The sequence below is a fragment of the Alteromonas sp. W12 genome, assembly GCF_001924945.1.
Lineage (GTDB): Bacteria > Pseudomonadota > Gammaproteobacteria > Enterobacterales > Alteromonadaceae > Alteromonas > Alteromonas macleodii.
Genome location: NZ_LQXH01000009.1, coordinates 346,029 through 403,699, shown reverse-complemented (window position 1 = coordinate 403,699; position 57,671 = coordinate 346,029). Strand labels below are relative to the sequence as shown.

At 44.4% G+C, this 57,671-nt stretch carries 55 protein-coding genes and 1 other annotated feature (2 of these 56 cut by a window edge); of the genes, 34 read left to right on the top strand and 21 right to left on the bottom strand.

Annotated features, from left to right (window positions below):
• Nucleotides 1-618, bottom strand: partial view of an ATP phosphoribosyltransferase gene (gene hisG, locus AWH61_RS15355; RefSeq protein ID WP_014950027.1) — the 5' portion only. The gene continues 285 nt to the left of window position 1, outside the view; only the first 618 of its 903 coding nucleotides appear in the window; the start codon lies at nucleotides 616-618; its stop codon lies beyond the left edge, outside the window.
• Nucleotides 619-668: 50 nt separating this feature from the next.
• Nucleotides 669-787, bottom strand: a sequence feature (His leader region).
• 230 nt (nucleotides 788-1,017) lie between these two features.
• Between hisG and AWH61_RS15350 the strand changes: the two genes are divergently transcribed.
• Nucleotides 1,018-1,257 (top strand): hypothetical protein, encoded by a 240-nt coding sequence (locus tag AWH61_RS15350; RefSeq protein ID WP_014950026.1) that lies wholly within the window; start codon nucleotides 1,018-1,020, stop codon nucleotides 1,255-1,257.
• 15 nt (nucleotides 1,258-1,272) lie between these two features.
• On the opposite strand, the gene AWH61_RS15345 is transcribed toward AWH61_RS15350, so the two are convergent.
• On the bottom strand, nucleotides 1,273-2,046 hold the full coding sequence (locus AWH61_RS15345) for a ParA family protein (protein WP_075177533.1): 774 nt from the start codon (nucleotides 2,044-2,046) through the stop codon (nucleotides 1,273-1,275).
• Between the two features lie 162 nt (nucleotides 2,047-2,208).
• Between AWH61_RS15345 and AWH61_RS15340 the strand changes: the two genes are divergently transcribed.
• Complete coding sequence (locus tag AWH61_RS15340; protein ID WP_075177532.1) at nucleotides 2,209-3,249, top strand: MBL fold metallo-hydrolase; 1,041 nt, start codon at nucleotides 2,209-2,211, stop codon at nucleotides 3,247-3,249.
• Nucleotides 3,250-3,327: 78 nt separating this feature from the next.
• Here the strand turns inward: AWH61_RS15340 and AWH61_RS15335 are convergent, their stop codons facing one another.
• From AWH61_RS15335 to AWH61_RS15320, 4 genes are all read right to left on the bottom strand, one after another.
• Nucleotides 3,328-4,317, bottom strand: a complete 990-nt coding sequence (locus AWH61_RS15335) for a hypothetical protein (RefSeq protein ID WP_249922661.1) — start codon at nucleotides 4,315-4,317, stop codon at nucleotides 3,328-3,330.
• 304 nt (nucleotides 4,318-4,621) lie between these two features.
• Nucleotides 4,622-5,194 (bottom strand): lipid-binding SYLF domain-containing protein, encoded by a 573-nt coding sequence (locus AWH61_RS15330; RefSeq protein WP_014950022.1) that lies wholly within the window; start codon nucleotides 5,192-5,194, stop codon nucleotides 4,622-4,624.
• Between the two features lie 179 nt (nucleotides 5,195-5,373).
• A complete protein-coding gene (locus AWH61_RS15325) occupies nucleotides 5,374-5,643 on the bottom strand; it encodes a DUF6482 family protein (protein ID WP_257721543.1) in 270 nt (89 codons plus the stop codon).
• Nucleotides 5,644-5,759: 116 nt separating this feature from the next.
• A complete protein-coding gene (locus AWH61_RS15320; protein WP_039225212.1) occupies nucleotides 5,760-6,242 on the bottom strand; it encodes a DUF2244 domain-containing protein in 483 nt (160 codons plus the stop codon).
• A gap of 153 nt (nucleotides 6,243-6,395) precedes the next feature.
• On the opposite strand from AWH61_RS15320, the gene AWH61_RS15315 reads away from it, so the two are divergent.
• The 3 genes from AWH61_RS15315 (at nucleotide 6,396) to AWH61_RS15305 (ending at nucleotide 9,044) form a co-directional block, all read left to right on the top strand.
• Nucleotides 6,396-7,304 (top strand): sulfite exporter TauE/SafE family protein, encoded by a 909-nt coding sequence (locus tag AWH61_RS15315; protein ID WP_075177531.1) that lies wholly within the window; start codon nucleotides 6,396-6,398, stop codon nucleotides 7,302-7,304.
• A 113-nt stretch (nucleotides 7,305-7,417) separates the two neighbouring features.
• Nucleotides 7,418-8,740 (top strand): alpha-amylase family glycosyl hydrolase, encoded by a 1,323-nt coding sequence (locus AWH61_RS15310; RefSeq protein ID WP_075177530.1) that lies wholly within the window; start codon nucleotides 7,418-7,420, stop codon nucleotides 8,738-8,740.
• An 85-nt stretch (nucleotides 8,741-8,825) separates the two neighbouring features.
• On the top strand, nucleotides 8,826-9,044 hold the full coding sequence (locus tag AWH61_RS15305; RefSeq protein ID WP_075177529.1) for a hypothetical protein: 219 nt from the start codon (nucleotides 8,826-8,828) through the stop codon (nucleotides 9,042-9,044).
• Nucleotides 9,045-9,094: 50 nt separating this feature from the next.
• Here the strand turns inward: AWH61_RS15305 and AWH61_RS15300 are convergent, their stop codons facing one another.
• From AWH61_RS15300 to AWH61_RS15290, 3 genes are all read right to left on the bottom strand, one after another.
• Nucleotides 9,095-9,790, bottom strand: coding sequence for an EF-hand domain-containing protein (locus AWH61_RS15300; protein ID WP_075177528.1), 696 nt, complete (start codon nucleotides 9,788-9,790; stop codon nucleotides 9,095-9,097).
• A 320-nt stretch (nucleotides 9,791-10,110) separates the two neighbouring features.
• Nucleotides 10,111-10,509 (bottom strand): GFA family protein, encoded by a 399-nt coding sequence (locus AWH61_RS15295; protein WP_014950015.1) that lies wholly within the window; start codon nucleotides 10,507-10,509, stop codon nucleotides 10,111-10,113.
• Nucleotides 10,510-10,556: 47 nt separating this feature from the next.
• Entirely contained in the window at nucleotides 10,557-11,612 is a 1,056-nt protein-coding gene (locus tag AWH61_RS15290; protein WP_075177527.1) for an aromatic ring-hydroxylating oxygenase subunit alpha, read from the bottom strand.
• Nucleotides 11,613-11,773: 161 nt separating this feature from the next.
• Between AWH61_RS15290 and AWH61_RS15285 the strand changes: the two genes are divergently transcribed.
• Nucleotides 11,774-12,694 carry a cation diffusion facilitator family transporter gene (locus AWH61_RS15285; RefSeq protein WP_075177526.1) on the top strand — a complete coding sequence of 307 codons (921 nt, stop codon included), beginning with the start codon at nucleotides 11,774-11,776 and terminating at the stop codon, nucleotides 12,692-12,694.
• A gap of 102 nt (nucleotides 12,695-12,796) precedes the next feature.
• The gene (locus tag AWH61_RS15280; protein ID WP_075177525.1) at nucleotides 12,797-13,129 is read left to right on the top strand and encodes a hypothetical protein; all 333 of its coding nucleotides are present in this window, start codon (nucleotides 12,797-12,799) and stop codon (nucleotides 13,127-13,129) included.
• A 157-nt stretch (nucleotides 13,130-13,286) separates the two neighbouring features.
• On the opposite strand, the gene AWH61_RS15275 is transcribed toward AWH61_RS15280, so the two are convergent.
• Nucleotides 13,287-13,526, bottom strand: coding sequence for a hypothetical protein (locus AWH61_RS15275; protein ID WP_014976932.1), 240 nt, complete (start codon nucleotides 13,524-13,526; stop codon nucleotides 13,287-13,289).
• Nucleotides 13,527-13,778: 252 nt separating this feature from the next.
• Between AWH61_RS15275 and yoaA the strand changes: the two genes are divergently transcribed.
• The 11 genes from yoaA to AWH61_RS15220 all read left to right on the top strand — a co-directional run bounded on the left by yoaA (nucleotide 13,779) and on the right by AWH61_RS15220 (nucleotide 24,506).
• Entirely contained in the window at nucleotides 13,779-15,698 is a 1,920-nt protein-coding gene (yoaA, locus tag AWH61_RS15270; RefSeq protein ID WP_075177524.1) for a DNA repair helicase YoaA, read from the top strand.
• A 78-nt stretch (nucleotides 15,699-15,776) separates the two neighbouring features.
• Nucleotides 15,777-16,493: a tRNA (adenosine(37)-N6)-threonylcarbamoyltransferase complex dimerization subunit type 1 TsaB gene (gene tsaB, locus AWH61_RS15265; RefSeq protein ID WP_075177523.1), complete on the top strand. Its 717-nt coding sequence runs from the start codon at nucleotides 15,777-15,779 to the stop codon at nucleotides 16,491-16,493.
• Nucleotides 16,494-16,621: 128 nt separating this feature from the next.
• Complete coding sequence (locus AWH61_RS15260; RefSeq protein WP_014950008.1) at nucleotides 16,622-16,915, top strand: hypothetical protein; 294 nt, start codon at nucleotides 16,622-16,624, stop codon at nucleotides 16,913-16,915.
• A gap of 340 nt (nucleotides 16,916-17,255) precedes the next feature.
• Nucleotides 17,256-17,909: a Slp family lipoprotein gene (locus tag AWH61_RS15255; protein ID WP_014979719.1), complete on the top strand. Its 654-nt coding sequence runs from the start codon at nucleotides 17,256-17,258 to the stop codon at nucleotides 17,907-17,909.
• Between the two features lie 98 nt (nucleotides 17,910-18,007).
• A complete protein-coding gene (locus AWH61_RS15250; RefSeq protein ID WP_075177522.1) occupies nucleotides 18,008-18,847 on the top strand; it encodes an alpha/beta fold hydrolase in 840 nt (279 codons plus the stop codon).
• Between the two features lie 121 nt (nucleotides 18,848-18,968).
• Complete coding sequence (gene fadD, locus AWH61_RS15245) at nucleotides 18,969-20,621, top strand: long-chain-fatty-acid--CoA ligase FadD (RefSeq protein WP_014950005.1); 1,653 nt, start codon at nucleotides 18,969-18,971, stop codon at nucleotides 20,619-20,621.
• A 62-nt stretch (nucleotides 20,622-20,683) separates the two neighbouring features.
• Nucleotides 20,684-21,841 (top strand): ribonuclease D, encoded by a 1,158-nt coding sequence (gene rnd, locus AWH61_RS15240; protein WP_014950004.1) that lies wholly within the window; start codon nucleotides 20,684-20,686, stop codon nucleotides 21,839-21,841.
• Between the two features lie 120 nt (nucleotides 21,842-21,961).
• Nucleotides 21,962-22,258: a YcgL domain-containing protein gene (locus AWH61_RS15235; RefSeq protein ID WP_014950003.1), complete on the top strand. Its 297-nt coding sequence runs from the start codon at nucleotides 21,962-21,964 to the stop codon at nucleotides 22,256-22,258.
• 6 nt (nucleotides 22,259-22,264) lie between these two features.
• Nucleotides 22,265-23,347 (top strand): lytic murein transglycosylase, encoded by a 1,083-nt coding sequence (locus AWH61_RS15230; RefSeq protein WP_075177521.1) that lies wholly within the window; start codon nucleotides 22,265-22,267, stop codon nucleotides 23,345-23,347.
• Nucleotides 23,347-24,015: a fumarylacetoacetate hydrolase family protein gene (locus tag AWH61_RS15225; RefSeq protein WP_075177520.1), complete on the top strand. Its 669-nt coding sequence runs from the start codon at nucleotides 23,347-23,349 to the stop codon at nucleotides 24,013-24,015. The genes AWH61_RS15230 and AWH61_RS15225 overlap by 1 nt, the downstream gene beginning before the upstream one ends.
• Entirely contained in the window at nucleotides 24,012-24,506 is a 495-nt protein-coding gene (locus AWH61_RS15220; RefSeq protein ID WP_014950000.1) for a YcgN family cysteine cluster protein, read from the top strand. The genes AWH61_RS15225 and AWH61_RS15220 overlap by 4 nt, the downstream gene beginning before the upstream one ends.
• A gap of 15 nt (nucleotides 24,507-24,521) precedes the next feature.
• On the opposite strand, the gene AWH61_RS15215 is transcribed toward AWH61_RS15220, so the two are convergent.
• The 3 genes from AWH61_RS15215 to nhaB are packed head-to-tail and all read right to left on the bottom strand — an operon-like array spanning nucleotide 24,522 to nucleotide 27,178.
• Complete coding sequence (locus AWH61_RS15215) at nucleotides 24,522-25,076, bottom strand: GNAT family N-acetyltransferase (RefSeq protein WP_075177519.1); 555 nt, start codon at nucleotides 25,074-25,076, stop codon at nucleotides 24,522-24,524.
• A complete protein-coding gene (dsbB, locus tag AWH61_RS15210) occupies nucleotides 25,073-25,600 on the bottom strand; it encodes a disulfide bond formation protein DsbB (protein ID WP_014976923.1) in 528 nt (175 codons plus the stop codon). Before dsbB ends, AWH61_RS15215 begins: the two co-directional genes overlap by 4 nt.
• Nucleotides 25,601-25,603: 3 nt before the next feature.
• Nucleotides 25,604-27,178: a sodium/proton antiporter NhaB gene (gene nhaB / locus AWH61_RS15205; RefSeq protein ID WP_014949997.1), complete on the bottom strand. Its 1,575-nt coding sequence runs from the start codon at nucleotides 27,176-27,178 to the stop codon at nucleotides 25,604-25,606.
• A 430-nt stretch (nucleotides 27,179-27,608) separates the two neighbouring features.
• On the opposite strand from nhaB, the gene fadR reads away from it, so the two are divergent.
• From fadR to AWH61_RS15185, 4 genes are all read left to right on the top strand, one after another.
• The gene (gene fadR, locus AWH61_RS15200) at nucleotides 27,609-28,319 is read left to right on the top strand and encodes a fatty acid metabolism transcriptional regulator FadR (RefSeq protein WP_014949996.1); all 711 of its coding nucleotides are present in this window, start codon (nucleotides 27,609-27,611) and stop codon (nucleotides 28,317-28,319) included.
• Nucleotides 28,320-28,673: 354 nt separating this feature from the next.
• Nucleotides 28,674-30,851 carry a S9 family peptidase gene (locus AWH61_RS15195; RefSeq protein ID WP_075177518.1) on the top strand — a complete coding sequence of 726 codons (2,178 nt, stop codon included), beginning with the start codon at nucleotides 28,674-28,676 and terminating at the stop codon, nucleotides 30,849-30,851.
• A gap of 174 nt (nucleotides 30,852-31,025) precedes the next feature.
• Complete coding sequence (locus AWH61_RS15190; protein ID WP_014949994.1) at nucleotides 31,026-31,385, top strand: phasin-related domain-containing protein; 360 nt, start codon at nucleotides 31,026-31,028, stop codon at nucleotides 31,383-31,385.
• 183 nt (nucleotides 31,386-31,568) lie between these two features.
• The gene (locus tag AWH61_RS15185; RefSeq protein WP_039225232.1) at nucleotides 31,569-32,318 is read left to right on the top strand and encodes a hypothetical protein; all 750 of its coding nucleotides are present in this window, start codon (nucleotides 31,569-31,571) and stop codon (nucleotides 32,316-32,318) included.
• A 228-nt stretch (nucleotides 32,319-32,546) separates the two neighbouring features.
• Here AWH61_RS15185 and AWH61_RS15180 read toward each other — a convergent pair whose 3' ends face one another.
• Both AWH61_RS15180 and AWH61_RS15175 read right to left on the bottom strand, forming a co-directional pair.
• Nucleotides 32,547-33,980: a hypothetical protein gene (locus tag AWH61_RS15180; RefSeq protein ID WP_049587740.1), complete on the bottom strand. Its 1,434-nt coding sequence runs from the start codon at nucleotides 33,978-33,980 to the stop codon at nucleotides 32,547-32,549.
• A gap of 78 nt (nucleotides 33,981-34,058) precedes the next feature.
• Entirely contained in the window at nucleotides 34,059-35,519 is a 1,461-nt protein-coding gene (locus AWH61_RS15175; protein WP_075177517.1) for a DUF3336 domain-containing protein, read from the bottom strand.
• 414 nt (nucleotides 35,520-35,933) lie between these two features.
• Here AWH61_RS15175 and AWH61_RS15170 point away from each other — a divergent pair, with 414 nt between their 5' ends.
• The 3 genes from AWH61_RS15170 to AWH61_RS15160 are packed head-to-tail and all read left to right on the top strand — an operon-like array spanning nucleotide 35,934 to nucleotide 39,314.
• Nucleotides 35,934-37,142, top strand: a complete 1,209-nt coding sequence (locus AWH61_RS15170) for a DUF445 domain-containing protein (protein WP_075177516.1) — start codon at nucleotides 35,934-35,936, stop codon at nucleotides 37,140-37,142.
• A gap of 56 nt (nucleotides 37,143-37,198) precedes the next feature.
• Nucleotides 37,199-37,864 (top strand): TetR/AcrR family transcriptional regulator, encoded by a 666-nt coding sequence (locus AWH61_RS15165; RefSeq protein WP_075177515.1) that lies wholly within the window; start codon nucleotides 37,199-37,201, stop codon nucleotides 37,862-37,864.
• 10 nt (nucleotides 37,865-37,874) lie between these two features.
• Complete coding sequence (locus tag AWH61_RS15160) at nucleotides 37,875-39,314, top strand: wax ester/triacylglycerol synthase domain-containing protein (RefSeq protein WP_014949988.1); 1,440 nt, start codon at nucleotides 37,875-37,877, stop codon at nucleotides 39,312-39,314.
• 28 nt (nucleotides 39,315-39,342) lie between these two features.
• On the opposite strand, the gene AWH61_RS15155 is transcribed toward AWH61_RS15160, so the two are convergent.
• Nucleotides 39,343-40,068: a DUF1439 domain-containing protein gene (locus AWH61_RS15155; protein WP_075177514.1), complete on the bottom strand. Its 726-nt coding sequence runs from the start codon at nucleotides 40,066-40,068 to the stop codon at nucleotides 39,343-39,345.
• Between the two features lie 213 nt (nucleotides 40,069-40,281).
• Here AWH61_RS15155 and AWH61_RS15150 point away from each other — a divergent pair, with 213 nt between their 5' ends.
• Nucleotides 40,282-41,934, top strand: a complete 1,653-nt coding sequence (locus tag AWH61_RS15150) for a GMC family oxidoreductase (protein WP_075177513.1) — start codon at nucleotides 40,282-40,284, stop codon at nucleotides 41,932-41,934.
• A gap of 52 nt (nucleotides 41,935-41,986) precedes the next feature.
• On the opposite strand, the gene AWH61_RS15145 is transcribed toward AWH61_RS15150, so the two are convergent.
• Nucleotides 41,987-42,598 carry a TetR/AcrR family transcriptional regulator gene (locus AWH61_RS15145; RefSeq protein ID WP_039225239.1) on the bottom strand — a complete coding sequence of 204 codons (612 nt, stop codon included), beginning with the start codon at nucleotides 42,596-42,598 and terminating at the stop codon, nucleotides 41,987-41,989.
• A 137-nt stretch (nucleotides 42,599-42,735) separates the two neighbouring features.
• Between AWH61_RS15145 and AWH61_RS15140 the strand changes: the two genes are divergently transcribed.
• The 3 genes from AWH61_RS15140 (at nucleotide 42,736) to AWH61_RS15130 (ending at nucleotide 46,241) form a co-directional block, all read left to right on the top strand.
• Nucleotides 42,736-43,575, top strand: a complete 840-nt coding sequence (locus tag AWH61_RS15140) for a crotonase/enoyl-CoA hydratase family protein (RefSeq protein WP_075177512.1) — start codon at nucleotides 42,736-42,738, stop codon at nucleotides 43,573-43,575.
• 118 nt (nucleotides 43,576-43,693) lie between these two features.
• Nucleotides 43,694-45,736, top strand: coding sequence for an NADPH-dependent 2,4-dienoyl-CoA reductase (locus tag AWH61_RS15135; protein WP_014976910.1), 2,043 nt, complete (start codon nucleotides 43,694-43,696; stop codon nucleotides 45,734-45,736).
• A 142-nt stretch (nucleotides 45,737-45,878) separates the two neighbouring features.
• Complete coding sequence (locus AWH61_RS15130; protein ID WP_075177565.1) at nucleotides 45,879-46,241, top strand: HopJ type III effector protein; 363 nt, start codon at nucleotides 45,879-45,881, stop codon at nucleotides 46,239-46,241.
• Nucleotides 46,242-46,301: 60 nt separating this feature from the next.
• On the opposite strand, the gene AWH61_RS15125 is transcribed toward AWH61_RS15130, so the two are convergent.
• The 4 genes from AWH61_RS15125 to AWH61_RS15110 form a co-directional block, all read right to left on the bottom strand.
• Nucleotides 46,302-48,575 (bottom strand): multiheme c-type cytochrome, encoded by a 2,274-nt coding sequence (locus tag AWH61_RS15125; RefSeq protein WP_075177511.1) that lies wholly within the window; start codon nucleotides 48,573-48,575, stop codon nucleotides 46,302-46,304.
• 71 nt (nucleotides 48,576-48,646) lie between these two features.
• On the bottom strand, nucleotides 48,647-49,885 hold the full coding sequence (locus tag AWH61_RS15120; protein WP_075177510.1) for a retropepsin-like aspartic protease family protein: 1,239 nt from the start codon (nucleotides 49,883-49,885) through the stop codon (nucleotides 48,647-48,649).
• Nucleotides 49,882-50,331 (bottom strand): acyl-CoA thioesterase, encoded by a 450-nt coding sequence (locus AWH61_RS15115; protein ID WP_083605970.1) that lies wholly within the window; start codon nucleotides 50,329-50,331, stop codon nucleotides 49,882-49,884. Before AWH61_RS15115 ends, AWH61_RS15120 begins: the two co-directional genes overlap by 4 nt.
• 64 nt (nucleotides 50,332-50,395) lie before the next feature.
• On the bottom strand, nucleotides 50,396-51,106 hold the full coding sequence (locus tag AWH61_RS15110) for an FFLEELY motif protein (RefSeq protein ID WP_075177508.1): 711 nt from the start codon (nucleotides 51,104-51,106) through the stop codon (nucleotides 50,396-50,398).
• A gap of 154 nt (nucleotides 51,107-51,260) precedes the next feature.
• Between AWH61_RS15110 and AWH61_RS15105 the strand changes: the two genes are divergently transcribed.
• From AWH61_RS15105 to AWH61_RS15085, 5 genes are all read left to right on the top strand, one after another.
• Nucleotides 51,261-51,971 (top strand): elongation factor P hydroxylase, encoded by a 711-nt coding sequence (locus AWH61_RS15105; RefSeq protein ID WP_075177507.1) that lies wholly within the window; start codon nucleotides 51,261-51,263, stop codon nucleotides 51,969-51,971.
• 25 nt (nucleotides 51,972-51,996) lie between these two features.
• Nucleotides 51,997-53,160 (top strand): ATP-NAD kinase family protein, encoded by a 1,164-nt coding sequence (locus AWH61_RS15100; RefSeq protein ID WP_075177506.1) that lies wholly within the window; start codon nucleotides 51,997-51,999, stop codon nucleotides 53,158-53,160.
• Nucleotides 53,161-53,255: 95 nt separating this feature from the next.
• A complete protein-coding gene (locus AWH61_RS15095) occupies nucleotides 53,256-53,549 on the top strand; it encodes a YfcL family protein (protein WP_014949976.1) in 294 nt (97 codons plus the stop codon).
• Nucleotides 53,550-53,753: 204 nt separating this feature from the next.
• Nucleotides 53,754-56,507, top strand: a complete 2,754-nt coding sequence (locus AWH61_RS15090) for a M16 family metallopeptidase (protein WP_075177564.1) — start codon at nucleotides 53,754-53,756, stop codon at nucleotides 56,505-56,507.
• A gap of 266 nt (nucleotides 56,508-56,773) precedes the next feature.
• On the top strand, nucleotides 56,774-57,671 hold the start of the coding sequence (locus AWH61_RS15085) for a hybrid sensor histidine kinase/response regulator (protein WP_075177505.1). Its footprint extends 3,224 nt past the window's final position; 898 of the gene's 4,122 nt are visible here — the first part of the coding sequence; it begins with the start codon at nucleotides 56,774-56,776; its stop codon lies beyond the right edge, outside the window.

Genomic DNA, 57,671 nt, shown 5'->3' with positions numbered 1-57,671 from the left:
CTCGTCGCTAAGCTCGCCATCAGCGCGCTTAATAAGTACCGCTTTACTGCGGAAAATAACGTCTTTTTCAACAAGACCGTTAGCTTCAAGGGTTGCACCGGTAGATACAAGGTCACAGATAGCGTCAGCTACACCTGCTCGTGGGGCCACTTCCACAGAACCTTGTAGCATTACAGCCTTTGCATTTATGCCCTGTTCTTTGAAGTAGCGCTCAAGTAGGTAGGGGTAAGTTGTTGCTACTTTTTTACCTTCTAGCGACTGGATTCCTTGATAATCCATCTCATTAGGTACCGCAATAGACAGGCGGCAGCCGCCGTAGTCTAGACGACGCAGTACTTCATATTCGAATGGCTTGCCCGCAGCTTTACGCTCTAGCATTTTCTCTTCTAGCTCATTTTCGCCAATAAAGCCTAGGTCTACTACACCATCCATAACAAGACCTGGAATATCGTCGTCACGCACGCGAAGCAAATCAATAGGCTGGTTCGTAGAATGCGCAATCAGCAGGCGATCACGAATATTGAGTTTAATGCCTATAGCTTTCAGTAGGGCAATGCTGTCATCGCTCAATCGACCTGATTTCTGTACGGCAATTCGAAGTCTTTTGCTGTTACTCATTGAAACGTTCCTTACACGTTGTGTTTTAACTTTTGATTGCGCCTAAAACGAAAAACCCCCGGAAGTTTCCTTCCGAGGGTCGAGAATTTGTTTTATCTGCGCCACTGGAAGGATACATAGACCTTCCAGCACGAACCTGAAAGGTTATGCTTTGTGGTGATGGTGATGTTTCGTCGCGCAGTTAATCATTTTGAAAATTTTAATTCCTAATTTCGAACGGCTGAAACATTAGCGTTTTGAATTAGGATTTGCAAGGTTAAAGTGAACTCTTTTGGCACATTAACTCTAATTTAATGTGTATATAATAAAACAATTCGTTATGAATTAGTTTTGAACCGTAATTTTAGGCAACTCGTTGCCGATAAGTTATAGAGACAAATGCAAACTTCTGGAGGGCGTATGAGCAACGATCTACTGTTTCCCATTTTGCCTCGCAACACAAAAGTGCCGATTGAGACGGACGACCGCGTGAAGAAAGTGCAAAAGACCAAAAAGTCCGAGCATTTCAGTGAAGAAGAGCGCGATCAGTTTCAAGACGTGAAGCGAACTGAGATTATCGAAAAATCAGCTGAAAACTCGAAAGATAAAGAGCGAGGTAACAGCGAGGGTGGGCTTAAGCATATTGATATTGATGTTTAGCGAAACTTGTTAGCGTTAGGTTTTGCTCGCATTGAGTTCTTCAAATAAAGCCGCAATTTGATTCGTCACTTTGTGCTTAGGTAAGTAGAAAGGCAGCGGCATTCGCTTAGAGTGAGACTCTTTCACTTTTACCGTGGCACTTATATAACTTTCTAACACTGGCAAATCTTGCTGCTTAAGTGTCTCAATTAACTCTCTTGGAAGCTTTGCTTGGCTATTGAATTGATTAACAACAATACCCAACAAACGCAGTTCAGGGTTGTGGTCTTCTTTTAGTTCCATCGCATTTTCAAGTAAACGCTCAATCGCCTGTGCCGAGAAGTCGTCGCAATCAAAGGGGACGCAAAAGCCATCAGCAGCAATAAGTGCCGCTTTAGAATAAAAATTAAAATTAGGAGGCGTGTCGATAAAAATGTTGTCGAATTCGTCTTTTAACTCCTTTAACGCGTCTTTAAGTTTAAAAATTTTGTATCGTGATTCGAGCTCTCGCTCGACTTCTGCCAACGCAGGAGAAGAAGGCATAACGAAGAGGTTTTCATAAGGCGTTGCATGCACGAACGCGTTAGGCTTCTTGGCTGTTCTGAAAATGCCAACTACTTGTTTGAACATATCGGCTACGGTAAGGCTTTGTTCACTGGCGTTAAATCCCACGTAGTGAGTACTATTTCCCTGAGCGTCTAAGTCTACCAATAAGGTCTTATGACCCAGCTTAGCGCTTTGAGCAGCTAAATTGGTGCTAATGGTCGATTTGCCTACGCCGCCTTTTTGATTAAACACCACGATTATCATAAGAAATCCCTTTGTCAGTTGTGTTTAAAATATGCCCAATTAAAAGTCCTTATGCAAAATATTGTTTGTGGTTTAATGCAAACTGAATATAGTTGTCCCAAACAGTGAAAAAATCAACACCGCAAAACAACGTGGTTTTATACACCTAGAATGGAAAGCGTTATGGTTAATATAAAAAAGTCTGTATGGCGGCTTGCAATAATGCTTCTGGCGGTTTGGATGTCCAATAATACTTACTCAGCCGATGTATACACTGCGCAATATTACGCGAATAAAGGACTGAAAAGTGCTAAGCATTTTCCTGGATTGGCGAGTCTTTGCGATATTAGTCAGGAGCCGCGGGATATGTTCATTATTAACGATAACCAGCGTGAGAGATCCAAGAGCAATAAGGGTGATAGCGAAGTAAAAGGAAATGCTAAAGTCCGTCGTCAAATTCCACCTCAACAAGTCTTCGATAACCTTTATTATGTCGGCGCTGGCAACGTAGCAAGTTGGGCAATTGATACGGGCGAAAGTATAGTTTTAGTAGACGCACTAAATAATAACCAACAAGCTCAACATTATATCCTTAACGGACTTTCGGCACTCGGGTTGGGAGATAAGCCGATTTCCCATCTTATCATATCTCATGGACACGGCGATCATTACGGTGGTTTTGGGCTGATTAAATCAGTTTATAGTCCACGTATTGTGATGAGTGAAATTGAGTGGCACGTGTTAGAAAACGACGCGTTTGCAAGCTATCGCTGGGGAGCAAAACCTGAAAAAGATTTACTGATTGAAAATGGGGATGTACTCAACGTAAATGGCACTGAGTTAGCGTTTTATGTAACGCCTGGACATACACCGGGTACGCTTACTATCGTTCTCCCTGTGATCGATGGAGATGAACGGCATCGCGCTGTATTATGGGGCGGCACAGGGCTCAATTATGGTCCGGATGTCGCAAGAATAAAGTCTTATACAAACTCTGCCAATGCAATGAAAGCGTTGGTGAAAGTACAAAATATTGATGTATTTTTGTCAAATCACCCTGGAAGAGACGGAACAAGAGATAAGCTTAAGGCATTAACGGATAGGAAAAATAATCAGGCACATCCATTTATACAAGGAGAAGATGTGGTTGTTGAAGCATTTGAGCTTCTCGAGAATTGTACAAGAGCACAGTGGATGCAGATTGAGGAAAACCGTGCTCAGTAAAATGTGAGCGATAAGAATCTCAAGGCAAGAAAGAGAGAAACCGTAGACTTGCTCCTTTTACCTTGAGATTTTCAAACGTTATTTCTGTAGCATTTTGTGTTTATTAAATCTTCTTGCACTCAATAAACCTACTGCGAAAATAAAGATTGCAAACGTAGAGGGTGCACTTACCTCAGTTGAAGAAGAGGTTGTAGCAAACGAGCTAGCTAAAATGATCTCGCCGTTGACAATCGGGTTGTTAGTCAAGTTAAAGACAGGCCCGGTTAACGGCCCGCCAGCAGGGAATAGTGCATCGTAAAATGCATTTAGTGAGAAATCATCGAAAGATACTCTAACCGCGTTGCGTGATTCTGTGCAAGAGGTGTTGGAACACGACTTTTCGACTTCATTAACAAATATTCCCAAGCCAAAGTCAGCGATATTCAAACCCGCAAAGAGAGACTGATTTTCAAGTGCAGTAGCCGTTACGGTATTTCCCCAAAGATTCACTTCCACATCCACGATGTCTGATGAACCTGCTGTAGATAGATTCACGTTTGAGCCGGTCGTGGCGTTTCCGTCAATTTGCGAGACTGTGGAAAGTACATCAGCACTTAGCGTTAAAAAGCCACTTATTCCAAGTAAGTCTGAAAATAAGTCAAGATTAAGGTCGTTTATGGTTCCGCGGCCTGACGTAAAAAAGCTTGCGGGAACAACACTCGTTAAAGACGATTGAGATTCGCCTTCAATAATGGCGGTGGATAGCGCGCCATCAAACTCTGTAACGTCGATGGGGCTGCCCAACGTACCCGAAGCATCTGCGCTTGCGCCAATGATAGTGTCAATCTGAGAATAATTTTCAGGAGCACTACCGCTGGTATGAGCTAAGTTGATAGTTGAGTTAGCGATTGCAGAGACCATACCTCCTACATTACTTGTAATGGAAAGATCGACATGGACTGCATTCCCATAACTGCTGCCTATTATTGCCGCGTTAGTTGAAAAGCCTACCGTCGCCGAAGCGAACAATGCGCTTGTTAATAGTGTTCTTACTACTGCTCTTATCACTTTGTTGTTTTGTGGTTGCATGATGAAACCCTCGTTTATGGCTTAGCGTGCTGCTAAGCGAGCCTTTTACAAGTAAAGCGTAGTCACGAGTGTTCAATTCAGTTATGAGGGGTTCCCCCTAAATTTAGACTTTCGTATACACGGCGGTGGTAAGAGAAGCTATGGGGAACACGACACTGCTTATTACTGTGATTCAGACAGCCTAAAGATTTAGAGCGGTAGCTGGCAGTTGTGCAGAAAAAATAAAAAGGCCTCTTGCATTCAAGAGGCCTTCGGTGTGTTGGAGCGCTAATCGCTAATATGGTTAGGAATAGTTAGGGCAGAATTAGTTTAGTTCTTTATCTACCCAAAATTTCGTGCCTTTAACAGTGGCCTGTAATGTAAGGCCGCTTTCAGTCATAGTATACACTGTGACGTTACCCAAGTAGCCTTCGCCTTCTGCAGATGCACCTTTGTTACCGGCTTTCGCTGCTACATCCGCGTTACCACCTACGGTCCATCCATTTTCAATAAAGTGATTCATCGCTTTTTGTGTGTGGAAAACCATAACAATTCGGTAATCTTTTGCGCCTAAGCCAAGGCCTACACCACCTTCGGCCATATTCATATATGTTTTTGCGCCGGTTACATTATTGTTTACAACACCGTAGCCTGTGCCCGCCGCCACAAAGAATACGTTAATGTTAGCATTGGTAAATACGGCGTAGCCGGCAGCGTCTTTTACCTGAGAGCGCGTATCGGGCTTTTCAGAATAAAGACGGGCAAGCGCGTTATCTTGCATATCTAAAATAGCTTGTCGCTTTTCAGCAACAGTTCCGTCGCCCATCGAAGCGCACGCCGTCAAGGCTAACACGGCAGCCACAAACACAGATTTTATAGCTAACTTACTTATTTTCATGCAATTCTCCTTAGCATGTAGGTATTTTATTAACTACAGAAGAAGACCATTCTTACTGTTTCTAATTCAATAAAATACCGTTTAATTTACGTCACATTAGTTGTACGCAAAAAACGTGCTAAGTGGTGCATTGAACATTGAAAACTATTGGTCTTACTTGCTAGTACACCTGCAAGTCGCTACCACTCAATTTCAAGCTCTAATGCACCGGGATGATCGGTTTGACCAACCATTTCTTCATACGGTGTGCTTTGACGGAGCCAAACTTTCTCAAAGGCTTGAGAGTCAAAATGCTCCCTAATCTCGTTCAAACAGTGAAACGTTTTAGGTTGTGACTTGTTGTCGCGAACCAAGGTGCGTGAGGCGCCCATACCGGTTGATGCGAGGTAATTGCCGCCTTCTAGTGACTCGATGTATAAGTTCATAGTGTAACCCTCATTAGGTCGCAACTCGTTATCGCTGCGTCTTATATCTAATTAGTCGAAAATAGCCACAATGATCATTAATTTTGTGTCATGCACGATAAAGAGCCTTACGCATTGGTTGCATTTCAAAGCAACACGAATTACCACCACTTATTCGAACATACTGCGATCCCCGCCTTTTGCATACATTCATGAACACGCTCTTTGTCTTCTAAATTTAAAAATGATCCCACTTCAAATTGCTGCAGAGGGGCTTGTAGCACAAGCTGTGGCGCACATTTTAAGCTCAAGTCTTTTTTATAGTACAAGGACGTATCAGGGCGGAAGAATTCTATGCTGATACCGTTTGAGCTAGTGACTTGAATGCTGTTTGATGAAATTAAGAGCGTCTCCCAGCGGTATGTTGCTTTAGAAACTAAATACATAATCAGCGTTAGTAACCCGACCTCCAATCCTGCAAAAGGTAATATGACCCACGCACCGGCCAGTGACCAAGCAATAGCTATCGAGCTGATAAAAAGGGCAAAAGCTGCAATAAGGTGCTTTGTCTGTTGCCATGTTGCTGAGCGGTTTGGCGAAAGATGCAGTTGCACCTGGTGCTCAAATGTAGATACTTCAACCATGTTTTTTAAAATGCTGTATATGATATCTGTGTAAGTAAAACCTTATACGTAGTGGGATAACAATAGTTTGAAAATTGTACAGGTGCTAGTTGGCTGCGTACTTAGAAAAGTCATGCCGTGTAACTTGCCGTATTTTCTGCCTTAAGGACGTATGTGATTTCTCTCATCAAGCAAAACGCTGGTAAAACAGCGTTGATAGTACTTTTATTTTTATGGATCGGCAGTTTGCTAGCGCAACCAGCCCCTATTGAGCTTGTTAAAGAGTTCGGGCTTTTCAGCGTTCTTGGCGTTATTGGTGCTATATTTGCGAATGCCACTGGAGCTGGCGGTGGCGTGGTTTTCGTTCCGTTTTTTAACTACCTGTCATTTTCTGTGCAAAGCGTTGTGGCAACGAGTTTCGCCATCCAATGCTGTGGTATGACCGCGGGGGCACTAACTTGGGCCGCGTATTATAAACACCAACACAAGTACGATCAGTATTGGAAAGCATTACCCAGTGTACTGATGTTAACGGTTCCCTCGTCAATATGCGGCATAGGATTCGCTCAGTATTCATCTCAAAGTACAAGGCTTCTAGAGCATTTGTGGGGTGGGGCCAATAACCTTCACATCGCTTTTGGTAGTTTTTCTATTCTATTAGCAATCGCAATATTTGCTTCTATTCCGCTAATGAAGCGTACCCATTTCAAAAAAGACTTACATACGAAAGATCTTTTGCTTTTACCTTTCATTGGTTTTTTAGGAGGCATTATCACCGCGTGGCTTTCGGTAGGAGTAGGAGAGTTAGTCGCTGTTTACCTCATAATTCGAGGGTTTAATGTAACTTTGTCTATTGCCAGCGCGGTTATCTTGTCGGCTTTTACTGTGTGGTCTGCATTGCCGTATCACGCTTTTATAAGCGAGTCTGTGGTATGGCAGGTTGTTTTGTTTGCTGGGGCAGGTGCAATAGTCGGTGGAACGATTGCAAAGTTTGTTGTTTTAGCATTTTCGGTTCAGCGTCTAAAACTTTTTTTCGGTATTTGGGTACTAATTTTAGGTGTTACAAGTTTACCTATTCTTTAAGCCACGAGCTTGCGGCAGTTAAAAGCCCAGCTCGCTGCAATTTGAAGCCTAAAGTAACGCGACGCAGAACTAGATTCTTCTTCTAAACGCTAATCTCGATAAGGAAAGATAATATGGATATCAATCCTGTTCCTAAGAAACGATATAACGTGCTTCAGCCAGAATGGTCATCTCACGCTGTTATTTATCAGGTCAACACACGACAGTTTTCAGAGCAAGGTAATTTTGAAGGAGTGAGAAAGGGGTTATCCCACATTAAATCACTTGGCGCTGATATTGTTTGGCTTATGCCTGTACACCCTATTGGTAAAAAGAATAAAAAGGGAGAGCTTGGAAGTCCCTATGCAGTAAAAGACTATCTGGCCATTAACCCTGAATTTGGTAGCGAAGAGGATTTCAAAGCGCTGGTGGATGAAGCGCACAAGCTTTCGCTAAAAGTCATCATAGACTGGGTGCCAAATCACAGTGCGTGGGATAATCCTTTGGTTGAACAGCACCCCGAGTGGTACGCCAAAGACTACAAAGGAGATTTTCGTCCATCTCCGTGGTGGGATTGGAGCGATATCATAGAGTTTGATTATGAACACGTTGGCCTTCGCAAATACATGATTAACGCGTTGTGTTATTGGGTTGAAAAGTTCGACATTGATGGGTTTCGCTGTGATGTAGCGGGGTATGTCCCCAACGATTTTTGGCAGCAAGCAGTGCAAACGCTAAGCGCAATCAGACCAGTTTTCATGTTGGCTGAATGGGAGAATCGCGACCTTCACGAAAATGCGTTCAATATGACTTACGCGTGGAGCTGGAATGAAACATTGCATGAACTCGCTCATGGAAAGTGTTCACTGGATAGGTTGCGCAAGTATTATTCGTGGAACGAACGCAGCTGGCCTCACTCGGCTTACAGAATGACCTTCGTGAGTAATCATGACAAAAATGCCTGGGATGGCACCCAGCGCGAACAATTTGGTTATGCGCTTGAAGCCTGTATTGCTTTATCGGTAATAGGTGAAGGCATGCCGCTCATTCACAACGGGCAAGAAGCTGGGGAAACCAAGCGTTTAGCGTTCTTTGAGCACGATCCTATACACTGGCAAGAACATGAGATAGGCAACTTGTACCGCAAGCTAATTGCTCTTAAAAAGTCCAAAGCCGTGCTAGGGAACGGAGAGTACGGGGCAAGAATGATACAGGTGCCAAACTCTAAGATGGATAAGGTTTTTAGTTTTGTACGTTGTAATGAAAATGAAAATGAAAATGAAAATGAAAAAGTGTTCGTTGTGATTAATTTTTCAAATGAGCAGCTAGAAGTAACCTTTGAAGAACCATTGTTTGAAGGTGAGTATGCGCACTGGGAGCGCGACGAAAAGAAAACCTTCGGAGCTGATTCAGTGTGTAAACTCACGCCTTGGCAGTTCGAGATATGGGTGGCATAACGGTGTGATCGTTTAGTGTCATCTTTAACTACAAAAGGTAAAAAGCACTAATGTTTTTTTACTAAGTGAAAATTAAGGATGAACGATGACTGTGAATGATTCAGCTGAAAAAACAGAAGACCGCTCGTTAAATAATCATGCAGCGCTTAAAACTTCTATTGCCAATGGTGATGTTGAAGAGGTAAAAGCGCGACTTGAAGGAAACACTTTGGATAAGCTAGAAAAAGGTTATCTTATCGATCTCGCACGCTTGAGTGGTAACAGTGAAATCGAGGAAGTGATTAAGTCAACACCCGAAAGTTAGATGCTAAAGAATCTAGCTCAGATCTAATCTGAGCTAGTACAACTTAGTCATTACTCTTCAGAACTATCACTTGAGTTACTTTCAGACTTACTCTGATAACGCTTAAATTCCGTACGCGTAATTAATTCATCGTCATTTGCGTCAATATTATCAAAATCACGTGTTACACCACTTCTCGAGGCTTCAGCTTTAGTAAGCTTACCGTCGTTGTTAGCGTCCATCATCTCAAATTTACTGCGCGCAATGACCGCTTCATCTGCGATAACCGTATTATCGTGAACAACAGTATCTTCAGCCACTTTGTCAACGTTTGTCTTTTCTAAGTTTCCGTTAGCCTTCAACTCAGTCTTAGCTCGTAGTTCGTGAGTCAGCCTTTTGTCTTTCGTCGCGGCAACCACTTCATCGACATCAGTATCAACTTTAACTTCCGTTTCCATTGTACCTTCTGTACCCATACTCTCTTTCATCGATTTTACCGTTGCAAGCACGTCGTCATCGAAATGTTGAGGGTGCTTCGTTACATGTGCATTGAACTCTTTAATTGAAAGCTGCATGTCTGAATTGGTATCAATTTTGGAAAAGTGCGCATAAATCTCATCGTCGTCAGCTTCTTCTCGTGAAATATAGCCGTTGTCATCGTTATCCAAATCGGCAAATGTGGTGTCTATTTTTTCGATACCATTGCCGGCAAACGCGGCAGTCGAAAGTGCGGCGCTGATTAGTGTAGCAATTGTTAATTTTTTCATATCTAACTCCTTGGTTTTTCGGCCTCCATACTGCTTAAAAACGGAGGAGAGTATTCACATGGAGTTATTCATAGCATATGCCATTTCAATAAAATGTTTTTAGATCATTGGTTTATGTTTTTTGAAAGGTTGGGGGACGACAGGCGGAATTGTGAGATCTATAGAATTTTCTGAAAAAGTTACTCGCTATTTTTGACAAAAACGGAACACGTTAAGCGGAGAATGTTGTGAATGCGAGCAACAATCGACCTGCCGTTATTCAAGCAGCGAATTTTGTTTAGTATAAAGCCATTAGGTTTCGAATGAGTATTCAATGTTTGTTACGGTAAACGTTCAAATTTTGTGATGGTTTCTAAGTTTTCTTCCCACGCAGCTTTGCTTACGCCGAAGATATGTGCAGTAGGTTTAATCAGTAGTTTTGTATCCAGACACCCAGCGGGTACGGCTAGAATGTCACCGAGTTGAGTACAAGGAAGGGCTGAACCGCAAATTTTACAGAAACTTTTGCTATGACGCGTGTTCTCGAGCGTGAAGTTGACTACAGCGTCAACACCCGATGCCCAAGTTAACATAGCCGAACTTGAAAACAGGTTGGCTGCGAAGGCCGAACCTGTATCCTTTTGACAGTGTTTGCAGTGGCACAGATAAAAACTGTCAAAATCACCCTCAATTTTAAAAGTTACCGACCCGCACAAACAAGACCCTTTGTAATTGTTCATCAAAACTCCTTTTTTGTGAAATACCACTATTTAGAGCACTAAGACTGCTACTGTTTAGCAAGCCAATCGTAAAAGTGCGCCACGCCCGCTTCTAAAAACGGTTCTATGAACCCGTGTTCTTCTTCGCCTGATAAATAAAGTGCCCGTCGACCTTTTTCTAGCAATAGGCAGGCTTCTTCATCTTCTACCGCTGTTTCCATATAGGCCGCTTTTTCCGCTGCAAAGTAGTCTGGCATATCTTTATAAAGTGCTTCGGGATAATAAAATTCAACGTGGTTTACACATGCGCCGGCACCCTTGGGGTAAATCGTGCTGACGACAATAATATCTGGGTACCACTCAATCATAATATTAGGGTACAAAAAGCACCAAATTGCGCCAAAGCGAGGAAGTGTTTGCCCAAACCGTGCCAATAATGCGTCTTGGAACTCTCTGTAACGCGGTGTTGTGCGCTTGGTAAGCTGGTCGCCTAGCCCAACTTTTTGAACTGAAAAATCATCGCCAAACGACCATTCTAAATCATCGGGTTTAACAAACTGGCGAAGCCCAGGGTGCATGGAGTATACGTGATAGTTCTCTAGATAGATTTCGATGAATGTCTTCCAGTTAAATTGATATTCCGTGGTTTCAGAACCGGCGTAAAAGTAATCGGTAAAGTCGAGATAGTCCTCAAGCCCAAGGGGAGATAAGTCCATATTAGGAGATCGCCCTCGAAATAGAAGACCGTTCCACACTGACAGTGATTCCTTTTTCAACTGACCGCTAGGGGCATCCTTAAAGTGGGGCGCACCTTTAAGCTGGCCTGTATTGTCATAGCCCCAGCAGTGGAGTTTACAAACTATGCTGCGTGCCCGGCCTTGCCCTTCAAGAAGTTGAGCTTGTCGATGTAAGCAAACATTGGATATAAGTTCATAATTCTCTCCTTGATTAAACAACGCATAACGGTCGTTAAAGTGAGGCAGTACTTGATAGCTAAACTTCTCTGGCGCCATTAGGGAATGGCCTGCATAAGCAAGCCCTCGAGAGAATGCCTGCTCGACTTCCTGCCGGCTTTCATCAGCATCAAAGTAACTTTTTATAGAAGGATGGGTAACGATTTTCATAGTTTAAAACGGGTGCTAAAAACGCAGTGCGTTGAGTCGAAATAATATAGGCGCTATGTATCACTGAATTGCTTAAAAAAATAGCAATATTTTATTTAAAGCACTATTTTTTTTAAAATATCGGAGTAGAATCCGCGCACCTTAATTTCGAAGTGATTTTCATGGACATTGGCTTCCATCACCTTGAAGAAAAGCGTCTATTAACGCTTTCTTTTTATATTGCCGGCGCATTTGTCATTATTGCGCTTGGTTTTGCCATTTTAACGAGCTCAGGCGCTATTTTATTTGATGCCGCGTACTCGTTAATCGCTTTTGTTATGTCAATGCTAACGCTTAAAGTGGCCAATTTGGTTCAACGCCCTGACGATGACCGGTTTCACTTTGGTTACACGGCAATTGAACCTACGCTAAACATGTTTAAGTCGCTTATTATCATTGCCACGTGTGTGTATGCCGTCGCGAGCTCTGTTCAGAGTTTATTAGCAGGTGGGCACGCAGCTGAGTATGGTATTGGTATGGTCTACGGTGTTGTGGCAACGGTTGGCTGTTTTAGTATCTCTCTGTACATGCGAGTAAAAGGTAAGCATTTACTGTCCGATTTAGTAAAAGTGGATTCTCACACTTGGATGATAGACGGCGTGCTAAGTGCATCCATCTTGTTCGCTTTTATTTTGGCCTACGCGTTAGAGTTGACGGAATATAGAATGCTGTCGCCGTACGTTGATCCTGTTTTATTGATTATTCTTGGCTCGGCAATGTTGCCGGTGCCTTTTAAGATTTTGCGTGAAAGCCTTAATGAAGTAATTAACAAAGCGCCGCCTGAAGCTATCTCGGCGGTAATCGAGAAAAAATTCAAAAAAACGTTGGCTGACGTCCCATACGAACATGTGGAAGTGAGAATTAGTAAGCGGGGTAGGGATGTCTATCTGTTAGTCCACATTATCGTGGATGACGCATTCTCGATTGCAACGATCAGTGAGTTAGACGAAATTCGACTGAAATGCGAAGCAGAAATGCGCGAGTGGGATCCTGCAATCATCATGGACATCTTGTTCATAAAAGATCCTGAACTTGCAGAGTAATGATACGGGGGAGTGTGAAATTTCTCGCATTCTCCCCTTACTTGGCTGGCAAAATCCTCCAAACTTTCCGATAATCAACTCTTTAAGCTAATTGAAGATGTGATGGAAACGCGACTTCCGCTATATAAAAAGCTGTTGGTAATGTACCGCATAGAACCGGGGTGTCTTGGGCCGCAAGGTGCTGACTACGTCGAGGAGTTTTGTGTATTTGCCAAAAAAAAGCTAAAAGACAACCATGGTCATTGTTTGCGATGGACCATTAAGCCCCGCTACGACAAGACACTGCCTGAGCTTGAGTTCCTGATAAAAAATGCCGTACTTTCCCGTGACAATGCGGCTAAATATATGGATAGCTTTGGTATTGATATCGATGCTTTCGAAGAAGAGCTAGAGGAGTCGCTCGCCGATTTGGTTGATGCATTTTTTGAACGCTGATGCGTTTAACTAAAGCCACCTTCGCATGCATTGCTATATACAATGCTAGAGAACTCGAAAAGGCACTTCAAATGCAGAGCACAAAAAAGCCCCGCCATTTCTGGCGAGGCTTTATCATTCATTCAGTTAAAGTGAATCAGTAACTCACCTTAATAGATCAGTTTAAAGATTTCAGTTTCTGGTAACCTTCAGCTTCTAGCTCATCATTTACGCACTCTAATACAAATACGTCTTCCGACTTGCCTTTTGTGCCTTCTTCTTCAGCGATTTCTTTGCAGAACTGAGTTAATTCCGCTACCAGCTCTGCAGGTGCTTCGTCTGATGCAGCTGCAATTACAGAGAACGCCATTGCGCTTAAACCTACTAAGCCTAAACCTATAAAGCGTAAACCTTTCATAATTACCTCGTTGAATAGTTGAGTATAAACATTTACGAGCTGGATATTGCGCCTAAGTGTTAAGATTAAAAAGCTAATTTTTTTGTTCTAGAAGACAAATTCTTTTCATCAAAAATTTAACAATTGCTTTGACTCTAAAAGGCGTCAGGTAGCAAATGCTGACGCTAAAATGCAAACCTTTAATGGGCATTCCATAGGCTTTTTGGCATAATGCGCGGCCTAAAGTAGAAAAGTAATGACAGCGCTTAAACCATGCCCACAATAAATAACGTATTCTCTTCAGATGGCCTCCTTGCAGGTGCTATCAAGGGGTTTGTACCTCGCGAAGCTCAAACTGAAATGGCAAAGGCGGTTAAGCGCGCTATTGATACCACAGGTAGTTTAATAGTAGAGGCCGGTACAGGAACGGGAAAGACTTTCGCTTATCTCGCTCCGGCATTGTTGAGCGACGGAAAAGCCATTGTTTCTACAGGGACTAAAAACTTACAAGAGCAGCTATTTCACCGCGACTTACCGCTGGTAAAAAAGGCCTTAGGCAGCAAGCGAAAAACTGCACTGTTAAAAGGCCGTTCAAACTATCTTTGTCTACACCGTGTAGCGCAGCACAGCGGCAATTCTACGCTGGTTGAAAAAGAGGTATTGGGTCAGCTTTCAGAAGTGAAACGTTGGTCTAGTACTACGAAAACAGGTGATATGGGGGAGCTAAAGACCCTTCCCGAAGATGCCCGTGTTTTACCGTTAGTTACCTCTACTGTGGATAATTGCTTGGGCCGCGATTGCCCAGATTATGAAGATTGCTACTTGGTAAAAGCGCGCAGAAAGGCGCTGGATGCTGATATTATTGTGGTAAACCACCACCTTTTCTTTGCTGATATGGCACTGAAAGACACAGGGTTTGGCGAACTTATTCCAGAAGCTGATGCGATTATTTTTGATGAGGCTCATCAAATTCCCGATATTGCGAGTGATTACTTTGGCGAGTCACTTTCGACAAGACAAATTCACGATATTGCGAAAGATATCACGCTGTTGTTCAGAACAGTGCTAAAAGATGCTGGGCAGCTAGATAAAGCGGCTGACAAATGCAGGATGATTGCCTCTGATTTACGGTTATTGTTCCCGGATACGGCTGAACGCGGCAACTGGGCTGAGGCGTTAGACCGTGACGACGTGCGCATGCAGGTGGGCAAGCTGGCCGAAGCGCTAGGTGTACTGCATGAAGTGTGTAAACTCCATGTTGGCCGCGATAAAGATTTAGACAACATGTACGAACGTGTTGTGGCTGCAAGAGAGCAGTTAGATGCGTTAAGCGACAATAAGCAAGAAAATGTAAGTTTGTGGTATGAAACTACTCAGCGCCACCTCATTATGCATTTAACGCCCTTATCAATTGCCGCTAAATTCAGACGATTCGTATCATCGCCGCCGCGCGGGTGGATTTTTACCTCGGCAACCTTAATGGTAAACGGCGGTTTTGATCACTTTCAGCGCCGCATGGGCTTAGAAGACGCAGAAACGTTAGGATTAGATAGCCCGTTTAATTACCCCGAACAGGCCATGCTGTGCGTGCCCCGCTATTTACCAGAACCAAACAGCTACGCTATGCGCGAAACTTTGCTAGAAACAGCCAAACGGCTAATCAAAGCAAGTCGCGGGAGATGTTTCTTGTTGTTTACTAGTCACGCTATGCTTCGAGAAATTGCGCAGAAGCTAGAAGATGAGATAGATAATCCGCTACTGGTGCAAGGGACTACCACCAAGCAAGCATTGCTGGATGCGTACCTTGCAGATGAAAAAGCGGTATTAATGGGCACAGGCGCGTTTTGGGAAGGAGTAGACGTGCGCGGCAACGACTTGGTTTGCGTGATGATTGATAAGCTGCCCTTTGCGTCACCTGATGACCCGCTGCTTCAAGCCCGTATGGAAGATGTAAAAAAACGTGGAGCAAACCCGTTTGGTGTTATTCAAATTCCCCAAGCTGTTATTACGTTAAAGCAGGGCGCGGGAAGACTCATCCGAGATCCTTCTGATAAAGGCGTGCTGGTTATATGTGACAATCGATTAGTGACGAAGCCTTACGCCAAAACCTTCGTCGGAAGCTTGCCAGATATGAAAAGAACAAGAAGCTTGGACGAAGTGGAAAAATTTTTAGCCGGCATTGATGAAGCCTAAGTTAAAGCACTGAAAAAGCGGTAAGCGTGTATTACGCCATTAGCCCCGTTTTCAGCTTATATGAAATAAGAGATAAACATGAACATTTTAGCTATAGATACCGCAACCGAAGCTTGTTCGGTTGCGCTTCAATTCAAAGACACCGTCATAACGCGTTTCGAGATATGCCCTCAGCAGCATAGTCAGCGACTTCTTCCCATGGTCGATGAGGTGTTAAAAGAAGCAAAGGTTTCGCTGGGCGACCTAGATTTACTGGCTTTTGGTCGAGGCCCAGGCAGCTTTACCGGTGTTCGCATAGCGACGGGAATGATTCAAGGTTTAGCGTTAGGGACAGGCTTAAAAGTAGCGGGCGTGAGTACGCTTGAAGCTATGGCGTTTGAAGTAGCGTCTAAAACTCAGCATAAAGATGCATTGATTGCCGTCGCGTCTGATGCGCGTATGGGTGAAGTGTACTTCGCGGTTTACTCTCAGTCGCAAAATGGGCTTGTACTTTGCACTGAAGAGCAAGTTTGTCCGCCCGAATTGGCTATTGAACAGCTAAATGTACTTAGAGAAGAAAACGGCGCGACTGTAATTGCAGCTGGCACCGGCTGGTCTGCCTACGAGGAGCTTGATAACTGGAAGTCTGAAGTATGTGGTGAGGTAGCGTCTGACATCACACTTCCAAACGCGCAATACATGCTTAAACTTGCAATAGATGCACATAGTAAAGGCGAAGTATCTGACGCTGTGAATGTAGAACCTGTATATCTGCGCGATAAAGTTACGTGGAAAAAATTACCTGGCAGAGAGTAACGACACGCCGCCAAATATTGGGCGCCCATTACTAACAATAAATAAATCGAGCAACGGGAAAAGAGGAGCGAGTCTTAAGGTTAAAGCTCGCTTCCCAATGGTACGATTCTTGCCTCAGTTAACTTTGTATGATTATCAATAATAATTTCGCTGTACCGTCTTCCGAACCTTCGCAAGGCCGTGTCGCTAAAATTAACAAAGACCCTGAACAGCAAAGTAAAGGGCAAAGCGAATCGTCTGCTAGGGCGATTGTTGTTGCGCCCGACGAACAGGGAACAGATAACGCCAAAGCGTACCAACAATTTATTCGTGAAGATGGCAACACGTATTCTCAAAATGCCATAGCGTCATACACAAGCTTTGAAAAGCAGCAGCAACGCGAGTCTATTCAATCTATGTTCGGCGTGGACATCTACGCGTAGTTCAGTCTCATTCACAATCATTTACATTTTCTAACAAATTGTTAAAACTCGTGGTGTATATAGAACAAAAGCCTACCCTAGACACTCTAAAGAGTGTTGCTTGGGACGATCTATCTCATTTAAGCGACATAGCGATTGAACGGCAGTGGTTGTCCATACGTATTAGTGCTACTGTTTAATTGCTGACGTGCGGTTTTTCTTTTTAGCATAAAGAGATACATGAAGATAAAAACGGATTTGTAATCGTGATTCCGCAGTTCTTGTTTTGAACAAATCAACGCTTGCAGGTTAAATTGCGATCAGGCGTAGCATATTTTCTAGGATATAAAGGAGCAGTTTAATGTATCGGTATTTGGTTTTACTCTCAGTCTTTTTATTTGCGGGCTGTACATTAGTTCCAGACAGTATAGATGTGCCTGAGGGTACGCAGCTAGTTAGCTATTCTAAGGCGGTTACGTCTGGTGCAAACGCGCAAGGTCAAAGAGCCCGTTGGGGAGGCATGATTGTTGGTGTTGAAAACAAGCCTAACAAAACTCTGATCGAGCTCGCTCATTTTCCGCTGAATCACTACGGCAAGCCTACAACAAATGGAGAGACGTCGGGTCGATTCAAGGTACAAATTGATGGCTTCGTCGACCCAATAGTTTTTGAAGAAGGTCGCGCGGCAACGTTTCTAGGCACTATTACTGCGCCAACCGCAGGCATGGTGGGTGAGCAACCCTATATTTACCCAACAATCACTGTTGATGACTATCATATGTGGAGAAAACAAGAAGTTTATGATGTAAATACTTACTTCTTTAATTATCACACTGGTTGGTATTCACCTTTTTATCGCTTCAATGGCCCTTGGATGTATCCCCAATTTAATCACTCGCGCGTAATTCGCTATAAAAACGCACCAAGCAAGGCTACGCTTCCCTCTAAGTCGAGTCGGACAAAAAGCAACATGAAACCCACTATACAGCCAGCAAAGTTAAATAAAGAGAAATAAACAATTAATGAGAAGGGCGGCATGTTATTGCCGCCTTTTTTTGTTTGTAAGACAAACACGGAGCGCGAGCGGCAATATTTTGCCATGAGGGATGAAAGATGATTGAAACAGAATTTAACATTGGGGCATTACATTTAGCTGCGTTAGATAATCAAGGTGTCGGCAAAGTCGTACTTGGTTTACACGGCTACTTGGATAACGCAGAGAGCTTACGGCTGTTAGCACCCTACCTACAAACTCACCGCTTTATTGCGCTAGACCTAGCTGGTCATGGTCGTTCTGGTCACCGTGCACTAGGCGCTCATTACAATCAAGCTGATTACCTGCAAGACCTTTATGCGCTAATAGAATCTCAAGAGTGGGAAGAAGTCATTTTATTAGGACATTCTCTCGGCGGAATACTAGCGAGCCTTTTCGCTGCACTTTTTCCGGAAAAAGTCACTGCTGTAATAAGTATTGATGCTTGTGGGCCGCTTACCGAAACTGAAGAAACAACCGCAGCACAAATGCGTGACGCAATAATGAGTCGTCACGCGAAGTCGCGAAATAAACTGCGAATCGTTGATTTAGACGACGCAGTTAAAGCCAGGTGCAAGGTATCCGATATTCCTGCCGAACACGCGCGTTCTATTTTATCGAGAAATTTGACCCAAGATGCAGGGGGACATTGCTTCTGGTCGAGCGACCCGAAGCTTCGTACAAAATCTACACTAAGACTTACAGAAAAGCAGGCAGAATCGCTAATGCGTGCTATTGTATGCCCAATTCTTTTTATTGGTGCATCTAACAGTTTTAAAAACCTTGAGACTGTTTTCCCCAATCGCAAGGGGTGGTTTTTAAATGCGCAATACGAACAATTAGTAGGCGGTCACCATATTCACATGGAAAATACTGACGATGTAGGGGTATTAATTCGTCATTTTGTTGAGCAATTGTAAATTGTGCCGTTTATTTTTTTTTACACATCCTATACTATTCGCAAGTTATCAGACCAGTTATATAAGTGCAGCTCCCCATGCGCTTATAAAATAGTATAAGAATAAAGTAGAGGAGGTTTTGGTGGAAAAAACCTGGCTTAAGCATTACGACCCTCGCGTTTCCGCAGAAATTGATGCCGATCGTTACGCATCTGTAGTAGACATTTTCGAGCAGTCGGTAAAGAAGTTCAAAAATAAAGAAGCCTTCATAAATATGGGGCATTCAATCACGTTTGAAGAGTTAGATACCTTATCAGCTCAATTTGCTGCTTATTTGCAGGCAAGCGGACTAAAACGCGGTGATGCTGTGGCAATTATGATGCCCAACCTTCTTCAATATCCTGTTGCCATGTTTGGTATTTTGCGCGCAGGGATGGTTGTGGTTAACGTAAATCCTCTCTATACCGCTCGTGAGTTAAAGCACCAACTAAATGATGCTAATGCGAAAGCCATCGTTATTGTTGAAAACTTCGCGTGTACTCTAGAAGAAGTCATCGCAGATACAAATCTACAAGAAGTCTTTCTGACCGCTTTAGGCGATATGCTTCCGGCACCTAAGCGCTGGATCGTGAACGCAGTAGTGAAGTACGTTAAAAAGATGGTGCCTTCGTTTAATCTTCCTGAAACGACATCGTTTATGTCGGCGGTTAAAAAAGGGCAATCTCTTGAATATAAACGCCCAGATATCGATAGCGGCGATTTAGCGTTTCTTCAATACACAGGTGGCACGACTGGAGTTTCTAAAGGTGCCATGCTTACTCATCGCAATATGGTGGCTAATCTTGAGCAGGTCTCGGGAATTTTAGAAACAGTGATTGAAGAAGGCGAAGACTTTGTTGTTACCGCGCTTCCGCTCTACCATATCTTTGCGCTACTGGCGAACTGCTTGATGTTCGTTAAATACGGGTGCCGTAACTTGCTTATCACCAACCCGCGTGACATGCCGGCTTTTGTAAACGAACTTAGCAAATATCCGTTCACCATTTTACCTGGTGTAAATACCTTGTTTAATGGCCTGTTAAATACGCCTGGATTCAGCGAACTTGATTTCAGCAAGTTTAAGTTTGGTTTAGGCGGCGGTATGGCTGTTCAACGTCCCGTAGCAGAAAAGTGGGAAAAGGTCACCGGTACAGTGCTTCTTGAAGGATACGGGCTAACAGAGTGTTCGCCTGTGGTAGCGGTTAACCCACCACAGATTGAAGCTTATAAAGGCGCAATCGGTATGCCGGTCCCTTCTACAGACATCAAGCTCCTTGACGACGACGGTAACCCTGTCGAAAAGGGCGAGCCTGGTGAAATGTGGGTGAAAGGCCCTCAGGTAATGAAAGGATATTTGAACCGACCAGAAGCAACAGAAGAAATTCTAAAAGACGGTTGGTTAGCCACAGGTGACATCGCAACGGTAGATGATGAAGGTTACTTCTATATTGTTGACCGTAAAAAGGATATGATCCTAGTTTCAGGCTTTAACGTGTTTCCTAACGAGATTGAAGAAGTGGCTGCAATGCATGAGAACATTGTTGAAGCAGCTGCGGTTGGGGTTCCTCATGAAGTCAGTGGTGAAGTTGTGAAATTATTCGTAGTTCGAAACAGCGACTCACTTACTGAAAAAGACGTTATCGCGCATTGCCGTAATCACTTAACGGGTTACAAAGTGCCTAAGCAAGTTGTTTTCAAAGACGACTTACCAAAAACCAATGTAGGTAAAATACTGCGTCGGGAGCTTCGAGACTAATTTCGTTGAAATAGTTTTGTGAAAGCCGGCGTAAGCCGGCTTTTTTATTACTGTGCAAAAATATGCAATATCAATTAATTACAACATCTGAACAACTCGAAAAAGTGTGCACTGCCGCACAGCGTCAAGAGGCGGTAGCCTTAGACACCGAATTCGTAAGAACGAAAACCCTCACTCCTCATTTAGGCCTTATCCAGCTCTATGATGGCCATCAGCTGGTACTCATTGATCCGCTCGCCATAGACAATATGCAGCCATTTATCGATCTCATGGAGAATACCGAAGTCGTAAAAGTACTGCACTCGTGTTCTGAAGACATTGAGGCGTTCCTTACCGCTTTTGATACCGTGCCAACGCCTGTGTTCGACACGCAGCTTGCGGGAAGTATTTTGGACATGGGACCGTCACTTGGCTATGCAAAGCTTGTAGAGTTGCTGTGTGATATCAGTTTGGACAAAGGGGAGTCGCGAACCGATTGGTTAGCCAGACCTCTACGTGAAGCGCAGCTTAGCTACGCAGCGAATGATGTGCTGTATTTACTGCCTTGCTACCAACAGTTAGCCAGTAAAGTACAAGAGGCGGGGAAAGTGCACTGGATTTACCAAGAGATCGCTTTGCTAGTTGATAAGAAGCGCGCTCAAATGCCTGAAGATTTTGCGTACTTAAGCATTAAGAATAACTGGCGATTGAACAGCGAACAGCTCACCGTATTACAGGCACTAGCGGCATGGCGCTTGAATACCGCACGAAAAAAAGATCTGGCCTTAAACTTCGTGTTCAAAGAAGGGCATTTGTTTGAAGCGGCGCAGCGTCTTATCGATAGTAAATCTGGCCTTTCGCGTATTAACGGCGTGAATCATCAATCGGTACGCCGCTACGGCGACACCATCATCACGCTAATTGAAGAGGCGAGAGCAAAGTACGCGCAAACACCAGAAAAGCTCAGACTTCCGGTTGTGCTGCGGTTAATTGATATCGCCAAGTACAAAAAAACGCTGGCCGAGCTTAAAGTTATCAGCGACCAGATAGCGAAAGACAATGCTGTAAATAGTGATGTTATTGCCTCTAAAAAACAGCTGAATCAACTGTTAAAATGGTACTGGTTTTCGGTTGATGAGACCCGCGTGCAGGGACTAATGCCCGATGTACTGTCGACGTGGAGAGAGCCATTGTTTCGCTCTCACGTAACGCGCTTACTTGGCGACGCTCCGGCCCAATAGTGCTTTAAAAGCAAAATGGGTGAGCAGTATTGGCGAGAGGTGTATGCTCTCTGGCCAATTCAATCTGCATAGTGACCCCAAAAGAACTAAACAAACGAATTAAGAAAGAGTAAAAATTCTATGTTATGCGCAGTTTATAAAACGCGAAAGAAAGACGGCATGTATTTGTACGTGCCAAAGAAAGACCATTTTGAAGACGTGCCGGAGCCGCTTATGGCGAAGTTTGGTCGCCCAGAGCTAGTGACTATCATCGCCCTAGAAAAGCGCGAGAAACTTGGCCTGGTTGACAAGCAAAAGCTTATCGACGAGCTTAATGAAAAAGGCTTTTACCTTCAAATGCCGCCAAAAGAAGATAATTTGCTAGAGCAACACCGTGAATCTCTTGGGCTTTCAAAAACGCCCGATAAGAAGTTTTAAATATCCATGTTATTAAAGACTCTAAACCGCTTAGTTAGCCGAATTACCTTTATAGCTAAGCGCAAAAATCGTAGTTTATTTCCTCAACCGCGCAATATTGCCTTAGTTTTATCGAGTATAACCTTAAGCTTTTCACTGGCAGTTCATGCCGAAAATCAGCCAAGTAATGACAGTGGGCTTAGCGAGACGGGCTTCGAAAGCTACGTTGCTCAACTGAAAAAAGAGGCGGCCGAAAAGGGCATAGATAAGACTAAATTAGATTTAGCGTTTGCTGACATTACTTTCAGGCCCACGGTCGTCAAGTCTGACAAAAGCCAGCCAGAGAAAAAAATTACGTTAGATGATTATCTAGCAACGCGAGTACCCGACTGGAAAGTGAAGCAGGCGGTTGAGCAGTACAATGAACACAAAGTACTGCTTGACGAAATTGCTCAAAAATATGGGGTTCAGGCCCGCTTTATTGTTGCGCTGTGGGGTAATGAGTCTAACTTTGGTAAAATTCAGGGCAACTTTAGTGTGCTGTCTGCACTGGCATCTTTGGCGTATGAAGGGCGAAGAGAAAAGCTGTTTAAAGACAATTTTTTTGCGGCACTTCAGATTCTAGATGAAGGGCATATCTCTGTAGAGGCGCTTAAAGGCTCTTGGGCCGGTGCGATGGGACAAACACAGTTTATGCCCATATCCTTTCTAAATTACGCAGTGGACTACGACGGCGACGGCAGAAAGGATATTTGGGGGACCAAGGCAGACGTATTTGCGTCAATCGCCAACTATCTATCATCTGAAGGTTGGGATAGTGAAGGGACGTGGGGACGCCAAGTAATACTAACCAAACCAGTACCTTTTTCAGGGTTAGCTAAATCTAACATGAAGCCGTTGGCCTTTTGGCAGCAGAATGGCGTCAAGCGCTACAACGGAAATGAACTCCCCAATGCAGAAATCAGTGCATCGCTTATTATGCCAGATGGTGAGCAAGGCCGAATTTACTTGGTGTATAACAATTTTCACACACTGATGAAGTGGAACCGCTCGTCATACTTTGGCGTTTCGGTTGGGTATTTATCAGAGCGGATAAAACGAGGTTACTAATGGCTTATCGTCACATCGATTCTCAAGGCAATGAAATATCACTACCCGTTAGTAAAGTAGTGTGTATAGGTAGAAACTACCTCGACCACATTCAAGAAATGAATTCTACCGTATCTGAAGCACCCTTGCTGTTTATGAAGCCAAAGGCTGCCTTATGTTATATGCAGAAGCCTATTGCCATTCCTACCGACAAAGGCGAGTGTCACAACGAGCTTGAAGTCGCTGTGCTGCTAAAATCATCATTGAAGCATGCGAGTGTAGATGACGTAAAAGCCGCGATATGGGGTATTGGACTTGGTCTCGATTTAACCCTTCGCGAGGTTCAAGCCGAGCTTAAGAAGCAAGGCCAGCCTTGGGAAAGAGCGAAGTCTTTTGACAACAGTGCACCGCTGTCAGGCTTTGTGCCGTTAAGTGAAATAGAAAACTTGGAAGACCTGCGTTTTACCTTAACCATAAACGGGGTGGTTAGACAGCAGGGACATACCGAGCTGATGCTGCACAAAATCATCCCACTTATCGCCCATATGTCATCTATATTTACGTTAGACAGTGGTGACGTGATTCTTACAGGCACGCCCAAAGGGGTAGGTAAGCTTTGCTCGCAAGATACGATTGTTGCAACGCTAGACAATCATTTAACCGTGGAAACCGAGGTAATAGCAGAATGACAGCCGCGTTTTGGGAAACCAAATCTTTAGAAGAGATGACCCAAAAGGAATGGGAATCACTTTGTGATGGATGTGGTAAATGTTGTCTGCAAAAATTTATCGATGATGACGCGGTAGAAGAATACGAAGTGACCGACCACATTAACGATAATGAGAAGATTCACTATACCAATATTGTGTGTACGTATTTGAACACAAAAAAATGTGAATGTACCCAATATGAAAGGCGCACAGAGCTGGTGCCTGATTGCGTGAAGCTGACAAAAGAGAATCTGAAGGATATCTTTTTTATGCCAAATAGCTGCACCTATCGTCGCCTTTATGAGGGAAGGGGCATACCGTCGTGGCACCCATTGTTAAACAAGGGGAAGAAACACGTGATGCACGCAAAGGGCATGTCGGTACGCAACAAGACTGTTTTTGAAACCGATGTGGATTTAAATAACTTTGAAGACTATATAGCCATTTGGCCTTTAGAAGACTTAGATTAACGCGCAGAACGCGCGTTAATTGCCATTAACAATAGCATAAAGCAGCGCATCGCGCCCGAATACGCGTTTGCGACAAAGCCCTTCTTTTGTACCACCAATTCGCTCTGCTACACGTATACTTGCCTTGTTGTTAGGCTCTATAAAGCATTCCAATCTATGCAAATTCATTTGAGAGAACGCAAGCTTCTTCAAGGCTTCACAAATCGCGGTAGCTAAACCTTTTCCGCACGCATCTGGTCTGAGCCAGTAGCCAAGATTAGCGGTAAGGTGCGTGTGGTGAATATGATTGATAATGCCCATACCTAAGCACTTTTCGTCGTGCATTAGCAAGTAGGTAAGTCCATAGCCTGTATCTCGTGCTTTTTCCATGTTGGCGATGCACTGCTTGGAGAGTGCAGGCGTAACAGGGCAAACCGCTGAACCAAACCAAGGTTTTACGTGATGGATAGACTGTTGCCCAGCCTCACAAAGCGCATAGCAGTGTTTCTCCGCAATGCGCTGAATGGAAATGGGGCCTTGCTCCGTATGTATTGGAGGTAGGCGTGACGGTAGAATGGATAAGTCGATCAAAAGGGTTTCTTATCCAATAATCGACATGCAAACACAATAGCGAATACAGCAAAGTAGGCAGCAAAAATAATTTGCATCCACTCAGCCATTCCCATAGACAAAAACTGCCACGAATCTTCTAAACAGTCACCTTCAGCGGCAAATACAGCGGGTAGCCACTCGTGAAGTTGTAACCACGAAGGAAAGTTTGGCACTATTTCACAGCTGGCAAAAAATGGGTTCGCAGCATTGAGAATGCCAACGTGTTCTTTGGCAATTAAGAAGCCCCATCCTGCAGATACAGCCCAACCAGCGAAACCAAGCATGCGTGTAAAGCCATTGTTTTTAATAACGACAATAAGTGCTGACAACACAATACCGTACATGGCGGTTCGTTGATAAATGCACATAATGCACGGCTTTAAACCCATGCCATACTGAAAGTAAAGCGCAGCAATTTCTAATGCCAATGACGTGGCGAAAAGCACAAGCCATGAAGACTTGTGCTCTGCCCATTGGCTAATGCTGTGAATGATTCCGCGCATAGACTAGTGACCTACCGCTTGAGCACCCGCTTCAGCAGCGGTGTGGTGTTCAATGAGGTGCATGTCGTAAAGCACCTGAGTAGCATCAGCAAGTCCAATGTAAGTTGCTAACAAACCAACGATGGTCAGCACGATGGTATATGGCAATGCCATCATAACCATACGGCCGTACGACAAACGAAGCAGTGGCGCGATGGCTGAGGTCAGCAAGAATAGGAAAGCAGCTTGACCGTTTGGTGTTGCCACACTGGGTAAGTTGGTTCCCGTATTGATTGCTACAGCAAGCATATCGTACTGGTCACGTGTGATTTGACCGGCCTGTAGAGCCGCTGTGACTTCAGTGATATAAACAGAGCCCACAAACACGTTGTCACTCACCATCGAAAGCACACCGTTAGCAAGATAGAACATAACCATTTGCGTTTCGCCTTCAAACGACAGTACCCAATGGATTACCGGCTGGAAAAGGCCTTGGTCAATGATAACGGCTACTACACCAAAGAATACGCAAAGTAATGCGGTAAATGGCAGTGCTTCCTCGAACGCTTTTCCAAGTGCGTGTTCTTCGATAACACCGCTCATAGAAGTAGCAAGTACAATAACTGACAGACCAATAAGGCCCACTGACGCCATGTGTGTAGCAAGACCAATGATTAACCAAACACCTATTAGTGCTTGTACTACCAGCTTAGCGGTTTCACGCTTACTGCGGCCCTTGTCCATATGGTCGTTATAGTCGACCAAAATCTGTCTTACCGCTGCAGGTAATTTTGCGCCGTATGAAAACATACCGGTTTTTTCCAGAATTACGGTAGTAAGTAATCCAAATACGAATACTGGGATAGTAACAGGTGCCATACGGATGAAAAATTCAACGAAGTCCCAGCCAGCCTTGTCTGCAATAATCAGGTTCTGTGGTTCGCCTACCATGGTCATAACACCACCAAGGGCAGTACCTACGGCTGAGTGCATCATAAGGTTGCGTAGGAAAGCTCTGAAGTCTTCTAAGTCGTGGCTTCCCAGCTCGTCGTCGCTTGTGTGGTCGTGATCAGAATGAAACTCCTTGCCCGACGCTACTTTGTGATAGATAGAGTAAAAGCCCAGACCTACACTGATTATTACTGCAACAACCGTTAATGCGTCGAGAAACGCCGATAGAAATGCAGATGCAAAAATAAACGATAGGGATAAAATTAGCTTGTTGCGAACCTTAATCACTAATTTGGTGAACAAGTACATAAGCAGGTCTTTCATGAAGTAAATGCCCGCTACCATGAATACCAGTAGCAATAACACTTCTAAATTAACTTCAATCTCATGCATCATATGGCCAGGCGATGTCATGCCTATAAACATCGCTTCGATGAGCAGCAGGCCGCCTGGTTGAAGCGGGTAACATTTCAATGCCATCGCTAGGGTAAAGATGAATTGGATTACAAGCGTCCAGCCCGCTACATATGGGTCCACCATAAAGATGAAGGGATTAACAATGAGAAAGGCAATAATGGTTTTTTTATACCAGTCGGGCGCATGTCCCAGGAAATTCTTATAGATCGCCGCGATCATTGAGGTTTGCATGAGTTCCTGTTCCTTTTACAACAAAGCACGCATTTTTGCGCATCTTTATACTGTGTAGTTCCGGTTATTGCATACATAAACTGCTGGCGCGATGCGATTTATTTCGCCTTACCGCGGTTTTGCTGCTGTCATTATAGTCGGAAATTAAGCGTACATGATATTAACGTCTTGAGAAAGCAATTCACAGACCCCACCATGTGAAAGTCACTGAATATTTATCACTTTTTTTATGATAGTTATCATTGAATTTGAAAATACGTAATATTTCGAACATAAAATGTACAAGCAGTGTTTAATGGTGTTTGAAATAACACTTTAATTTTAACAAGTTGTTAAAAGCTTTAGTGGACGAGGCATAATTCATTGTGATAATAAAACAGCATCTGGTACAATCAGTTGCAAAATAACAATAACGTGCAGGCGATTAGTTATGATTTATAAGGCACAGAGTCCAGCTGGATTCGCCGAAGAATATATTGTTGAATCTATTTGGAGTGGAAGATTTCCACCTGGCACCATTTTGCCTGCAGAAAGAGAGCTTTCTGAGTTAATTGGTGTAACACGTACTACACTGCGTGAAGTACTTCAGCGTCTAGCTCGTGATGGTTGGTTAACAATTCAACACGGCAAGCCGACCAAGGTTAACAATTTCTGGGAAACGTGTGGGTTAAACATTTTAGAAACTCTCGCTCGTTTAGACCAAGAAGGGATCCCTGAACTGGTTGATAATTTATTAGCAGCGCGCACTAATTTAAGTGCGGTTTTCATTCGAGGCGCAATTCGAAACAATCCTCAAGAGTCTGCTGAAATTATTGCCCGTTATAAAAATGTGGAGCAAGAAGGTTTAGCTTTTGCCCAGTTCGACTATCAAATGTCACATGACTTGGCGTTAGCGTCTAACAATAACGTATTTGTTTTGATGATGAACGGTTTTCGTGGTTTGTACTCGCGTATTGGTGGCTATTTCTTCTCGCACCAACAAGCACGCGACGTGGCAAACAAGTATTACGCAGACTTGCTTGATGTTGCTGAGAAAGGCGAATACGACCGTGTCCCTGTAGTAGTTAGAAAGTACGGTATAGAAAGTGGAAAGGTGTGGCTTGCTATTCGTGATGACATGCCTAAGGATTTGGTCGACTAAACTCTAGGCTGTCAAAGGCTGTTGGTTTCCATACGACGGCTTTTACAATAAACAACAAAAGCGCCGCATTATTTCTGAATATGCGGCGTTTTTTTATCGTTTTGTACTAACGCTCGTCGGTAAATTTACAGCGATGAAACACAGCTTTACATATCTTGTAACATTTTAACCTTTAATTAATCTCATTCGCGTTAACTATCACTAGACCCTTAATTGTATTTATATATACTCAGTCTACTTATAAGTTCCGCTTAGTTTAGTTGCCTCCCTATATTTTCAATCACCATAAGTCGATTGTCTTCAACCGTTTGGCGGTAAACAAAGCGCAAATAAAAGTGCACAACAGGAATAATAATGAAATATCTATGGATAGCACTTGCCGCAGGTGGCTTGGTAGCAGGCTGTGGCGTCGAAAATAAAACTGAAAATCCTCAACAAGTAGCTGAAACTGCAGCGCCATCCGTTATGTTAAATACCAAAGTGAGTGCGCCTGTGGCGAAAAAAGTGCCGCATGAAATGACCGCGCATGGTGTCACCCGTAATGACAATTACTATTGGATGCGTGATGACTCCCGCACCGACGAAGAGATATTGTCCCATTTAGAGCAAGAAAACAGCTATGTTGAGACTGTTTTGGCTCCTCTTAAGAAAAACCGAGAAGCGCTTTATGAGGAGCTCGTGTCTCGGATTGAGAAGGACGACTCAACCGTTCCCGTTCTCGACAATGGTTACTGGTACTACACCAGCTACTCAGGTGAAAATGAGTATCCTATTTATTTAAGAAAACCTTCACTTGATGCTGAACCGCAAGTATTGCTTGATGCAAACCGAATGTCTGAAGGGCATGATTATTTCAGTATTGGCAGTTATGCGGTGAGCAGCAACAACAAGTTGCTTGCGTATTCTGAAGATACGCTTAGCCGACGCATCTACACTGTGTATGTCAAAAGCCTAGAGAGTGAAGAAAAGCTTGATGACGTATTAGAAGGTACATCTGGAAGTGTAGTTTGGGCGAACGACAATACCCACCTCTTTTACGTGAAGAAAGACCCGCAGACTCTTTTGGGATACCAAGTCTATCGCCATAAATTGGGCACGTCTCAAAGCGAAGATGTTTTAGTTTATGAAGAGAGCGACCCTACCTTTTATACCTATATCAGTAAAAGTAAAGACGATAGTGTCATATACATTCACCATGACAACACCGAAAAAACAGGTGTGACTTTGATTGATGCGAATAACCCAACGTCTCAAACAAAAGTATTCTTGCCCATTGAAGACGGACAAGAATACAGTGTAGCAAAAGCGAGTGACGGTTATTTTGTGTTGACTAATATTGGTGCGAAGAATTTTAGAGTGATGAAAGCACCATTAGACGCCACTAACGATGTGTCGAAATGGCAAGAAGTGATTGCACATCGTCCAGACGTTTTCCTTCAAAGTATTGAAGTAATGAACAACCACTTAGTGGTTAAAGAAAAAGAAAACGGGATGCTGCGCTTAGTCGTTCACAATCTGACGACAAACGAAGAGAAAGTTATTCCAACTCAAGATCCAATTTACGGTGCGTATTTTAATGCAAACCCTGAAATGGATACCAATAAGCTTAGAATTTATTACAGCTCGTTGACCACGCCTGGTTCTATCATTGATATCAACTTAGATACCCTTGAAAGCGAGGTGATGAAACAAACCCGTGTATCTGACACTTTTGACTCCTCTCTCTATGCCTCTGAGCGCGTGATGATTGAAGCGAGAGACGGTACGTCGGTTCCCGTTTCGTTGGTTTATCGCAAAGATAAGTTTAAGAAAGACGGCACCAATCCATTATATCAATACGCCTATGGCTCATACGGTTCGACTGTAGACCCAACGTTTAGAAGCAGCTGGTTATCTTTGATAGACAGAGGTTTTGTTGTCGCGATCGCACACATTCGCGGAGGTCAAATGTTGGGGCGCGAGTGGTATGAAGACGGCAAGATGCATCAGAAAATTAATACCTTTACTGACTTTATTGACGTTTCAAAAGGACTTGTGGCAAAGCAGTACGCAGACAAAGACCGCGTCTTTGCTATGGGCGGCAGCGCGGGTGGCTTATTAATGGGCGCAATCGTAAATATGGCACCTGAACTCTATCAAGGTGTGAGCGCGCACGTTCCATTTGTTGATGTAGTGACCACGATGAGCGATGCGTCTATTCCGCTGACTACCGGCGAATATACCGAGTGGGGTAACCCAGCCAACAAAGCTGAGTTTGACTATATGCTTTCCTACTCGCCTTACGATCAGATTGAAGCAAAAGACTATCCACATATGTTAGTTACAACCGGACTACACGACTCACAAGTGCAGTACTTTGAGCCAATGAAGTGGGTGGCGAAGCTAAGAGAATACAAAACAGACGATAATTTACTGCTATTCAAAACCGACATGGAAGCGGGTCACGGTGGAGCTTCAGGACGTTTCAAACGATTCGAGTCTACCGCGCTTGAATATGCGTTTGTATTGCATCTTGCAGGTGTTCCACTCTAACTCTACACCCACCTTTTTAAAACCAGTCTCCTCTGGTATTTCGCCCGAACAAGTTAGCGCTTTTTCGGGCATTTTTATTTTTTGTGTTTTTAGTATGCGGATTCTAATTGTTAATCGTAAAGTAAAGCCATGGTGTTGAAATACACTCTCATTTAGCATTCATAGGAGCTGAACATGACTACTACTGACACAATTAAAGGTAAAATCAACGAAGCCGAAGAAATGGCACGTAAAATTTGGTTAGCAGGCCTAGGCGCTTATGGCAAGAGCGTTGAAGAAGCGCAGGGGCGTTACGAGAAGCTAAGCGAAGAAGCGAACAAAATGTTTGACGAGCTAGTGACAAAGGGCGAAACGTTAGAAGAAGACGCAAAGAGTAAGTTCAAATCTACGACTAACGATGTTGAAAATCGCGTTGCAGACGTGCGCAAGAAGCTTGGCCTTGATTCAGAGCCAGCTGATCAGCGCATCGAAGAGCTTTCAGCAAAAATCGATGCCTTGACTGAAGCGGTTGCAAAGCTAGCTGCCAGCAAGTAAAACGGTTTTCCTTCCGGGCACCATTTTGTGGTGCCCTCCATGCAGTTTTCATAAACTTTTCAGTGCTGAAAGCGCGTTTTAAAAGCTGCAATTGAGTGACAGCGAAGCATTTTTACAAAGTTCAATGACTGTAGAAACCGTTTTATGCTGTCATGCTTAGTAAATCTCCGTATTGGAGGCGTTATGAGCAACAAAAAAATTCCATCTACAGAATCTGTGTCGACAGTCGATCAAGATTCATCAGTACTTAACGGTACTGCTACTTCACCTCTTAAATCGTCACCTCTATTTGGTTGGCTTTACGCTGGCTCAGATTTGTTATCGGCGAAATTAGACCACGCTGCAGGCGTTGTTAGTCAGAAAATTGATGACACGCAAGAAACCATAAATTCGATGCAGGCGAAAGGGCTTGAGGTTGAAAGCGAGTTAAGACGAACACTTAATCCCTTTGCCTTGGTTGATGCTGCTCAGAAATTAGTGGCGTCAACGCCGCTTTTTTCTGCATTCTCAGGCGGCCAGAAGCGCCAGCAAAAAGAGCAGCAGCTTGAACTATTAAGCGCAAAAGTTGACTTGCTTGTAGAGCAAGTAGCCCTTTTAGCAGCAAAAGAGGCTGCTAAAAAAGCCGAGGCTAAAAGCGCTGCTAGCAAGACTGCAGCGCCCAAGAATACCTCACCAAAGTCTACGCAAGCAACGAGGAGTACGTCGACAAAGTCGTCTTCGACCGCTTCTTCAACTTCTCGTGCTCGCAAAGCCAATACAACCAAATCGGCATCTGCATCATCAAGTACGACTAAAAAAGCTTCTGCGGGAACAACTAATAAGCGTACTGCGGCCAAATCGACAACTACTAAGAGTGCGGCACAAAAGAAAGCGGCTAGTGCAGAAGCAACGTCGACTAAGAGCGCGACTGATACAACCAAGAACGACGAATAAAAGCACTTCCTAAAGATAAACCTCGCTTTCGGCATGAGCGCCAATTAACTACATATGTGGTTAATTGGCGCAGCTTCGTCCAGAAACGCTTTAGATAGACATAGTGATAGCTGTAGCTAAGTTTAGTTTTACATTTTCTTGAGAGGTGTTTTGTAGAAGTTGTACTATGAGCTTTTATTGAAGTGAAACTTCAATTTTTCCATCACAAACTTCACGTAACTAAGCCCACTATTTATTTTTCGCCCACAAATTCTGATGCTTTTTAAAACCGAAGAAGTCATAGGGTTCCCAGAAACTCGGTACTAAATCGTCAAGTGCGTCCGGAGTAAAGTTGCTCGACAATTGACTCATAATTTCACTTAGTCTGTCTTTCCCTACGCGCATGAGTTTCTTGCGGTTAGCTGGGAAATAAAGGTTTCTTCCTTTGGGAATGATTTCTTGCGTACCGCTGGTAATGTACTTCTGATTTCTTGTTACCACTTTACATAAAGGCTCAGCTGGATTTGCAGGGTTGAGGCCGATCACTATTGCACATTCGTACTGGTCCTTTTCATGACCTTTCTCATTCATCGGTATGTAGGTAATGCCGAACCCTTGTGGGAAATACCCCACAAGCTCAACAAAGTCCTGCGCTAACTGCTTATTTAAGCCGCCTTTTTTCGCTAATTGTTCAATGAGCATGTAGCCTTTAGGCAAGCTCATACGTGAGTAGTCAGACTTAGTTGAAAGCACAATCGAAACATAAATTTGAGGGATCTTTACAATCTCTCCCAGCCCCGTTTTCGACACAAATGCATCTTTTACCAGCTGCTGCAAAAATTCATTGGCTTCTTTGTGAGTTTGAACAAAGCGATCCCTTTCTTCTTTGTTGTTTCCTACATACTTAGGTAGGCCTAACCCTTCAGACAAGTACTTTAAAGTGAAGTGATAGTTTAGCTTCAGAAGATCCTTTCGCTGCGACTCTTCCAGCAAACGAAATTCGTCTAGATCGCCATTTTCCCCTTTCAAGATGGTGAGTGCGGCAGGGCTTTGCAGGCCAATATCTTGAAGTAACGCTGCGGTAATTAGCGGTCGTCCAAGCTCAGTTTTCCATTTATCGCGCCAATAGCGGTTCCCACGAAACCGGGATGCAGCTTCGCGATACTTCGAGAGATATTTGTGAGCAATCGTGTCGTGCTCTAACAGTCTATCGACTAAGCGCAGTGTAAGCACCGCTTTGTAGAGCGGTTTGAAGCGCATGTGCACACGTGCAAAGTTGCCCTCTGGTCCTCGTGTGAGCAGCATAAGTGTACCAAGTAACTTAGCGCTGAGCTGTTGTGTTTCTTGCCAGTTATCGCCCTCACAAAGCTCAATAATTTTGGTGCTTACAGCGTCAAGCCGCTCTATCCTTGCCAGACGCTCTTCTTCAAGCTTTTCAGTGCTGTTTGTTATTTGCTTGGTCAGTTGCTCTGCAAGCACCTCTTTGTTTTTATTTCCCTCAATTTTCTTAAGCTGAGCTTTTAAGTCTTCAATGTGCTGCTCAAGAGAGGGGGTAAGCGAAAAATAGTGACTCGCATCCTCGAACACCGAACCGTAGCCCGTTTCTTGAGGATAAATCATATTGATTAGTTGTTTTACTTGCTGCGTGTAAATGCTGTCGGGGTTTTGGCTTTGTGCGCTCACCGTTTTCCTTTCAAAAGATGCTGCGAATTGCCATTACTTTGCTATTGGCAATTCAAGACAGGTCAAGCGACGCACACGCTATCTTACTTCGTGCCCAAGCTCTACTGCCTCACGTTTTTTCAATTGGCCTAAATGATACCGTAAATTTTCGCTAATTTTGGTATTTCTTTTAATAACATGAAGTTGCGGCCATGATGCCCGTTCGCCACTGACGATCAACTGATTGATGCTTTCGCGCGTCGGATTAGACAACACCTGCGATAAATTTCTAATTTGGCGCTTGGGTAAAATATTGATGTTACCTACGTATTGCTGATCAATGATAGAACGAACTTTATGAATAGCCAATTTGGCACTTTTATTACCGGTTAACCTTTCAATGATATCAATGGCGAAAATACTGTTAGTTTTCGCTAGTTGGCCAAGATGGCGCGCAGACATGTCCCACAGCGAGTTGGGGTCAATGCGGTTTGCGGAAATGAATGGCACTGCCAACGGGTTTGTTTGGCTCACGATACTGTGATTTACGCCATATAGCCTCGCTAAGCGCTCGAAGGGAAGGTCGGCCATTAATGAGCCATCGGCAAAACGACGGTTAGGAATATAAGGCACAATCTCGCCCGAAGGCGTTTTCGCTCTTAACTGTACAGGGCTAAAAATGATGGGAACTGCACAGGATGCACGTACCGCTTGAGTAATAATTGCATTCGGTGAGGTTTTAGCATTTAACAAGCGCGAATGTTGATGGAGGTCGGCAGGGGATACCGTCACAGTAATGTGTCGACCTGTTTTCTTAAAAGCTTCCTCAAAAGTGGTGAGGTCGAAAAGTTCAATCAGCGCATTTTCGAGCACTGAACTATCAAATAGCCCTTTCTTTCCAAGACCGGCAAAGCTTCGCCAGTGTTTAAAAGTCTCGTAAATAAAGTCGGCGCTGAGTGCTTCTAATAACTGGTCGTGAGTTCGTGTACCCAACATGGCTGCGATGATAGAACCAGCGCTAGAGCCAGACACTACAGTAGGTAACAAATTCTTTTCGTTTAATGACTTAACCACGCCAGCATGGAAAAAGCCTAAGCCTGCGCCACCTGAAAGCATAAGGCAGCTGCGCCCGAAGGCGTGTGCAGTCTCTTCAAAAAATGACAGTTTCTCGTAAAAGTCTACGTCTTGTTCATCGGCGTGATAAATTTGCTCTAGCGCCAATATCACTTCGTCAATAAACTGTTCAATAAGATATTTAGTGCCTATTTTACACTGGGTAAGTAATACGGGGTTGGCAATATTGCCTAAATTGCCGTGTAGCCCCTCGTGCAGAATCGACATAAGCGCATGTAAATCGCCTTTGCCTCTGGCAAGCTGTAGGCGCTGAACCCGTTTGCGAATTAGTTTGTAGTCGTAATCATCGCTAGCGTCTTCGGCTTTCCATTCCTCTGCACCAGACAATGCATCGTGCGCTAAGCACGCGGCCTCATATTCATCATAATTGCCTGCATGCTCGATTTCATGTTCAAGCTTTTTTAACCGCAAGTCGAATACTGCCATGACGAGTACCTATTTTTGATTGATGAGGGCTGTGCCTTCTACTCATTTGAAAAAGTACACTGACCCGAAAAACACCAGCAAAACGATAGTTTTCACTTAGAACGCAGTTCTCAAAAATTACAGGTCTTTAAATGTCCATATAACGAAGACTCAAAGCACGGGCATGAGAACAGCGGTTCATACACTATTTTGAGTGTATGGCGTAAATTTAGAATTCACTACCTAATCGTTTGTTGTTGAGAAAACTGATGCACTTTAGGTGAATCACACAAGGTCAAACGTTCTAACTTTTAGACTTTCATTTAGCTGTTTTCAATCAACAATTAGCAGTAATTTCACTTTTTACATTGACCATTTCATAAGCACTCAGTAGCCTGAGAGAGAAAATAACAAATTGGACCACATGTTCGTAGTATGGAATGGAACTTTGAAACGCTAAGTCTGCTATCAATTCCTTTAATTAGCGCTATTGTTGGATGGCTAACCAACTATCTGGCGGTAAAAATGATGTTTTACCCCATTGAGTTTGTTGGTATTAAGCCTTTCTTAGGGTGGCAGGGACTCATTCCTGCGAAGCGCCGCCAAATGGCCGAGATTGAGGTTGAGCTAGTGCTAGGCAAACTGCTTAGTGTTGAAGAGTTAGCACAGCGTTTAGATGCAGACGAGCTCACTAAAGCAATTGAGCGGCGTTTAAGTCAAGTTATTCGCAAAGTCGTTAACGATGTAATGGCAGAATCTGCGCCTCAACTTTGGGCTGCGTTGCCTGCACAGGGCAAAAATTTAGTCTATCAACGTATCGAAAACGACATTCCTAATGTTGTTCATAAAATGGTGGACGACTTTCAGCACAATGTCTCAGAAATTTTAGATATTAAAGAGCTGGTGGTAGAGCAGCTGGTGAATGCGCCCGAGCTCGTTAATGAAATTTTCTTAACGGCAGGCAGCAAAGAGTTTCCGTTTATTGTGCGTTCCGGCTTCTATTTTGGCTTTTTGTTTGGTTTGCCCACCATGCTACTTTGGTATTTCTACCAAGCATGGTGGATTCTGCCGTTAGGTGGGCTGCTTGTGGGTTATGCCACTAATTGGATTGCTATCAAAATCATATTCGAACCCAAACGCCCAAGAAAACTGGGGCCGATTACTATTCAAGGTATGTTTTTAAAGCGCCAAAAAGAAGTGTCCGAAGTCTATTCAAACATTATTGAAGAAAAGCTTATAACGCCTAAAAACATCACCCATGTAATCTTGCATGGTTCAGGCTCAGCCCAGCTTTTAGAACTCATTGAGCTTCATGTCAATGACGCTATTGAACGCTATGTTGCCATAGCGCAACCGTATTTTGCGTTGGGTGTGGGGTCAGAAAATTACCATAAAATGAAGGCACTAGCGGTGCGTCAGATATTTGATAATTCTGATAAGTATCTGCTTTATGCGTTTGATTACGCAAATAATGCTATGCAGATTGGGCACGATTTAAGTGAGCGCATGCAGGCGTTAAGTGTTGAAGAATTTGAAGGCGTTTTGCGCCCAGCGTATCAACAGGATGAGTGGAAGCTCATCGTAACCGGCGCTATTCTAGGTATGGTAGCTGGTATTGCTCAACTCTATCTGGTGTTTATGTAGCGTGTTTCACGAATAAAAAATTAACGCACTGGGTTGGCAAAGGATTGAATTAAATTATGAAAACCGCGCAGAAAATACTACTCACCGCGCTAACCTTATTTAATGAGCACGGCGAAAACACCGTTACCAGTGTTGATATCGCCATTGAGCTGGATATTAGTCCGGGGAATCTCTACTACCACTTTAAAGGCAAGGACAGCCTGGTTAACGCGTTGATGAAAATGCATGAACAGCAGATGCAGAAGATACTAAGCCGAGAAAAGCTTGATACACTTCATCCTGAAGAAATTATGTATTACCTCTACTTGCTTATAGACAGTATTCATGTGTTTCGCTTTTTCTACCGTAGCCCGGCTGACTTAGCAGAAAAATATCCTAGTATCCTGCGCCCTAGACAGCACATATTGTCTAGCTTGAATAAACAATTAGCGTTTCTTTTTGAGTCACTATCGAAACGAGACATTCTTATTGCCTCAAAGGCCGACAGGGCACTTATGGTGGATTTAATGTCCTTAATCATCACACAGTCTTGTCAATTTGATGAATTAAACAGCCATATGGATAGTACGATGCAGCGCTACCATGCTTTGTCGCTAATGATGGTAAGCGTATTGCCAAGGTTGGCACTGTCCGATGAACAAAAACAGCAGTTAGAACAGATGCTCGACTCTCATGACTTTATGAGAGATGCCTCAACCCCGTCACCCCTCGACTTCGCGTAAAGGAATAGTAATGGCAAAAACGCTCAGTTTCTTAGATAAGTCATTTTGGATAACCGAGTCAGACGAGAATCCAAAACACGTAGCTTGCTTGCAGCTACTTGCCATACCTAAAGGGGCAAAAAGTACCGAATATGTCCCTCAATTATTCCAGGAAATAAGAAGCTTTGCCCGTGCTACTTCTCCCTTCAACTGTGCGGTAAAAACGGTATTGGGGTACCCGGTGGGGTTTGCGCCGGTAAAAAAGCTCAACATGGATTATCACGTTCAAATTCATCGTGTGGCTGATGTTACAAACCGCGAAGCACTCGATGCGTTTGTAGCAAGATTACATGCTTCGCGGTTAGATCCCGACAAGCCCCTTTGGCAATACCATTTCATCTTTGATGACAACAGCGAGACGTTTGCTATTTATGCGCGGGTTCATCACATGTATGGCGATGGGGCAACCTTAGTGCGCTGGTTCCAAGCGGGATATGTATCAAACTCTCATGAGACTAAGTTCACACCAGTATGGGCAGTAAAACGACTGCGCCATAAGCGCAGAGAGCCTGTGAGCTTTTACAAGCGCTTAGTGGGAGTGGGTTACGCGCTTAAAACCGCGCTCGATTTGCTAATTATCTTTATTCGTATATTCATGAAAGTGCTGCGAGTGAACCCACATTATATGCCTATTCCTTTCACTGGTACGAAAACAGTGCTGACTGGACAAGTGAAAGCGGGAAGGGCTGTGGCTACCATGGACTTAGACTTTAAGCGTGTGAAAGCCCTGGCAAGGCGAACGCGCTCTACGGCAAACGAGGTATTACTATGTGCCTTCGATATTGGCGTACATAAACTGCTGCAAGACCACGGGCAAGTATTTAAAAAAGCCTTGTTCACCAATATGCCAATCAATTTGCGTAAACCCGGCGAGAAAACCACGGGTAATAAGATAGCTATTGTGCCGGTGCAGCTTGCTCACGGCGAAACCGATCCTTATTTACGTTTGCGCCAAATTGTAGTGAATCACCGCATTGTAAAACATGCAGCGCAGCACGCGCGGCCCGCAGCATTTAGCGGCTATACTATTGTTATTCAATCGCTTGCACTGGTCTTTGAGTGGTTAAGGCTATCTAGCGTAGTCAAACCCATTGCCAACATCTTAATCTCCAATGTACCTGGGCCAAAAGATACGCGGTATCTAAAAGATGCAGAGCTTCTGGCTTGTTACCCCATTTCTACCATGACGCCTGGTGGCGGGGTAAATATTACGCTTATGACATATGCAGGCACGGCAAATGTGGGATTAGTGTGCTGCAATAAGAATATTGAATCGCTACAGCCGTTAGCGCGCTACGTCAAAGAGGCGTTCGATATGCTTGAAGCAAGTGTGGACGATCCTAGGTTAAACATCGACGATATTGGTGAACAGGTGGATACCGTCCCTGTTTCTATTGTGTCAGATCACTAGCGTGCATTGTTCCAAACAGTAAGCGTTGTCATTCAATGAGGTAAAAGCGCAGTACGTCGTCTTCTACACGCACGTTTTGGCCAGCTTTTGAGAACAGAACCTCGCGCCAATGGTCGTTACGCATGGTATGGCTTAAGTCTTCCTGCTTAATTTGCTTTTTAATGGCGTTGTTAATGAGAGGGATGTGGTAGTCCAACACTGCTTGTTTCGAGCCAGATAAATAGACCTTTAGATAGTCTGCAGCCATATCGGATGTGCCGGCGCTAAACAGTGACAACGCTGATTTTAAAGAGCCACCAAGCAAAGAATTAACGCTTTTGGGGAAGAGTCGCGACATCAGAAATTGCGTGTCTTTAATCAACGCGTAATCATCGTTAACTAAGGTGACGTTGTCAGTGGCGACGCCTGTCAAATAGAGTGTACTCATATTTTTGTCGTAATAGGGTGAAGCCGACACGGTAAATACAACATGAGCGCGATAAATAGTCGTGGTGGCAACCACAATATTAAGCGCAGCGAGGCACTGCAGACCAATACGGTTGCTTTCACTATCTAGCGTGATATTTCCTTCAAGCACGGTAACCGTGCCAGTTCCCATGGGGATATCGAAAGTGAATGAGTAAGGAAAGCTGCCTTTTACGAGGTCATGAAGCTCTGATTTCGTGAAGTCGTCGTGCGTCAGCTTGCCCCATTTCACAAGCCATTGTGCAAGGTAGACTTTACATTTGTCTTTAAACGATAGGTTTTTGGTCAACGTTCATTCTTAGCCTAAATCTACTAGGCGGTGGCTTGTTGTTAGTTTTTTCAGAGTAGGGGCTACTTCGATATAGACTTAAGTTATCAGGATTATTAGATTTTTTAAATCTTACAATTTAAGTCTTTTCTTGGCGAAGTGTTGTTTGGTAATCTGGTCGTACCACAACGTTTTTTTAACATTTAATAGTCTTGCCCTCAAGGAGTTGGCGAAATGAGCGAAGTACTGAGCAAATACGATTACATTATTGTAGGCGGCGGTTCTGCGGGCGCGGTGCTTGCCACCCGTTTATCAGAAAACCCCGCGTTAGATGTTTTGCTATTAGAGGCTGGCTCAAAGGACACTAATCCGCTTATTCATATCCCGTTTGGGTTGTCTTTACTCAGTAGATTTGAGGGGATTGGCTGGGGTTATCACACAGCACCCCAAAAAGAGATGTATGACAGAGAACTGTTCTGGCCCCGCGGTAAAACCTTGGGCGGCAGCAGTTCGGTTAATGCGATGTGTTATATTCGCGGGCAAAAAGAAGACTACGACCGCTGGGCTAACGAAGAAGGGGCTGAAGGTTGGTCGTTTGATGATGTACTGCCTTATTTCAAACGCTCTGAGAACTTTGAAGAAGGTGCTGATGAATACCACGGCACAGGCGGTCCACTCAATGTTAGCAAGCTTAGGCATACCAGCGTGCTGTCAGACGCATTTGTGAACTCAGCGTCGATTGCAGGCTATCAACAGCTTGACGACTTTAACCGAGACGACAGGGAAGGGTTAGGGTATTACCATGTTACACAGGCCAACGGGCAACGCTGTTCAACGGCGAAGGGGTATTTAACGCAGGCCAAGCATCGCAACAATTTAACTGTACTTACTAGAGTCGCAGCCGAAAAAGTGCTGTTAAAAGAGGGGCGTGCAATTGGCGTTCAGGTACGTGAAAAAGGCGTAGTAAATCGCTATTTTGCTAAAAGCGAAGTTATCCTGTGTGGCGGCGCGATTAATTCACCACAACTTCTGATGCTTTCAGGTATAGGACCCAGAGCAGAGCTAGAAGAAAAGGGGATTTTTGTTCAGCAAGATTTGCCTGGTGTGGGCCAAAACTTACAAGACCATCTTGATGCAATTGTACAATATACTTGTAAAGCGAGAGAGGGCTATGCCGTGGCATTAGGGGCATTACCTTCCTACGTAAAAGCCACCGCAGACTATGCGTTTAGGCGCAAAGGTATTTTCTCGTCCAACATAGCCGAAGCAGGTGGCTTTGTTAGCTCAAGCTTAGCGACACAAGGCCCAGACATTCAGTTTCACTTTCTACCGGCAATTTTAAACGACCATGGAAGACAGTTAGCTTTTGGTTACGGTTATGGCCTTCACGTATGCTGTCTATACCCCAAAAGCCGCGGCACTATTTCGCTTCAAAGCAACCATCCTGCTGATCAAGCCCTTATTGACCCCAATTATTTGACTGCAGAGGAAGATCAGCAAGTCATGATTGAAGGTGTGCGCATTGCCCGTAAGCTGCTATCTGCACCAGACTTCGACAAGTTCCAAGGCAGTGAACTATATCCTGGGGTAGAAGCACAAACAGATGAAGAAATTTTAGAGTTTTTACGTGAGCGTGCTGAAACCATCTATCACCCAATTGGTACCTGTAAAATGGGCAGTAATGACGATGAGATGGCAGTGGTTGATACCCAATTGCGGGTAAGAGGTATAGCAGGTCTTAGAGTGGTAGATGCTTCTGTGATGCCCAGCCTAATTGGCGGCAATACCAATGCGCCCACCGTCATGATTGCTGAACGTGCTGCTGAGTTTATTAAAGCGACGCACGAAGGCCAGCCAGTATCTATGGCTAAAGCGGAATCGGCGTAACTAAAAAAGTGCTACGAGCGAGTCTTCGTCTCGCTCTGGCAATTCATCCGTTCTAAGCATCCATTTGCTTTTGCATAAACAAATCTGCTGCACAATCACACATTTCCTCGATATGACTGCTGTCAGCGTAGATACCATCAATGAGCAATCGTGCAATCCCGTGTAACGTGCCCCAAGTAACCTGTGCGAGTCTCAGCGCATCCTGATTATTCGGGAGAAGCCCTTTATCTTGCCAATAGCGCGTCATCGTCACTTGAAACTGAAAGCAGGGAAATGCAACCTCTTTCAGATCGTTGGTCGCCGCTTGGTTTTGCCAAATTGTGCGACCAAACATCAATTCGTACATCTCTGGGTTGTCGGCAGCGTAGCCAATGTATTCGTGGACAAATTCGCGGAAACGTGCCTGCGGTGTTTTGTCTTCTTGTTCGAAGATTCGTTTAGCTGCGGTATGCCAATCGCTAAAGCCTTTGGCTGCAATGGCGCTTAAAAGCGCACTCTTGTCTTTGAAATGGTGATAGGGCGCAGTACGTGACACTCCGGCATCTTCTGCCAGCTTTCTGAGAGATAAACTATCAACGCCGTATTCAGACAGACGCGCCGTTGCCGCCTCTATCAGTGCGCTGCGCAAGTCGCCGTGATGGTAGCTTTGTACTGCATTAGCCATAAACCCGATGTTTCCATTTTCAAATTGAGACGAATAGATAACGTTTTATCTTGACACTGTCAACATAGCCTTTTATCTTGACGCTGTCTAGTTTGCAAATTTGTTAACAGGAACAGCCGAAGGAGACAGCGCAAACCATGAAGTACTCTACATTAGAAGTAAAACAAGAGGGTCATATTGCCCACGTAGTACTAAACCGCCCCGACGCAATGAATAGCATGATCCCAGAGTTCTGGACCGAATTGCCAGCGGCTATTCGTGAAATAGACGATGAAGGTAACGCCCGTGTCATTGTTATTTCATCAACGGGTAAGCATTTCTCTGCCGGTATGGACTTATCGGTGTTCCTGAATATGAAAGAAGACTTTAAGGGCGACCCGTCGCGCAGAGCAGAGCGTATGCGCCGTATGGTGATGTTGCTTCAAGATACCTTTACCGCCATAGAGCAGGCACGTATGCCGGTTATTGGTGCCGTGCAGGGCGGGGCAATTGGTGGTGCAGTAGATTTGCTTAGTGCATGCGACATGCGCTATTGCACCCAAGACGCCTTTTTCACCATAAAAGAAACCCAGTTAGGTATGACGGCGGACGTAGGTACACTTCAGCGACTTCCAAAACTCATTCCCATTGGCATAGTTAAAGAACTGGCTTATACCGGGCGCAACTTTGGTGCCGCAGAAGCGCAGCAACTTGGCTTTGTGAATCAGGTATTCGATGACCAAACTGCCATGCTAGACGCGGTAATGAAAATAGCTCAGCAGATTGCAATGAATTCGCCGTTAGCAGTTTCAGGCACTAAGACTATGATTAACTACGCGGTAGAACACACGGTGGCAGAGAGCTTGACCTATATGGCCACATGGCAAGCGGGCATGTTCCAAATGGAAGATGTGTTTAAAGCCATGGAAGCACAGAAAACCAAAACGCTGTCGGAATATCCGCCATTACACCCAGCCATTAAGAAAATGAATTCGTAAGTGAATGTAATTCGTTGAATTACATAGCGCCTTCAGAGAATGAGCGCATTAGATAAGACTATTTAAACAGGCTTTTTAACGGCTTTTACCAAGCCAAAACGACTTTCAGGAATGTATCATGAATCAGACCGTTACCGATCATCCCGTTTACCCTCATTTATTTCGTCCTTTAGACTTAGGCTTCACTACCCTAAAGAACCGCGTGCTCATGGGTTCTATGCACACGGGCTTAGAGGAATTACCCGACGGCCATAAACGTATGGCGGCATTTTATGGTGAACGTGCCAGAGGTGGCGTAGGGCTTATCGTTACAGGTGGTATAGGACCAAACGAAGAGGGCGCTACCCATCCGTCAACGTTTCGATTAGATACAGACGAAGCGGTTAAAAACCATAAAGAAGTGACTGACGCGGTACACATAGCAGGCGGTAAAATCTGTATGCAAATTCTGCACACGGGGCGCTATGCGTATAGCCCTAAGCTTGTTGCACCTTCTGCGGTACAAGCGCCTATTAATCCGTTTAAGCCCAAGGCACTTGAAGCTGACGAGATTGAGAAGCAAGTTAAAGATTTCATTACTGCCGCAACTCAAGCCCAGCGCGCGGGTTACGATGGCGTTGAAATTATGGGGTCTGAAGGCTATTTCCTTAATCAGTTTATTGCAAAGCGCACAAACCACCGTGACGATCAGTGGGGGGGCGAATACGAGAACCGTATCCGTCTGCCTATTGAAGTGGTACGCCGCGTGCGCGAGGCGGTAGGTAAGAACTTCATCATTATTTATCGCTTATCGATGCTAGATCTGGTGGAAGGTGGCTCTACTTATGATGAAGTCGTGCAGCTTGGCAAAGAAATTGAAAAAGCCGGTGCAACTATTATTAACACCGGTATTGGTTGGCACGAAGCGCGTATCCCAACCATTGCCACTAAAGTACCGCGAGCGGCATTTACGTGGGTTACCGCAAAATTCCGAGAAGCGCTATCAATTCCTGTTATTACATCGAACCGTATCAACACGCCTGAAGTGGCTGAAGAAGTGCTGTCTCGCGGCGATGCTGATATGGTGTCTATGGCACGTCCATTCTTGGCAGACCCTGATTTTGTGCGCAAAGCCCAGCAAAATAAGGCCGACGAAATTAATACCTGTATTGGCTGCAACCAAGCATGCCTTGACCATGTTTTCAACGGCAAAATGACTAGCTGTTTGGTAAACCCTCGTGCCTGTCACGAGCTTGAAATTAACGTAAAACCAGCAGAAACCAAAAAGCGTGTTGCAGTGGTAGGCGCAGGCCCAGCTGGATTAGCAGCGGCAGTGACTTCTGCCAAGCGCGGTCACGACGTGGTGATTTATGATGCATCTAGTGAAATTGGTGGTCAATTTAATATCGCCAAACAAATTCCAGGCAAAGAGGAGTTTTACGAAACGCTGCGTTATTTCAAACGCCAAATCGAGCTTCATAAAAACATTACCCTTAAATTGAATACTTATGTTGATGCGGCTGCGCTAAACGACGAAGCTTTTGATGAAGTGATGATTGCGACGGGGATCAAGCCGCGTACGCCAGCGATTGAAGGCATTGAGCACGAAAAAGTGCTGACCTATATCGAAGTATTGAAGGAAAAGAAACCCGTTGGCAATAAAGTGGCCATTATCGGCGCTGGTGGAATTGGTTTTGATACCGCTGAGTACTTGTCTCATGGCAAAGAAACGCCAAGCCAAGATATTCCTGCATTTATGAAAGAGTGGGGTATTGATATGACCTTCTCTGCTCGCGCGGGCATCGAAGGCGTTAAGCCGCAGCCTGAGCCATCGCCAAGAGAGATTTTCCTGTTGCAGCGCAAGACAACCAAAGTTGGCGCGGGTCTAGGCAAAACAACGGGGTGGGCACACCGAGTGGGTCTACTAGCCAAAGGCGTGACCATGATCCCAGGTGTAAGCTACGATAAAATTGATGACGAAGGGCTACATATTACGGTTGATGGTAACAGCCAAGTATTGCCGGTAGACAACATTATCATCTGTGCAGGCCAAGAGCCGATGCGTGATATCGTTGAAGGCTTAAACATGCCTTATCACTTAATTGGTGGTGCTGATGAAGCGTTAGAGCTAGACGCAAAACGGGCCATCGATCAGGGAACGCGCGTGTGCGCTGCGGTTTAACGAGCTAGTAAACCCAACCTTGTTAGCATTATAAGCGCCTCATGAAGAGGCGCTTTTTTCTGTTTATATCAAAAGTGAACCTGTTGTGGTCTTTTGTAAAGACATAGACCTGTTATTATCGTTTTCTTTTTTTGAGATAAACATGGCATACAGCAGCACCCAAGACTTAGTTCAAGCAGTCACTAATTCCCCAGATACTATCGAATTTAACGACGTTATCACGCTCGTTGATAGCGCGTTTGTTTTCACGCCCACCGCTTTCACTAATGGAGACGTGAAAAACGAAGCCAATCAGAATAACGGCTCTTGCAAACTGCTCGCACTCGGTCAGCACTTAAACCTCAATCAAGCGCAAACCCTAGCCTTATTTGGGCGTTTTTATCGAGAAGATGTACTCGATAATCCCAACGGTAGCGATCACGCCAACATCCGCAATTTTATAAAAACGGGGCATGAAGAGGTGGTGTTTGAGACATTTCCTTTGGTACTTACTCCTGCTATGTAGTGGTTGAATCTAATATAGCTCGGCCGCTAGTTTCCCTCATAGTCAAACTGAGAGAGCAGGCTACTGTCTCATTTTTGATTGAAAAAAGAGGGTTGAGACATCATCGCCGAGTTTCCGTGACAACGACAAGCCTAGTTTAACAAGAGATCTATCTGGGGTTGTAATAATGACATTTTTCAAAATACTAATCCCAGTTTCAGTTTCTCCGATACTATCTAGTGCAAGTGCATAGATATACCAATTTTGTGGATTATCCGGTGCAAGCTCTGTGGCTTTCTTAAAGTAAGTAATCGCAGTTGGCTTTTCTTGATTTCGAATATAAAACATCCCGAGAGCGTAATTAAATAGATCGCTTTCGGGCATATTTTCTGTCCCATTTAGTAAGATCTGCTTTTCCAACTGTGTTTTGTGTTGAGTACGGTAAAGCTCTGCAAGATTTATATAGTTGGCTTCAAAGTACGGGTCTACTTTGACACCTTGTTTTAATAATACTTCTGTCTGACCAACATTTCCTAGTTGGTATTCAACTAAACTTTGATTCAGGCTACCTTCACCACGCCATTGATTTACCTTATTTGACAGCGTAAGTTCTGACAGTGCGCTCTTAAAGCTTTTACTTTTTTTATCGGAGCCAATTAGGTTGTTTGCCGCCGCAATGCGAATGGCTCTATATTGGTCATCAAGCAGTTTGACATACGATTTCATCCGTTCATGAAGTGGAAGAGCTCGGCCGGCTTGCGCTGCTGCTAATCTAATTAGCGGTTCATTACTTTGAATGAAATGTCGTAAATCTTTGTTACTGAGCGGCTGATTTGTTAAAGGGAGCATGGTTATCGCCGTTGCTCGCTTTATTACAGGCAACGATGCTGAATGTGCAATACGTAATATAGCTTGATTGCTAAAACTATCGCCGTGCATAAGTGACACGTAATCTTCTTCAATACTACTTAGCGTAGAATCTCTTCCGTACCATTTTGTTAGCTGCTTCGATACCCACGCGTTGTCTTTGTTATGGCAATTCAAACATGCATTGGGTGAACCTGTTATAGCAGAAACCTGCGGAGTTGGAATACTGAAGCTATGATCTCGTCTAGCATCAACCCCCATATAAGTGCGGCTAGGCATATGGCAGTTTATGCACTGATTAGCACCTTCACTTTCAGCATGTCTACTGTGGATTTTACCTTGATACGTGGCGACTGAGTGGCATTGCAAGCATAAGCCGTTACCTTCTATTTTAAGCTTCATAGAATGGGGATTGTGGCAGTCATTGCAGTTAACGCCTGCCTCATACATCCGACTTTGCAAAAACGAGCCATAAACATACACCTCTTCTCGAATCTGGCCGTCAGCAAAGTAAAGAGGGGAAAGCAGCAGCGAAGGGGAAAACTGGTCTAAGAAAGGCTGCTGTGGCTCGATACCATCAGTAAGTGCACTGCGAAGTGAATGACAGGCGAAACAGGTATCCATAAACGAATTGTCCCGGGAAGCTGGAACAAATTCGCCATCTTTTTCTTCATGCCATGTCGCAATACGACTTCCTTCTTTTAACAGCCATTTTCCTAGCGACTTTTGCTCATTTCGGGATAACGTGGGAGAAGTATTGGCAAGCGTGGTACCTGAACTTTTGTGAAATTCATCAGCAGGTTCACTTAAGCGGTAGTGGTTCCCCTCGTTTTTCTCAAATTCACTGTTTTTAACGTCAGCGTGTGACAACATCTCGCCGTGGCAAGATTTACATGAGACGTTGATTTCATCAAACTGGCTATTAAATGAGAGGGAGTCTGTATCAAAATTACGCGTTAAGCCGCTAGAATGGCAGTCAGCACACATACCGTTCCAGTTTTGCAATGGTTGTTTCCAATGCAACCTGTCGTTGGTCGCTATATCTTCTGATGAATAATTGGGATACCAGCGTTGACCGCCTTCTTTCTTGTCACGTGCATCCCATGCGAAAGGAAAAACCTGAAATTGCCCGTTCTGCGTTTCTACTAGATATTGCTGCAGCGGATAGTGCCCAAAGACATAGGTGATGGGGTAGGTTGTTGTAACACCGGCTTCAGTTAATTTTGCGAAGAAATCGCCACCGTTTTTGAAGAAATACGAGGTTTGTGTGAAGTGTGTGATGGTCGCTTTTTCAAAGTTACCAAGTACTGACGAGTCGGTAGCATGGTCCATCGCTTTGGCATGGTCAGATATTTTCCACTGTTCAACTTGCTCTTTGTGGCAGTTTACGCAATTTGCTGCTTCTTGTGCTTGTGCGACAACAAAGATATTTGTTGTTAGCGTTAATAAAACGAAGAGTGAGAACAACCGCGACACTACTACATCCATGACTTTCGATTACAGCTAATATTTTATCACAATATTAGTTTTTATATTGCACGCTTTCATTGATTAGAGTGTTACTCATCTCGCTCTGTCAAAATCAACTCACTAGACTGGGGCATTATTGCAAAGTCAAACTGACCTAGAACGTTCATTCCCAACAATCCGTCGGCATCGGGTAGAGCGTCTTCGGGCAGCACGATGGCAGAAACATCGTTGAACTCGTAGCCAGCAAAGTAAAATCGGGGTATTTGTACCAGAGGGGCTTCAATGGTTCCTGATGCGGTTCTAATGTTGAAGTTACCAATGAACGTGAGGTTTCGCATACGGCCTAAACGCGCAAAGAGTCGCGATGATATTGCGGTGGTACTGGCACCCGTATCTAAAATCATGGTGGCTTTTTGGTTAAGCGCCTTTACATCAAGGCGATATTGATCGCCAATGCGCTCTAAGGTTACACGGGTTTGATAACGTGCGGCTTCAGCGCCTGTTGGCTCTATTTCACTCTTGTTCGGCGTAGCGTCTGCGTTGGCAATATCGCGCATTTCATAGGCTTTATTGCGAATGATATTAGCGTCTCTGTCGTTTGATGGAAGGGCAGCAAGCACGTCTTCCATTAACGTAAGCTTTTGCTGATAAGAGTACGCTTCAGCCAAATTAAGGGTGTAGTGCCTAGCGTCAGGTATGCGTTGATACAGTGGCTCATTTAATCTGGCAACCAATTCCCATTGTTCGTCTTGACTTAACTGCGTCTGGGCCTGTTGATACAAAGTAGCAATTTTTGCGTCAATAAATGAGAGAGTTTCAGTTGAAAGAGGCAGTTCGGCCAAGTCGTAGTAGTGCACTATGGCCGTTGAGAGAGGCTTGGTTAACTCAATCAGTTCACCCTCTAGCAACAACAGAGATTCGTTGAGCGGGTCATATTTCAAAAGGTTTGTTAATTCAGTGGCGAGCAACGCGTATTGCTCGTTATTGAGTAGGGTAGTCAGTGACTCAAATTGATCTTGATTAACGAGTGGTGAAGAGGTGCGTAGATCGTCAAGTGCGTTGGGTGCCGTGTTAGTGCCTGTCATAGGTGAAAAGTTGGCGGGAGAGCGTTCATTGTTGAAGGGCTCAGCTTTTTCGTTTACCTGAGTTTCATCCACCAACTGTGCTTGGGTTTCTAGCTGCTTGTCACTATCTAAACGGTGTTCATAACTGGCCTCTAGTGCATAAGCTTTATCATTGTGCTGCTTTAAACTAAGCCATAGGTAAACGTTTATGCCTAGCGACACAATAAGGAAGAGCGAAAGCACTATCGCTAGCCACGTTTTCATTGTGCCACACACGCCTTGCCGTATATGTCCACAAATTGTTTAGGCATTCGCTTTGGGGCCCCAGTATCAAGGCTAACACACACGAATGTGGTCATAGCATCAAATACGGTTTTGCCTCGCTTTGGGCAGATAAATTGAAACTGGCGTTTCAAAGTAAGTTTGCTGTCGCAATGCACTATCCAGGTAGCGCATTCTAACGTATCTCCAAGATGTGTTGGCAGGTGGTAGTTTAGCTCGTGGCGCTTAATGACCATGCCACGGTTAAGCGATTGATAATCGGCAAACTGCAAGCCAAGCGCGTTTGAATGGGCCCATGCTAGGCTTTCTAACTGCGACAGGTATGCCACATTATTAACGTGCTGATAGTGGTCGATGTGCGTTTCATCAATATGCCACTGCTGCACATAGGGGGCGTCTAACATCCAATTAAGCGTTGGGGTGCTCAAATCTTTTCCTTATTCATATTTTTGCTTTGATCTACTCTGCTTCTTCACGTTCAGGCATTGTGCCTCATACCACAGGCAGGGGATTATCTTCAGGTAACGTTAAATCATCGCTTAACAATAATTGCATTATCGCTTTTTCTCTCACCAATACGGGGTCAATAAAGCTCTGCACGTCACCTATCGCTTTAAACGCATCAAACCCTCGTTCCAAAAATTCATGCAATGCGAGTAATCCTGCTAATTTAGCTGGACGACGGGACAGTGAAATTAACATACCTATACCACGAATTTTTATAACGTCTGCGAGTTGATCGCCCAAATGGGAAATTATGTCGATTTGATGCTTTCTATCCTCAATTCTGCCCACATTACGATACGCCAAAGCGTAGTTATCTCGGTTGATAGGTTCTCCGGGAAAATGGCTTTGTAAGTACTGAGCCATCGCCATATCTAAATCGAACGATAGTGCATTTAACGACAATGCGTCGTTCATAGCGTTCATAGCTTTGTCAGGCAATACTTTTGCGAGCTTCGGAATAACTCGCACTAAATCAGCGTCCCGTTGGCTAAAATCTTTTGGCCCGTACAATTCATCTACAAAAAAAGCCATGGCTTTTTGGTAACGTTTTTGCTGTGCTAAATCGTCGTGGGTGACCAGTAAGCGTTCGCATTGCCAGTGTTGCAATTGATGAATGATAGGCATTACACCCAACTGATTGGCTAAGTCACGAAGGGCATTGACCCGATGAATATGTTTAATTATCTCTTGCGCCAAATGACAAACTCCCTGTTGAGATAGTGTGGCTAATTCGTTGTTGTAAACCTAGATTGACCTAAGCAAGCGAGCCTTTCAAGTGAGAAGACAAAGTTTTACTGGTATACTCCACCGCCATTGAAATAGCTCTGTTGTGTAGAATTTATTAGCCGCCATGAACATCGCAAGTCATCACGCATTGTTTGCCAAGACTGGAACTAAAAATACCGATACTAAAGGCTCAAACGTTGAAAGCCTAAAAAGTGAATATCTGGGCATGCACCGAGAAACGACTACGGGGTCGGATCACTCAGAAGCAGACGTTGATGTACCTGTGTTAATCGCGTTGTTTAATTCGACATTTGAAGATTTTAATACGCGCTTGGTTTTAGGTGATGACGAACCCATTTACATCCCAGCAGACAGCGCAACACCTTATCATCAAGTCGTGTTTGCTCATGGATTTTTTTCAAGCGCTTTGCATGAAATTGCGCACTGGTGTATTGCGGGTGAAAAGCGTCGACTATTAGAAGATTACGGTTACTGGTATTGCCCAGATGGCCGCGATGCATCACAGCAAGCTGACTTCGAAAAAGTAGAAATTAAGCCCCAGGCCATCGAGTGGGCGTTTACAGAAGCAGCAGGAAGAACGTTTCAGGTAAGCACGGATAACTTAAACGGCGCTGAGCCCGACAGAGAAGGTTTTACGCGAAACGTAGCCGCTCAGCTTGAACGCTATAAATCTGAGGGCTTTCCGCCTCGGGCTGAACAATTTGTTAATGCGCTGTCATCTGCGTTTGGTAAAGGTAAGTCGTCTGGTTCATGTAGCAGCATAATAAATAGCACGGTTACAGACACGTCAAAAAATACGCTAACAGCAAATTAGGTGACGGGATAGGAGTAGATGCCGAATGAATCAAACTGATCTTAACCAATCGACGTTTGATAACAAACCCAAATTCAAACTGGGTGTTGTGGTAAACCCCTTTGCCGGCATAGGCGGAGCACTCGCGCTTAAAGGCAGCGACGGTGCAGAAATTCGCGAAAAAGCACTGGCTATGGGAGCAGAGAAAAAAGCCAACGAAAAAATGGCGAAAGCGCTCAGTATTCTAGAAGCCTTATCTGGGCAATTTACCGTCGTGACAGCATCGGGCGATATGGGTGAAACAATCTGTGAATCTCTGGGTATTCCTTATGAGGTAATCTACACGGCTGATGCCGTGCAAACCGAGGGCGAAGATTCAGAGCGTGCAGCTAAAGCAATGGTGGACGCCAACGTCGACTTACTGCTTTTTGCCGGTGGCGACGGCACAGCCCGTAATATCTGTAGCGTAGTTGGCACACAGGTGCCCGTGCTAGGTGTGCCTGCAGGTTGCAAAATTCACTCTGGCGTTTACTGCGTGTCGCCGTCAGCGGCAGGGCAGGTAGTAAGTCAGATGATCGCAGGCGAGCTTGTGAGTGAAATGGACGCCGAAGTACGTGATATTGACGAAAACGCGTTTCGCGAGGGCAAAGTTATTGCCAAACACTATGGTGAAATGCGCGTACCCGCAGAGCTCACTTACGTTCAAGCAGTAAAAATGGGCGGGAAAGAAGACGAGGCCTTAGTGCTTGACGACATTGCCGCTTGCGTTGGTGAAATTATTGACGATGAGCCTGATACCTATTTTGTCATGGGATCCGGCTCCACCGTAGGTGCGGTTATGGACTTTCTTGGCCTAGAAAATACCTTGTTAGGTGTGGATGTGGTTAAACAAGGTGAGCTAATCGCAAGTGACGTTACTGCGAGCGAATTGATTGCGCTGACTCATGACAAGCCCACCAAAGTCATTTTGACGGTGATCGGTGGTCAGGGACACATATTAGGTCGCGGAAATCAGCAGCTTAGCCCTGCTTTTATCCGTCAAATTGGCAAGCAGAATATGCTCGTTGTTGCCACTAAACAAAAACTACAGGCATTAAACGGTAAGCCGCTTCGCTTAGACTCAAGCGATGCAACGCTAGACGCTGAACTCGCAGGCGCGTTCACGGTTATCACTGGGTATAAAGATAAAGTGCTTTGCCAAGCTATTTAAAGACGTAGTTTGATATAACACGGCACATGTATAGCCATAAAAAAGAATTTATCTCGAACTAAGATTTGATATTGAAAAACAGGAAGGAGTAAGACGTGTTACCACCTGCTGCAGCACCAGAAAGTGTCGTTAACGCCATCGCAGATATTGAGGCATCGCTTGATGACGTGGTAAATCACGGTAGTGATGACGAATTGTTTATAGCCAGCTACTTGCAAGGTCACTTTGCAGTAGAGGCTCGCCAGTTAGAAATGCAAGAAGATGCTACGGTTGCGATGCTTAATGATAAAATGCTCGAGAGCCTTAATAGCGCATTCGCCAACAACGAATTAGAAAGTGAAGATGCTAAACAAGTAAAAGCGCTTTGGGCACGGTTAGTCGCAATATAATTGCGACTTTCTTCTCTACTTTTCCACTAACAATATTTCTTCGTTCGTCGTTTATCCTCTCTTTTACAATCCGTTACAGTTTTCTGCATCGTAACTCTTTATAAACTACCAAATTGATTTATGTTTAGTACTGGCGTAAAGCCGTTTTGTGGTGCCTGGCACATTTTGGTGTTCAGCACAGATAATAAGATTAAGGATGACGAAATGACTGTACTTAAGCATCTCACCAAGCGCTTAAAAGTAAGTGTAGGTGTGCTGGCAGTAAGTAGTACGCTGGTTGGCTCAGCGTTTGCTAAAAACGATATCAATATCGACTACGAAAAGTTCACGACCGATAATGGGTTAACCGTAATTGTTCATGAAGACCGCAAGGCCCCAGTGGTTGCCGTTGCGGTTTGGTATAAGGTGGGTTCAAAAGACGAACCAAACGGCAAATCAGGGTTTGCGCACCTATTTGAACACTTAATGTTTAACGGCACGGAGAACTATGACGATGAATGGTTTGGGCCGTTACAAGAAGCTGGGGCAACAGGATTAAACGGTACCACAAACTTTGACCGTACTAACTATTTCCAAACCGTTCCGACTCCTGCACTTGATCGTATTCTCTGGATGGAATCTGATCGCATGGGGCACTTGTTAGGTGCGGTGACACAAGAGAAATTAGACGAACAGCGTGGCGTTGTACAAAATGAAAAACGTCAGGGCGAAGACCAGCCTTACGGAAGCGTATTCACGCATATTTTTGAAGGCTTATTTCCCATAGGGCATCCTTACCATCATACGGTGATTGGCTCGATGGAAGATCTTAACTCCGCCTCGTTAGACGACGTTAAAGGCTGGTTTAACCAATATTACGGTCCGAATAACGCAATACTGGTGCTAAGCGGCGATATTAACGCAGAAGAAGCCAAACCTCTGGTTAACAAGTACTTCGCTGACATTGAGCCGGGCCCAGCACTGTCTAAGTGGGAAGCATGGGTACCAAAGCGTAGCGCAAACACCCGCGAAGTGATTCAAGACAAAGTACCTCAATCGCGCATTTACCGCCTTTGGGTTTCACCTGAAAATACCTCTTCAACCGCAACAGACTTGTTCATTGCCGCGAGTGTCATGGGCGATGGTAAAAACTCACGCCTTTACAAAGAATTGGTGTACGACCAACAAATTGCTACCAATGCCTCGGTGTTTAACTACGAGCTACAAATGGCGTCGATTTTTGGTGTGACGGTTGACGTAAAAGACGGCGTTGACGTTGCGAGAGTGGAAAAAGAAATAGATAAAGTCATTAGCGAGTTTTTGCGTAAAGGTCCAAGCAAAGACGAAGTTAAATTGGTGTCGACTAAGCGACGTGCTTCAATTATTCGCGGGCTTGAAGAAGTTGGGGGCTTTGGCGGTAAAGCTGATACGCTTGCTAGTGGTGAGTTCATTGCTGGCGACCCTAACTACTTCAAAACTGAATTGAGTGAGCTAGGACAGGCTACTCCTAAAGGGGTTAAAGCGGCTGCGAATAAATGGCTAAAAGAAGGGTGGCATCAAATCACGGTTGTTCCGTTTATTGAGCACACAGCATCTACCGAAGGCGTTGACCGCAGCTCTGGCTTGCCTTCAATCGATGCAGAGACTCAACTGAGCTTTCCTGAGGTGACAGAAACTACGCTTTCTAACGGTGTAAAGGTAGTATTTGCAAAACGCTCTACGGTTCCATTGGTGAATGTTGCGGTGCAATTCGACGCAGGTTACGCTGCTGATGCGGGTGGCAAGTTAGGACTTGCGAGCTTCACCACACAGATGCTTGACGAAGGCGCGGGAAAATATGATGCGCTAGAACTTGCGGCAGAGCTTGAGCAGTTAGGTACTGATTTAAACGCCGGCTCAAACCTGGATACGACAACAGTTAGCATGTCAATGTTAACGGAAAATATGGAGCCTTCTTTGGCGCTAATGGGTGATATCTTGAAATCACCAACGTTCAAAAAGGAAGAGATTGAACGTCAACGAGCGCTTATATTAAGTAATATTGCACAGCAAAAAACACGCCCTGTAAGTATTGCGCTTACGTTACTTCCGCCTCTTATCTATGGTGAAGGCCATGCGTACGGTATTCCGTTTACCGGTACCGGAACTGAACAAGACGTACAAGCGATTACGCGAGATGACCTTGTTAACTTTAAAAATACGTGGCTACGCCCAGACAATGCGACAATTTTTGTTGTTGGTGACACCACGTTAGGTGCCATTAAACCCATGCTTGAGAAAGAGTTTGGCAAATGGAAGGTAGAAGGTAGCAAAGGTGCGAAGCAAATTGCTGAAGCGTCAATGCCTGAGCAAGGCCAAGCGATTATTATCGACCGCCCTGGTGCACAACAGTCGCTTATTCTGGCTGCACATTTAGCGCCACCAACAGGGGCTGACAACAATATTGCAATTAATGCCATGAATTTAACCTTAGGTGGTGCTTTTACTGCTCGCGTTAATATGAACCTGCGTGAAGATAAAAGCTGGTCTTATGGCGCGTACACCTTCCTGCAAGATGCTAGGGGACAGCGCCCGTTTATGGTTTATGCGCCGGTGCAAACCGATAAAACAGGTCCATCACTACTTGAGCTTAAGAAAGAGCTTAACGCTTACTTAGGTGAAAAGCCGCCAATGGCGAATGAACTTGAAAGGGCGCGGTTAGACGAAGTTCGCTCTTTGCCAGGTCAATTTGAGACGGCTAACGCGGTATTGTATAGCTTACTGTCGAGTGAAAGATTTAACAGACAATATAGCTACCCAGAGTCTTTGGTCGAGAAATACAACAGCTTGTCTTTAGACGATTTGAGTAACGCGGCGAAAGAAGTGCTGCACCCAGAGAAATTAACCTGGATAATCATCGGAGATGCCGAGAAGATTAAAGCAGAAGTTGAAGCGGCTCAGCTCGGGCCTGTTAGCGTGCAAAGCATGAATTCACTGTAGTTGGTAAATAATTAACCAAGAGAAAAAGGGCCGATATCATTTTCGGCCCTTTTGTATGTGACAAATGCGTCTTTTGTAGAATAGATTGCGTTCAGTAGATGCTTTATGGTTAAGAAAGTTTAATTTAATATCTTGATTCCACTTTGAATAATGCCTTCTTTGCGAGCATAACAAATCCTGTACTTGCACCAGTGCGCTTGTTTGCAATAGCTCTTCTCTGCCTGTTTTATATTCCCTGTGTTTATCCATCTAATGCAGACAAGCTGATGAATGAGTATTCGGTTGAGCTTTTAACTGCCGAAGATGGCTTCGTCTCATCAGAGATTTATTCCATTATCCAAGATCGCCAAGGCTTTTTGTGGTTTGGTACTGCCGAAAACGGTGTAATGCGTTACGACGGTCGTAGAGTTACGTTGTTTGAGTCTGACAGCGATCCTAGCCAAGGGCTATCACACAACGACGCTGGCAATTTGATGTTGGATGCAGAAGGCAATATATGGATTGGAACGTGGGGAGGTGGAGTTAACAAGTACGACCCAACAACAGGTCGCTATTCTCGTTACTTGAATGATCCAGACAACTCTCGCTCCATATCTTCAAACCGAATCCAATCACTCTTCCACGATAAAACAGGCCAAATTTGGCTAGGTTCGTATGATCAAGGTTTAAATCGTTTTCTAGGAAATGGGGAATTCGAAAGGGTTCAGAAGAAAAGCAATGAGGACCACAGTCTGTCTCATAATCGCATTTGGGACATTATGGATAATAATGACAACAGTCTGTGGGTAGCCACCAGTTTTGGCTTGAACTTGCTAGACAAAAGAACTCTCACCGCCAAACACTTCTTTCCCGACCCTGATAATCGTACTGCAACAGGAGCCAATGAAATACGTAGCTTGCTGCGTACGTCGTCAAGCCAATTCTATGTGGCGACTCAGGAAGGCCCTTTTCTTTTCTTTCCAAGTTCAGGCGTATTCCTTGCACAAACAACGCGAGACGGCAAAGCATTAGGCCAAGTGAACTCAATGATTGAAGATCACGAAGGGTGCATTTGGTTTGTGACCACCACGGGTCTTTATAAACATACAGGTGAGGGAAATTACGTAGAGAAGATGGACTTCGGCTATGACAACGGACTTCGCATAATATATGAAGACCACACTA

Bases quoted from the DNA above. Each gene is read 5' to 3' on its own strand.
- AWH61_RS15350 (WP_014950026.1), top strand. From the start codon at position 1,018: ATGAGCAACGATCTACTGTTTCCCATTTTGCCTCGCAACACAAAAGTG.
- AWH61_RS15345 (WP_075177533.1), bottom strand. From the start codon at position 2,046: ATGATAATCGTGGTGTTTAATCAAAAAGGCGGCGTAGGCAAATCGACC.
- AWH61_RS15340 (WP_075177532.1), top strand. From the start codon at position 2,209: ATGGTTAATATAAAAAAGTCTGTATGGCGGCTTGCAATAATGCTTCTG.
- AWH61_RS15335 (WP_249922661.1), bottom strand. From the start codon at position 4,317: ATGCAACCACAAAACAACAAAGTGATAAGAGCAGTAGTAAGAACACTA.
- AWH61_RS15330 (WP_014950022.1), bottom strand. From the start codon at position 5,194: ATGAAAATAAGTAAGTTAGCTATAAAATCTGTGTTTGTGGCTGCCGTG.
- AWH61_RS15320 (WP_039225212.1), bottom strand. From the start codon at position 6,242: ATGGTTGAAGTATCTACATTTGAGCACCAGGTGCAACTGCATCTTTCG.
- AWH61_RS15310 (WP_075177530.1), top strand. From the start codon at position 7,418: ATGGATATCAATCCTGTTCCTAAGAAACGATATAACGTGCTTCAGCCA.
- AWH61_RS15305 (WP_075177529.1), top strand. From the start codon at position 8,826: ATGACTGTGAATGATTCAGCTGAAAAAACAGAAGACCGCTCGTTAAAT.
- AWH61_RS15300 (WP_075177528.1), bottom strand. From the start codon at position 9,790: ATGAAAAAATTAACAATTGCTACACTAATCAGCGCCGCACTTTCGACT.
- AWH61_RS15295 (WP_014950015.1), bottom strand. From the start codon at position 10,509: ATGAACAATTACAAAGGGTCTTGTTTGTGCGGGTCGGTAACTTTTAAA.
- AWH61_RS15290 (WP_075177527.1), bottom strand. From the start codon at position 11,612: ATGAAAATCGTTACCCATCCTTCTATAAAAAGTTACTTTGATGCTGAT.
- AWH61_RS15285 (WP_075177526.1), top strand. From the start codon at position 11,774: ATGGACATTGGCTTCCATCACCTTGAAGAAAAGCGTCTATTAACGCTT.
- AWH61_RS15280 (WP_075177525.1), top strand. From the start codon at position 12,797: ATGGAAACGCGACTTCCGCTATATAAAAAGCTGTTGGTAATGTACCGC.
- AWH61_RS15275 (WP_014976932.1), bottom strand. From the start codon at position 13,526: ATGAAAGGTTTACGCTTTATAGGTTTAGGCTTAGTAGGTTTAAGCGCA.
- yoaA (WP_075177524.1), top strand. From the start codon at position 13,779: ATGCCCACAATAAATAACGTATTCTCTTCAGATGGCCTCCTTGCAGGT.
- tsaB (WP_075177523.1), top strand. From the start codon at position 15,777: ATGAACATTTTAGCTATAGATACCGCAACCGAAGCTTGTTCGGTTGCG.
- AWH61_RS15260 (WP_014950008.1), top strand. From the start codon at position 16,622: ATGATTATCAATAATAATTTCGCTGTACCGTCTTCCGAACCTTCGCAA.
- AWH61_RS15255 (WP_014979719.1), top strand. From the start codon at position 17,256: ATGTATCGGTATTTGGTTTTACTCTCAGTCTTTTTATTTGCGGGCTGT.
- AWH61_RS15250 (WP_075177522.1), top strand. From the start codon at position 18,008: ATGATTGAAACAGAATTTAACATTGGGGCATTACATTTAGCTGCGTTA.
- rnd (WP_014950004.1), top strand. From the start codon at position 20,684: ATGCAATATCAATTAATTACAACATCTGAACAACTCGAAAAAGTGTGC.
- AWH61_RS15235 (WP_014950003.1), top strand. From the start codon at position 21,962: ATGTTATGCGCAGTTTATAAAACGCGAAAGAAAGACGGCATGTATTTG.
- AWH61_RS15230 (WP_075177521.1), top strand. From the start codon at position 22,265: ATGTTATTAAAGACTCTAAACCGCTTAGTTAGCCGAATTACCTTTATA.
- AWH61_RS15225 (WP_075177520.1), top strand. From the start codon at position 23,347: ATGGCTTATCGTCACATCGATTCTCAAGGCAATGAAATATCACTACCC.
- AWH61_RS15220 (WP_014950000.1), top strand. From the start codon at position 24,012: ATGACAGCCGCGTTTTGGGAAACCAAATCTTTAGAAGAGATGACCCAA.
- dsbB (WP_014976923.1), bottom strand. From the start codon at position 25,600: ATGCGCGGAATCATTCACAGCATTAGCCAATGGGCAGAGCACAAGTCT.
- nhaB (WP_014949997.1), bottom strand. From the start codon at position 27,178: ATGCAAACCTCAATGATCGCGGCGATCTATAAGAATTTCCTGGGACAT.
- fadR (WP_014949996.1), top strand. From the start codon at position 27,609: ATGATTTATAAGGCACAGAGTCCAGCTGGATTCGCCGAAGAATATATT.
- AWH61_RS15195 (WP_075177518.1), top strand. From the start codon at position 28,674: ATGAAATATCTATGGATAGCACTTGCCGCAGGTGGCTTGGTAGCAGGC.
- AWH61_RS15190 (WP_014949994.1), top strand. From the start codon at position 31,026: ATGACTACTACTGACACAATTAAAGGTAAAATCAACGAAGCCGAAGAA.
- AWH61_RS15185 (WP_039225232.1), top strand. From the start codon at position 31,569: ATGAGCAACAAAAAAATTCCATCTACAGAATCTGTGTCGACAGTCGAT.
- AWH61_RS15175 (WP_075177517.1), bottom strand. From the start codon at position 35,519: ATGGCAGTATTCGACTTGCGGTTAAAAAAGCTTGAACATGAAATCGAG.
- AWH61_RS15170 (WP_075177516.1), top strand. From the start codon at position 35,934: ATGGAATGGAACTTTGAAACGCTAAGTCTGCTATCAATTCCTTTAATT.
- AWH61_RS15165 (WP_075177515.1), top strand. From the start codon at position 37,199: ATGAAAACCGCGCAGAAAATACTACTCACCGCGCTAACCTTATTTAAT.
- AWH61_RS15160 (WP_014949988.1), top strand. From the start codon at position 37,875: ATGGCAAAAACGCTCAGTTTCTTAGATAAGTCATTTTGGATAACCGAG.
- AWH61_RS15150 (WP_075177513.1), top strand. From the start codon at position 40,282: ATGAGCGAAGTACTGAGCAAATACGATTACATTATTGTAGGCGGCGGT.
- AWH61_RS15145 (WP_039225239.1), bottom strand. From the start codon at position 42,598: ATGGCTAATGCAGTACAAAGCTACCATCACGGCGACTTGCGCAGCGCA.
- AWH61_RS15140 (WP_075177512.1), top strand. From the start codon at position 42,736: ATGAAGTACTCTACATTAGAAGTAAAACAAGAGGGTCATATTGCCCAC.
- AWH61_RS15135 (WP_014976910.1), top strand. From the start codon at position 43,694: ATGAATCAGACCGTTACCGATCATCCCGTTTACCCTCATTTATTTCGT.
- AWH61_RS15130 (WP_075177565.1), top strand. From the start codon at position 45,879: ATGGCATACAGCAGCACCCAAGACTTAGTTCAAGCAGTCACTAATTCC.
- AWH61_RS15125 (WP_075177511.1), bottom strand. From the start codon at position 48,575: ATGGATGTAGTAGTGTCGCGGTTGTTCTCACTCTTCGTTTTATTAACG.
- AWH61_RS15120 (WP_075177510.1), bottom strand. From the start codon at position 49,885: ATGAAAACGTGGCTAGCGATAGTGCTTTCGCTCTTCCTTATTGTGTCG.
- AWH61_RS15105 (WP_075177507.1), top strand. From the start codon at position 51,261: ATGAACATCGCAAGTCATCACGCATTGTTTGCCAAGACTGGAACTAAA.
- AWH61_RS15100 (WP_075177506.1), top strand. From the start codon at position 51,997: ATGAATCAAACTGATCTTAACCAATCGACGTTTGATAACAAACCCAAA.
- AWH61_RS15090 (WP_075177564.1), top strand. From the start codon at position 53,754: ATGACTGTACTTAAGCATCTCACCAAGCGCTTAAAAGTAAGTGTAGGT.